The organism is Streptomyces sp. NPDC048248, from assembly GCF_043201875.1.
Classification (GTDB): domain Bacteria; phylum Actinomycetota; class Actinomycetes; order Streptomycetales; family Streptomycetaceae; genus Streptomyces.
The window spans coordinates 286,743-342,443 of sequence record NZ_JBICZL010000003.1 but is presented as its reverse complement, the minus strand read 5'-3'; the positions used below and the strand labels follow the sequence as shown (position 1 = coordinate 342,443).

Below are 55,701 nucleotides of genomic sequence, written 5' to 3'. Positions count from 1 at the left end.
GCGACGGCGTGGAAGCCCAAGGGGGAGATCGCCGGGCGGACGGCGACGGTGCGGGTACTCCAGTCGAAGGTCGTGGACGGGGTCGAGAAGCGGTCCGTGGTCAGCCACTTCAACAAGGCCACCAAGGGCCGGCTGGTGCGAGATCTGCTGACCGCGGGGCTCGATCCTGCCGGTCCGGCGGAGCTGGTGGAGGACTTGCGCGGGCTGGGCCATGCGGTGGAGGCACAGGCCCCGGCAAAGGCGGGGAAGGCGTGGTCGGTGGATGTGATCGTGACGGAGCTGTGAGCCGCCGCCGTCCCTGAGGGCGCCCGAAGCACCAACGCGTTGCAGCATGCGCAACGCTCGTTGCGTAGAGTGGATCGGTGGCGCACTATGGGCGCGTGACTAGCGCCGCCTCCTCCGTGCCCGCCGCCCCCTCCGTCCTCGGGCTCGCCCCCGTCGTCCCGGTCGTCGTCCTGCACGACGCCGCGGACGCCGTTCCGCTCGCCCGGGCGCTCGTCGCGGGCGGCCTGCCGGCGATCGAGGTGACCCTGCGCACGCCCGCCGCGCTGGACGCGATCCGGGCCGTCGCCGAGGAGGTCCCGGACGCGGTGATCGGCGCCGGCACCCTGCTCACCCCCGCGGATGTCGACGCGGCCCGCGCGGCCGGGTCCCGCTTCCTGGTCAGCCCCGGCTGGTCGCCGCGCCTGCTGGGTGCGATGCGGGACAGCGGTGTGCCGTTCCTGCCGGGCGTCTCGACCGCCTCCGAGGTGGTGACGCTGCTCGACGAGGGCATCACCGAGATGAAGTTCTTCCCGGCCGAGGCGGCGGGCGGCACCGCCTACCTCAAGTCGCTTTCCGCGCCGCTGCCGCAGGCCCGCTTCTGCCCGACCGGCGGCATCTCCCTGGCGTCGGCGCCGTCGTACCTGGCGCTGCCCAACGTGGGCTGCGTCGGCGGCACCTGGATGCTCCCCGCCGACGCGCTGGCCGCGAAGGACTGGGACCGGGTACGTGAACTCGCCCGCGAGGCCGCGGCGTTGGCCACCTGAGCCACCCGAACCGTCCAGCTTTCCCCCGGAGCTGGACATGGCAGGGCCCGGCACACCTCGGTGTGCCGGGCCCTTCCGCTGCTCGCTCGCCCGCTACCGCAGGTGCGAGGTGTCGTTCAGCAGCCGCAGCGAGGCATTGCCGTCGGCGTAGTAGGCGACCGCCGACAGGGACGCCGCGGACAGCTCCATACGGAACAGCGACTCCGGCGGCGCGCCCAGCGCGAGCCGGACCAGCGTCTTGATCGGCGTCACATGGGTCACGACCAGGACGGTCCTGCCCGCGTACCGGGCGATGAGCTTGTCGCGGGCCACCGCGACCCGGCGGGCGACCGAGGCGAAGGACTCGCCGCCGGGCGGCGCGGCCTTGGCGGAGGCCAGCCAGGCGTCGAGCTCGTCGGGGAACCGCTCGCGCACCTCGGCGAAGGTCAGCCCCTCCCAGGCACCGAAGTCGGTCTCGCGCAGCCCCTCGTCGATCCGGACCTCAAGGCCCAGCCGGGCCGCGATCGTCCCTGCCGTCTCCCGGCAGCGCCGCAGCGGTGAACTCACGATCGCCTGGACCGTGCCGCGGGCAGCCAGCGCCGAGGCGGCCGCCTCGGCCTGCCTGCGGCCGGCGGCCGACAGCTCCGGGTCGGTGCCGCCGCTGCCGGAGAACCGCTTCTCCGGCGTCAGGGCGGTCTCGCCGTGCCGCAGCAGGACGAACGTGGCGGGTGCCCCGAGGTCGGCGGGGGCCCAGCCGACCGGCGGGGCGCTCGCGGTGGCCGTCTCGGCGGCTTCATCGGCCTCGGCAGCCGCATCCGCGGCGCGCGCGGCGTCGCTGCGGGCGGGCCCGGCGTCGAGTGCCGCCCGGGAGTCGCCCGGCTGCCACTGCTTGCCGAGCTTGCCGGCGTCCATCGCCTCGTTGGCGAGCCGGTCGGCGTGCTTGTTGTTCGCCCGCGGGATCCACTCGTAGGTGACCTGCGACGGCGGGAGGATGCGCTGGGCCTCGGCGGCGAGCGGCTTCATGTCCGGGTGCTTGATCTTCCAGCGGCCCGACATCTGCTCGACGACGAGCTTGGAGTCCATCCGCACCCGCACCTGTGCCTGCGGGTCCAGGGCATGGGCCGCCCGCAGGCCGGCCACCAGGCCCTTGTACTCGGCGACGTTGTTGGTCGCGGTGCCGATGAACTCGGCGGCCTCGGCCAGCGTCTCGCCCGTCGCCGGGTCGATGACCACCGCGCCGTAGCCCGCGGGCCCCGGGTTGCCCCGGGACCCGCCGTCGGCTTCGACGATGAAGCTGCGCGGCATGGCCTACAGGCCCGAGTCCGGCGTGCGGACCAGGATGCGGTGGCAGTTCTCGCACCGCAGGACCTCGTCGGCGGGGGCCGCCCGCACGTCGTTGACCTCGGTGATGTTCAGCTCGAGGCGGCAGCCCTCGCAGCGGCGCTGGAAAAGGCGGGCCGCACCGACGCCGCCCTCCTTCGCGCGGATCTTGTCGTACAGCTTGAGCAGGTCGGCCGGGATGTCGGCGACGGTCAGCTCGCGCTCCTTGGTGACCGTGCCGCGCTCGGCGTCGATCTCGGCGTACGAGGCGTCCCGACGCGCGGCGGCGTCGTCGACCTTGGCCTGGATGGACTCGACCCGGTCGGTGAGCTCGGCGGCCCGCTCCTGAGCGGCCTCGCGGCGCTCCATGACCTCGAGGACGACGTCCTCCAGGTCGCCCTGGCGCTTGGCGAGCGAGACGAGTTCGCGCTGGAGGTTCTCCAGGTCCTTGGGGGAGGTCACGGCGCCGGAGTCCAGGCGCTTCTGGTCGCGGGCGGCGCGCTGGCGCACCTGGTCCACGTCCTGCTCCGCCTTGGTCTGCTCGCGGGCGGTGTCGCTCTCCTCGGTCTGGGATGCGACGAGCAGGTCGCGCTGCTGGACGAGGTCGGCCTCCAGGGCCTGCAGCTCGGCGAGCTCGGGCAGGTTCTTGCGCTTGTGCGCGAGCTGGGACAGACGGACGTCCAGGGCCTGTACCTCGAGGAGGCGGATCTGGTCGGCGGGCGCGGCGTTCAGCGTGGGGCTCCTGTTGTGTTCGTCGGGGCGGTGAAGGGGGCGGACGCCGCGTGGGCGGTCCAGGGGTCGGTGACCGTACGGGAGACGTGCGTGCGCAGGCCCCAGCCGTGCCGGTCGGAGACCGCGTCGAGCTGGGCCGCGGCCTGCTCGCACCACGGCCATTCGGTGGCCCAGTGGGCGGCGTCGAGCAGCGCCGGCGGGGTGCTCCCCAAGGTCTGGGTGGCCTCGGAGGCCGGGTGGTGGCGCAGGTCGGCGGTGAGGAACGCGTCCACGCCCGCCGCCCGTACGACACCGAAGAGGCTGTCGCCGGAGCCGCCGGAGACGGCGACGGTCCGGATCTCGCGGTCCGGGTCGCCGGCCGCCCGGATGCCCTGGGCGGTGGCCGGCAGCCGAGCGGCGGCATGCGCCGTGAAGTCGGCGAGGGACATCGGGTGCGTCGGCTCGCAGACCCGGCCCAGGCCGCGGTGGCCCGCCGGGTCGCTCGGGTCCGGCACCAGCGGGCCGAGGACGCGCAGGTCCAGGGCGCCGGCCAGCGCGTCGGAGACGCCCGGGTCGGCGGTGTCGGCGTTGGTGTGCGCGACGTGCAGCGCGATGTCGTGCTTGATCAGGGTGTGGACGACCTTGCCCTTGAAGGTCGACGCGGCGACCGTGGTCGTGCCGCGCAGGTAGAGCGGGTGGTGGGTGACGAGGAGATCGGCGCCGAGCTGCACGGCCTCGTCGGCGATCTCCTGGACCGGGTCGACGGCGAAGAGCACCCGGCGGACCTGGGAGTCGGGGTCTCCGCAGACCGTGCCGACGGCGTCCCACTCCTCGGCCCGCTCCGGGGGCCAGAGGGCATCGAGCGCGGTGAGGACTTCAGACAGTGCGGGCACGGGGGAAGGTTACCTCTCACCCGTACCCCGACGACGAGTCGCGGTCACCACCGGTGCCACCGCCGGCCCGGGCCCGCACCCGGGCCGTGACGGCGGTGCAGGACACGGCGTCGCGCCGCCGCGCGGCCCACTCGGTTGAAAGGCGAAGCACAACCGGCCCGCCGGGCACCGGAGAACGGGACAATCGCCACCCTTATGCGTGAAGTACGGCAACTCGCGTTGATCGGCCGGAAGTGCAAAAACTAGCTTCGGTTGCTGACTGGAGGTGACCACTCGATGACGATCTGTGCAACTGAGGGTGCGTGGACGCTCGAAAGCCCGTATCGCGCGGCGCTGACGATCGCCGCCGACGGCTCGTACGGCGCGCGGCTCGCCCGTCACGACGACGCCGCCGGCAGCTGGTTTCCGGAGCGCTGGACGATCAACGGCCCCGAGCCGTACGCCGTTCCGCTGCCGGGTCGCCAGCCGGAGGAGCCGGACAGCGAACTGCTGCCGCTCGCGGACGGCCGGGTGCTGATCCTGCGCCGGGTCGCCTCGTACTTCGCCCTCTCGCTGCTCTACCCGACGGGGCCGGGCACCGGTGAACTCCCGCTCGGCACCGTCGAGGCGCCGGAGCTGACCCTGCTGCCGCCCGCCCCGGGCGGCGTGTTCGCCTACGCCGTGGCGCCCGGCACGCACAGCACCACGCTGTGGCTGGTGCACGGCGGCGGCCGCGGTCCCGAGCCGATCACCGAACTGCCGGGCCGCTGCACGGGCGGCGTCTGGCTGGACCGGGGCGGCCGGCTGCTGGCCCTGGACCGGGAATGGGGCGGCCGGACGAAGACCGTCGTGGTCGATCCGGTGGGGGGCGGCGAGGCCGGCCTGCTGCTGCAGATCACCGAGGACAGCAACGACCGGTTGCTGCTGGCCGATCCGGACAGCGGACTGCTGATCGTGCGGTCGGACGCTCCGGGCCACGACCGGCTGGGCTGGGGCGTGCTCGGCAGCAGCCTGCCGGTGCGCTTCCCGGAGTGCCTGCGGCCCGCCGACACGGCGGTGCGGCCGTTCGCGGTCCAGCCGGGGCAGCAGCTGACGCCGGAGAGCTGCGCGGTGGCGTTCCGGCTCGACGGGGCGAGCGGCACCCGGCTGGGCGTGTGGGCGCCCGCCGGCCGGCAGTTGCGGCAGTTCCCCGCGCCGGAGGGGTGGCTGGCGGGCGCCGGACTGTGGACGGCGGGCGGCGAACTGCTGCTGCCGTACGCGACGGACGCGGTGCCCTGCGGAGTGGCGCGGATGGCCATACCGCTGGAGCACGCTCCGGAGCCGGTCCCGCGGCGGAGCGCGCGGGCGGACATCGCGCTGATCTCGTCGCCGGTCGACTCACCTGTCGTGTGCGATCCGGCGATGAGCGCGGGGATTGTCCCGGATGCTGCGGATCCTGACAAGGGCTCCACATCATCCGCACATCCCCACGCCGTGGAGCCGGAACCGTACGACGACCTCGCGCATCCCCATATGTGCAGGCCAGTGCCCTTGCAACAGGCACCACTGGCGGCCCCGGAGGCACCGTGAAGCACCGTCACCCACCCCGTTAGAATTTTGACGGGGGCTACGCAGCCGGTTGACCGGCCACCGACAGTGCTGCTCAGGAGGGGAGAGCCCGTCTTTCCTCCTGGCCCAGCAGTAGCTGGGGGAGGTCCCGACGCGTACAGCTGTAAGCGATTTGACGGAGTCTTTTCATGTCCGAAGCCCGAACCGACACGACCGAGGCGCGCCCGCAGGAGGCATCCGCCCAGGCCGCCGCGGCGGCAAGCTCCGGCAGGCACCGTGGCCCGGCCGCCACGGAAGAGGCCAGGGACGCCGCCAACGGACGGCACCGCAGGGTCAAGGAGACCCAGAACGCGTAAGGCCGGTCCGGCGGGCTTCCGCCGCCGCCCGACGCGCACGGCCGTGGCCGCCGCACCGCTCACCCGCGGCGCGGCGGCCACGGCCGTTTGCGTGGCGGCACCAGGACCGCACGCCGGGCCCTGACATCAGCCGTGCTTGAGCCCCAGCACCTCTGCCGCGGCGAAGGTCTCGCCCGGTGGGCGTTCGGCGAAGTAGGGCGTGAGCAGATCGTCGAGCTCCTGATAGCCGAAGGTGTCCTTCGCGGTGTCGAACTTCGCGGCGATCCGGGGCCGTTCGGCGACCGCGACCATCCCGCCGTGCACCACCAGAAGCTGCCCGTTGACCCCGGCCGCGGCCGGCGAGGCCAAGTAGCCGACGAGCGGGGAGACATGCTCGGGCGCGAGAGGGTCCGGCCTTCCTCGCTCGGGGTTCTCGCCGGCCTCCTGTGCGGGGATGCCGGCGAAGACGTCCTCGGTCATCCGGGTGCGGGCGCGCGGACAGATGACGTTGGCGGTGACACCGTATTTGGCCAGGGCTAGGGCCGTGGAGGTGGTGAGGCCGACGATGCCGCCCTTGGCCGCGGCGTAGTTGGGCTGGCCCGCCGAGCCCGCGAGGAACGCCTCGGAGGAGGTGTTGACGATCCGGCCGTAGACCGGGCCGCCGGTCGCCTTCGATCGCGTGCGCCAGTGGGTCGCGGCGAAGTGGGTGGTGTTGAAGTGGCCCTTGAGGTGGACGCGGATCACCGAGTCCCACTCGTCCTCACTCATGGAGAAGATCATCCGGTCCCGCAGGATGCCCGCGTTGTTCACCAGGATGTCCAGCTGCCCGTAGGTGTCGACGGCCAGCTGCACCAGGGCTCCGGCCTGCTCGAAGTCGGCGACGTCGCCGAGGTGGGCGACGGCCCGCCCGCCCGCCGCACGGATCTCCGCGGCGGTCTCCTCCGCCGGGGCCGCGGACGCCTCGCCCGAGCCGTCCCGGCCCGGCTGCCCGAAGTCGTTGACGACGACGTTGGCGCCCAGGCGGGCGAGTTCCCTCGCCTCGGCGCGGCCCAGGCCCCGCCCGGCCCCGGTGACGATCGCGGTCAGACCGTCAAGTGGCTGTGCCATTGCTGTCCCCTCGGCTCTCGATACGGCGGGTGCGCGTGCGGATGGGCTCTCGGCACGCGCACCCGCCCGTGCGGGTCGTACGGGTCGGATGTCGTACGGGTCAGATCTCGATGCAGGTGCGCAGCGAGGTACCGGTGCGCATCTGGTCGAGGGCGTCGTTGATCTCGGCGAGCCGGACGCGATGGGTGATCAGCCCTTCCAGGTCGATCCGGCCGGCCCGCCACAGGGCGATGGCGCGCTCGTAGGAGCGCAGCACGTCCCCGCCGCCGTAGAGCGACGGCAGGATCCGCTTCTCGTCGAAGAACAGCTCGAACATGTTGACCTGGAAGGTGTCGTCCATGGCTCCCGCGCCCACCACGCACAGGGTGCCGCCGCGGCGCGTCGTCTCGTAGGCGGTGCGGGCGGTGGCGGACTTGCCGACGACCTCGAAGACGTAGTCGAAGCCTTCCCCCGCGGTGATCCTGGCCTTGGCGTCGGCGAGTTCCTCCGGGGCGACGGCTTCGGTGGCGCCGAACCGCAGGGCCGCCTCGCGGCGTGCGGCCACCGGGTCGACGGCGATGATCTGGGCGGCACCGCAGGCGCGGGCGCCCTGGATGGTGGAGATGCCGACGCCGCCGCAGCCGATGACGGCGACCGAGGATCCGGCCTTCACCTCGGCGGTGTTGAGGGCCGCCCCGAGGCCGGTGGTGACGCCGCAGCCGATCAGGGCGGCGATCTCGTAGGGCAGGTCGTCGGGGATGGGGACCGCGCAGTTCGCCCCGACGACGACCTCCTCCGCGAAGGTCCCGGTGCCCGCGAAGCCGAAGACGTCGGTGGAACCACCGTCCGTGCGGCGGAAGTTGGGGGTTCCCGCGTTCATGAAGCCGGCCATGCACAGATGGGTCTGGCCCCGCTTGCAGGACGGGCAGCCGCCGCAGGCCGGCAGCCAGCACATCAGCACGCGATCACCCTGCCGAAGGCCGGTCACGCCGTCGCCGACGTCGAGGATCTCGCCGGCGCCCTCATGTCCGGGGACGAAGGGTGCGGGCTGCGGCAGTACGCCGCTCATCGCGGAGAGGTCCGAATGGCACAGGCCGGTCGCCCGTATCCGTATCTTGACCTTGCCGGGGCCGAAGCCCACCGCCTCGACGTCATCGAGGACTTCGAGTTTGTCCTGTCCTGTCTCATGCTGTACGGCTGCGCGCACGGTGTGGCTCCTCTCGTACGTACGTACGGACGGTGCGGGCGGTGCGACGGGCGGTCGGCGGACGGCCGCGGTGTCAGCTGTGGGTGATGACGGTGTCGGCGAGGACGGGGGCGTCGTCGCGGTCCACGGCGGTGACCGACACCTGGATGCGGCCGGGCCCGGGAGCGTCACGCCACATCCGGATCCGCAGGGTCTCGCCCGGGAAGACCACACCGGCGAAGCGTGTGCTGTACGAGCCGACGCGGGAGACGTCGCCGCCCAGCGCCGTGTCGACGACGGCCTTGAGCGTGACGCCGTAGGAGCACAGGCCGTGCAGGATCGGCCGGTCGAAGCCGGCGAGTTTCGCGAATTCCGGGTCGGCGTGCAGCGGGTTCCAATCCCCGGACAGGCGGTAGAGCAGCGCCTGGTCCTCGCGGATGAGCCGCTCGGTGGTGAGGTCGGGGGCGCGTTCGGGGAGTTCGAGGCGGTCGGAGGGGCCACGGTCGCCACCGAACCCGCCCTCGCCGCGCACGAAGATCTGGGTGTCGCAGGTCCACAGCGGGCCGTCCGCGTCGGCGACTTCGGAGCGCAGCACGATGACGGCGGCCTTGGTCTTGTCGTGGACGGCCGGGACGGTGGAGGTCTGGATGGCGCTGCCGCGCACCGGCAGGGCGCGGTGCACGGTGACGGTCTGGCCGCCGTGCAGCACGGCGGCGAGGTCGACGTCGATACCGGGGGCGGAGAGGCCGCCGGCGACTGCCATGCCGCCGCCCGCGACGGTCGCGAAGCTGGGCAGCACATGCAGTGCGCTCTCCAGGGTGTAGCGCAGCTCGTCGGGGTCGGTGGCCGGGTGCGGCCGCTCCGGTGTGGGCGCGCCGGCTCCGATACCGAGGTGGTAGAGCTGGACGTCCTTGTGGTCCCAGGCGAGTTCGGTGGTCCGCGGCTCGGCGGAGGTGGCCTTGGCGGCGTCGATGGGCATCGGGCTGTTGCTCCTTCACCACGGTGTGAAGACCCCGGCCCGGCCGTCCGCACCGTCGGCCGTGCCGGGGTCGTATCCGGTCGGCGGGTGGCGCCCTGTCAGTGCGGTCGGGCCGGTCGGGCGCGGCCGCGGCGGCGCGGCCGGGGCGGCGCGGCCGGGGCGGTCGACACGGTCGGCACACTTCTAGAACGCGTTCTAGCCGATGGGTCTCATGTATAGCCGATCCGCCCGGCACCCGAAAGCCCCTGACGCATTGTCAGATTTGGTATCGGGCGCACCCGGGCGGCCGACCCATGACATTTGTCAGGGGGGATCGCCCACATTCGCATCTGCCGCGAGGTGCATACGCTCCGTAGCGTCCAAGACATGACGAAGACAGGCGGGGCGAGCGGGGCGGACGGACGCGGCAGGTCCGGCGCGGCGGTGCGGTTCTCCGGAGTCACCCGGAGTTACGGCGCCGTGCGGGCCGTGGACGGACTGGATCTGGAGGTCGCGGCCGGCGAGACGGTGGCCCTGCTGGGCCGTAACGGCGCCGGCAAGTCCACCACCATCAGCATGCTGCTGGGGCTGCTGCCGCCCGACTCGGGAGCGGTGCGGCTGTTCGGCGAGGAGCCGGAGCGGACGGTGCGGGCGGGCAGGGTGGGCGCGATGCTGCAGGACGGCAAACCGATCCCCCGGGTCTCGGTCCGCGAACTGATCACCTTCGTGGCGGCCACCTACCCGCGGCCGATGGACGTCACCGAGACCCTTGAGCTGGCCGGGCTCGGTGAGTTCGGCGGGCGCCGGGTGGACAAGCTGTCCGGCGGGCAGGCCCAGCGGGTCCGCTTCGCGGTGGCGCTTGCCGGCAACCCCGAACTGCTGGTGCTTGACGAGCCGACCGCGGCGCTGGACGTCGAGGCGCGCCGGGCGTTCTGGCGCTCGATGCGGGCGTACGCGCGGCGCGGCAACACCATCCTGTTCTCCACCCACTACCTGGAGGAGGCCGACGACCACGCCGACCGGATCGTGGTGATCGACCGCGGGCGGGTCGTCGCCGACGGCAGCAGCGAGGCGATCAAGCGGCGGGCCGGCGGGTCGCTGGTCGCCTTCGACCTCGCCGGGGCCCCGACCGGGCCGCTCCCCGACCTGCCCGGGGTGACCGCACTCGAAGTGCGCGGCGACCGCGCGATGCTGCGTACCTCCGATTCGGACGCGACGGTGCTGGCGCTGGCCGGACTGGGCCTCGTCCGCGGTCTGGAGGTGGCTCCCGCGAGCCTGGAGGACGCGTTCTTGTCACTGACCTCCACCACCGGGGCTTCCGGCACGGCCGCTGCCGTCCCCGCCGCGTCCGCGCCCTCCCCGTCGTCCACCCCCGCCACCCCGTCCGCGTCGTCCGCGTCGTCCGCCAAGGAGCTTGCGTGATGCTCGACTACATCCGGCTCGAAGTCCGGCGCACGCTGCGCGACAAGGGCTTTGTGATCTTCGGCATCGGCATGCCGGTGCTCATGTATCTGCTGTTCACCAACATCGGCACGGGCCCCGGCGGTGCCTCGATGGAGTGGAAGGTCTCCGCGATGGTCGGGATGGCCGCGTACGGCGCGCTCGGCGCAGCCATCGGCACCGGCACCGGCGTCGCCGAGGACAAGAGTCTGGGCTGGCTGCGGCAGCTGCGGATCACCCCCCTCAGCCCTGCGCGGGTGGTGGTGGGCCGCGGGCTGACGGGTTCGGTGACGGTGCTGCCGGCCATCGCCGTGGTGCTGCTGGTGGGCGCGCTGGTCAACGGCGTCCGGATGCCGGTCTGGCAGTGGGCGGCGCTGGTCCTCGTCCTCTGGGCGGGCACCGCACCCTTCACCCTGCTGGGCCTCGGCAACGGCTACCGCCTCTCCTCGCAGGCCACCGGGCTGATCAACACCGGCTGCCTGCTGCTGCTCTCGATCATCGGCGGACTCTGGTTCCCGGTCGAGGCGTTCCCCGACTGGCTGCGCTCGCTCTCCGTCTGGACTCCCGCCCGGCGCTTCGCCGACCTCGGCGTGAGCATCACGCACGGCAGCGCGCCCGGTGTCACCACAGTGGCGGTGCTGGCGGCGTGGCTGGCACTCTTCGGCGGATATGCGGTGTACGCGTACCGTCGGGCCGCACGCACGGTGTGATCGGCGGTGGCCATGACGACCGAGGAAGTCACAGTGCAGCGGAGCGAGCAGCGGGACCGCGGTGCCGAACCGGGTGGCGGGAAGCGCGCATGGTCGTGCAAGCGGGAGAAATCCGGCGAGGACACGGACCAGGGGCCGGGCCGGTACGCCTTCCTGCCCTGGCTGCTGATGGGCCTGGGAGCGTTCTCCAACATCATTCAGGGCAAGACGGGCAACCCGTGGCTGGCCGGCGCCGGACTGCTCGCCTTCAACTCCCTCTACATCGGCGTGGTCTTCGCCTCCTTCGACCCGAGGCGGCGCGACTCCCGCTCCCCCCTCTACGGCCTGGCGGCGCTGACCGCGCTGACGTACGCGATCGCGCTCGGCTTCGGCGGCAACTGGTTCCTGTTCTTCCCGCTGCTGTCGCTGGCCTCCGGCACGGTGCGGGCGTTGCGCGGCAAGAAGCTCGCCTTCTGGCTGGTCACGCTCAGCGGCTCGGCCGGGTTCCTGGCGGGATGGCACGACGACGACCCCTGGGGCTCCTTCGGCATCGGGTACGGCACCTTCCTCTCCGGCATGGTGACCGCCACGGTCCTGAGCCTGTTCGACACCATCCAGGAGCTGCGGACCACACGTCAGGAGCTGGCCCGCAGCGCCGTGGAGAAGGAGCGGCTGCGGTTCTCCCGCGATCTGCACGATCTGCTGGGACACACCCTGTCCGTGGTGGTGGTCAAGGCCGAGGCGGTGCGCCGGCTGGCGCCGCGTGACCTGGACGCGGCGCTGGGCCAGGCCGCCGACATCGAGGCGGTCGGCCGGCAGGCGCTGACGGAGATCCGTGAGGCGGTCACCGGCTATCGCGAGGGGAGCCTGAGCACCGAGCTGGACAAGGCCCGTTCGGTGCTGGAGGCGGCCGGCATCGAGTCCGTCGTACGCCGCTCCGGGCCGCCGTTGCCGCCGCATACCGGGGCGCTGCTCGGCTGGGTGATCCGCGAGGGCGTCACCAACACCGTCCGGCACAGCGGTGCCACCCACTGCGAGATCGAGGTGTCCGCCGACACCGACCGCGTACGGCTGACGATCACGGACGACGGGCGCGGTCCCGTAAGCTCCGGTGCTGCCGAGCCGCCCGGTCCGGCCCGGCTTCGCGGCCACGGGACGGGCGCACGGCACGGCACACCGCACGGCTCCGGGCGGAGCGCCGAGGACGCCGCGGCCGGCGCGGGCCCGGTGGGCGGCACCGGTTCGGTGGGCGGCACCGGTCTGAAGGGGCTGGCGGAGCGGCTGGCCGTGGCGGGCGGCACGCTGCACAGCGGGGCCGACGGCCGTCGCGGCTTCCGGGTCACGGCCGAACTGCCCCTAGGGGCGGATGAGTTGGCGGATGCGGAGGAGTTGACCAGGTGATCAAGGTCCTGCTGGCCGAGGACCAGGGAATGATGCGGGGCGCGCTGGCGCTGCTGCTCGACCTGGAGGAGGACATGGAGGTCGTCGCGCAGGTCGCCGCGGGTGACGCGGTGCTTCCCGCGGCCCTCGACGCCCGTCCCGACATCGCTCTGCTGGACATCGAACTCCCCGGCCGCAGCGGCCTGGACGCCGCCGCCGAGCTGCGCGAGCAGCTGCCGTCCTGCAAGGTGCTGATCGTGACGACCTTCGGGCGGCCCGGCTATCTGCGCCGCGCGATGGAAGCAGGAGCGTCCGGCTTCCTGGTGAAGGACGGCCCGGTGGAGGAGCTGGCGGCGGCGATCCGGCGGGTGCTCGCCGGGGAGCGGGTGATCGACCCGGGGCTGGCCGCCGCAGCGTTGAGCGCCGGGCCAAACCCGCTCACCCAGCGCGAGCGCGATGTCCTGACCACGGCCGTGGACGGGGCGACCGTCGCCGATATCGCCGGCAAGCTGCACCTGTCCCAGGCCACCGTCCGCAACTACCTCTCGGCGGCCATCGGCAAGACCGGCACCCGCAACCGTATGGAGGCCGTGCGGGCGGCCCGCCGTAACGGCTGGTTGTAGGCCGGGGCACGTGTCCGCGCGGCCGCCGGGAGCCGCGCCCGAATCGTGTCCGGCCCGTGTCCGGGAAGCCGTACCGGGCCTCGTCCCGCTCCCCGCTCAGTGTGCGACGTCCGCCCGCCGCCGGGGCAGGGCGACGACCATCAGCACGATGGCGGCGACGAGCACGAGTCCCCCGACGTGGAACGCCAGGCCGTAGCCGCTGACCGGCGCGGACCGGCCGTGGCCGCCCTCCATGCGGGAGGCGGCGACCGTGGACAGAATCGAAAGGCCCAGTGCGCCGCCCATCTGGCGCGAGGTGTTGATCAGGCCGGAGACCAGTCCCTGATCGTCCGGGTCGGCGCCGGACGTGGCGATGGAGGCGACCGGCGTCGCGGTCAGGCCGGCACCGAACGCCATCAGGATGCCGGGGCCCAGGATGGTGCCGAGGTAGGTCCCGTCGGCGCCCATCGTGCCCTGCCAGAACATGCCGGAAGCGGAGACCATCGCCCCGAGGACGGCCAGCGTCTTGGCGCCCAGGCGGCTCATCAGCCGCGGGGCGATCTTCGAGCCCAGCACGATGCTCAGGGAGTGCGGGATGAACGACAGACCGGCCTGCAGCGGCGTATAGGCGAGCACGTTCTGCATGTAGAGCGACAGGAAGTACCACATCGAGAACATCGCGGCGCCGGTCAGCACCATCGCCGCGTTGGCCGAGGAGACCGAACGCAGCCGGAAGAGCCCCAGCGGCATCAGCGGCGCCTTGGCGCGTGCCTCGACGGCGATGAAGGCCGCGACGACGACCAGTCCGGCCATCAGCGGCAGCAGCGTGGGCGCCGAGGTCCAGCCGTCCGTCTCGGTGTGCACGATGCCGTACGCCACCAGCCCCAGGCCGCCGGTCACCAGCAGCGCGCCGGGGATGTCCAGCCGCCGGGCGGCGGCGCGCCGGCTCTCGGCGAGCCAGCGGACCGCGCCGGCCAGGACGAGCGCGCCGACCGGCACATTGATCAACAGCACCCACCGCCAGGACAGGAACTCGGTGAGCAGCCCGCCGACCAGGCCGCCCACCGCCCCGCCGCCCGCGCCGACCGCCGTCCAGGTCGCGATCGCCCGGGTGCGGGCCGCGCCCGCCGGGAACGACGTGGTCAGGATCGTGAGGGTCGCCGGGGAGAGCACGGCCGCGCCGACGCCCTGCACGGTGCGGGCCGCGATCAACTGCCAGGGCTCCCGGGCGAGCCCGCCGCCCAGGCTCGCGAGGGTGAAGAGGGCGAGCCCGAGGACGAAAACCCGCTTGCGTCCGAAGATGTCGGCGATCCGGCCGCCGAGCAGCATGAAGCCCGCGAAGGTGATGACGTACGCGTTGACGACCCACTGCAGGCCCAGTTCGCTCAGACCCAGACCGGACCGTACGGCGGGCATGGCGACGTTGACGACGGAGACGTCGAGTACGACGAGGAACTGCCCCGCGCAAACCAGCAGTGTCACCAGCCAGGCCGGTGCGTGCGCCCTGCGCGAGGTCTCGGACAGCGTGGTGGGGGTGGCTATCGGGGGCATGCGGGCCATGCTCGCATCCGTCACGCATCAGCCGCATCGGCATATCGGTGCACCCCGCACATGACCGAGGACCTAGGACTCGGGACCCGGAGCCCGTAGGCCCGGGGAACGGGATCAGGCGCGGGCGGCCCGGAAGCGGAGCCGGTACTCGGTCGGTGTGGTGTTGAGGGTGCGGCGGAACGCCCGGACGAGGGTGTCGGTGGTTCCGAACCCGCAGAGAGACGCCAGACGTTCGAGGGTGACGTCAGTGGTTTCCAGCTGGTGGCGCGCCCGCTCGACGCGTGCCGACTCGATGTAGACGGCGGGGGTCATACCGAGTTCCGCCTTGAAGATGCGGGCGAGCTGCCGTTCTCCGACGTGCGCGTGGGCGGCGAGGTCCGCCGTGGTGAGCCGCTCGTCGAGGTGGCGCATGATGTGGTGGCGCAGGTCCTCGATACGCCGCGTCGTGGAGACGGGCTCCAGCGGGACGCTGAACTGACTCTGCCCACCGGACCGCTTGAGGTACATCACGAGCTGGCGGGCCACGCGCAACGCGACGATCTCACCGAAGTCCTCGGCGACCAGGGCGAGGGACAGGTCCAGGCAGGAGCTGATGCCCGCGCCGGTCCACACGTTGCCGTCGCGGATGAAGATCGGTTCGGCGTCGACCTCGACCTCCGGATGGTCGGCGGCGAGCCGGGGTGCCGTCGACCAGTGCGTGGTGGCGCGCTTTCCGTCGAGGAGCCCGGCCGCGGCGAGGAGATGCGCGCCGACGCAGACGGAGGCGACGCGGCGCGAGCGGCCGGCGAGGGTCGCCACCCGGTCGACGGTGTCCGGGTCGGCGACCGGGTGGATACGGCGCTCGTCGTCGACCTCCACGGAGCCGGGGACCAGCAGCGTGTCGATGCTCATCGCCGCGGCCTCCTCGAAGGTGATGTCGGGCACTATGCGCACGCCGGCCGATGTGGTGACCGGCGCCAGGTTCTCGGCGGCCAGACGGACGCGGTAGCCGCCGCCGTCGTCGCTCTCCCGCCGCACGAGGGAGAACACCTCCGGCGGCCCGGTGACGTCGAGCAGATCCACACCGTCGAACACGACGATGACGACGGAGCGTTCCGGGCTGGTCATGCGGCCTCCTCGACAGCCATGTCCGGATCTGCATCCTAGATGACATTGCCGACACTCTGCCGGGTCCGTAGCGTTCCTGGAGGCCCACCGGACGGGTGGGCCGCTCCCCAACCACCCCTGAAGACGGGACCCTTGTGACCACGACGACCCTGCGCGCCCTCAACGGCCTGGACGAGACGCCCGCGAAGCTCTCCGACGCGACCGTGATCCTGATCGACTACCAGAACACCTACACCCAGGGCGTGATGGAGCTGGCGGGCTGGCGGAGCGCGCTCGACGCCGCCGCCCTGCTTCTCGACCGGGCCCGCGAAGCCGGTGCGACGGTCATCCACGTCATCCACGACGGCGGCGAGGGAACGCCCTACGACATCACGGCCGAGATCGGCCGGATCCACCCGCGCGTGGCCCCCGTCGACGGCGAGAACGTTGTCGTCAAGCAGGCACCCGACGCCTTCCACGGCACCGACCTCGCCGACCGCGTCGAGGCCGCCGGCAGGACGGACGTCGTCATCGCCGGGTTCATGACCCACATGTGCGTGGCCTTCACCGCCCAGGGCGCTTTCCTGCGCGGCAACCGGCCCACCGTCGTCGCGGATGCCTGCGCCACCCGCCCCCTGCGCGGCGCAGGTGTCGAGATGAGCGCCGAACAGATCCACCACAGCGCGCTTGCGACCGTGGAGGACCTCTACGGTGTCGTCGTCCCCTCCGCGGCCGACCTCGGCTGACTCGTGATCGGCGCCGATGCCGCATGCGCGGCCGTCACTTGCGCAGCAAGGTGACCACCGCCGCGCCGCCCAACCCGATGTTGTGGGCGAGGCCGATCCGGGCGCCGGGGACCTGCCGCTCCCCCGCCGTGCCGCGGAGCTGCCACACCAGCTCCGCGGCCTGTGCCAGCCCGGTCGCGCCCAGGGGGTGGCCCTTGGAGATCAGGCCGCCGGACGGGTTGACCACCCAGCGCCCTCCGTAGGTGGTGGCGCCGTCCGCGACGAGCTTGCCCGACTCGCCGTCCGCGCACATGCCCAGCGCCTCGTACGTGAGCAGTTCGTTGACGGAGAAGCAGTCGTGCAGCTCGATGACGTCCACGTCCTCGATGCCGAGGCCGCTCGCGGCGTAGACCTGACGGGCCGCGGCCCGCGACATCGGCTTGCCGACCACGTCGATGCAGGAGCCGGCGGCGAAGCTGTCCTCGGTGTCCGTCGTCATGGCCTGGGCGGCGATCTCCACCGCCCGCTCCTCCAGCCCGTGGGCGCGCACGAACCGCTCGGAGGCGACGACGGCCGCGGCCGAGCCGTCCGAGGTCGGCGAGCACTGGAGCCGGGTCAGCGGCCGGTGGATGGTCTTGGCGGCGAGGACCTCCTCGACCGTGTGGACGTCCCGGAACTGGGCGTAGGGGTTGTGCGCCGAGTGCCGGTGGTTCTTGGCGCCGACCGCGGCGAGCTGCTCCTCGGTGGTGCCGTAGCGCGCCATGTGCTCGCGGGCGGCGTTGCCGAAGATCTGCGCAGTGGGCGGGGTCATCTCGAAGCCGTGGCCGGCCGCCATCACGCCGTAGTGCCGGGCGACCGGTGAGGTGGCGAAATCGCCGCTGTCCGCGCCGCCGCCCAGCGCACCGCGCTTCATCTTCTCGAAGCCGAGTGCCAGCACACAGTCGTTGATGCCCGCCTCGACGAACTGACGCGCCATCATCAACGCGGTGGAGCCGGTCGCGCAGTTGTTGTTGACGTTGTAGACCGGTACGCCGGTCAGCCCCAGTTCGTACACAGCGCGCTGGCCGGCCGTCGAGGTCTGGTAGCAGTAGCCGACCGGCACCTGCTCGACGTCCTCGTAGCCGATCCCTGCGTCGGCGAGCGCGTTGCCGCCCGCTTCCTTCGCCATGTCCCAGTATTGCTGTTCGCGGGTCTCGGGCTTGGTGAACGGGGTCATTCCGACACCGATGATGTACGCCTTGCCGGCCATGCGTGTCCTCCTGGGAGAGTCAGACGAGGGGGCGGGGCTCGGGGTCGCGCGGCAGACCGAGCAGCCGCTCGGCGACGACGTTCAGCTGGACCTGGGTGGTACCGCCGGCGATGGTCAGGCAGCGCGACATCAAGAAGCCGTGCAGCGCCCGCTCGCCCGCGCCCTCGCGCACCGCGCCGTCCGGCCCGAGCAGCTCCAGCGCCAGCTCGGCGACCTTCTGCTGGTGCGGGGTCTGCACCAGCTTGCGGATGCTTGCGCCGGCGCCCGGCTCCAGGCCCGAGACCTGCTGGAGGGTGGTGCGCAGCCCGATGCAGCCCAGCGCGTGGGCCTCGGCGGCGAGTGCGCCGATACGCGCGCGCAGCGCACCGTCCAGGCCCGCGGAGCGATCGATGAGGGCCTGCAGACCGGTGTCGAAGGTCAGTTGGTCGGCCATGTGGACGCGTTCGTTGTCCAGGGTGGTGCGGGCGACCGCCCAGCCGTTGTCGACCTCGCCGACGACCGCGTCCGCGGGCAGCAGCACGTCGTCGAAGTAGACCTCGTTGAAGAGCGCGTCGCCGGTGATCTCCTTCAGCGGGCGGATGTCGATGCCGGGGCTTTGCATGTCGACGACGAAGAAGGTCAGTCCACGGTGCTTGGGCGCGGTGGGATCCGTGCGGGCGAGCAGGATCCCGTGCCCCGCCCACTGGGCGGCTGAGGTCCACACCTTCTGACCGTTGATCCGCCAGCCGTCGTCGGTCCGTTCCGCGCGGGTGCGCAGGGACGCCAGGTCCGAGCCGGCCTCCGGTTCGGAGAAGAGCTGGCACCACAGGAGGTCACCGCGCAGCGACGGCAGCAGGTAGCGCTGCTTTTGCTCCTCGGTGCCGTGGGCGAGGAGCGAGGGCACCACCCAGGTGGCGATGCCCAGGTCGCTGACCTTGACCCCGGCGGCTGCCAGTTCCTGCTGGACGGCGAGCTGTTGGACGGGACCCGCGCCCAGTCCGTAGGGCTCGGGGAGGTGCGGGGCGGCATACCCGCTGGGGGCCAGCGCACGGCGGACGGCCGCCGGTTCCAGGCCGCGCACTTCGCCGATGACCGCACGGGCGTCGGCGCGGTAACCGTCCGCCTCGGCCGGGAGTTCCAGCCGCAGTGCGCGGCGGGCGCCGTCGGCGGCGTGACGGGCGGCGCGGAGCCGGTGGGTGTCGCCGCCGCCGAGAAGCTGGCGGGCCACGGTCGCCCGCCTCAGGTGGAGGTGGGCGTCGTGCTCCCAGGTGAAGCCGATGCCGCCGAGGATCTGAATGCAGTCCTTGGCACAGCTGAAGGCGGCGTCCAGGGCGGTCGCGGTGGCCAGCGCGGCGACCAGGCCGCGGTTTTCGGGCGGCTCGTGGCAGGCGCGTGCGGCGTCCCAGACGAGGGCGCGGGCCTGTTCGCAGCGGACGAGCATGTCGGCGCACAGGTGCTTGACCGCTTGGAACTGGCCGATGGGGCGGCCGAACTGCTCGCGCACCGCGGCGTGTTCCGCGGCGGTGCGCAGGGACCAGGCGGCGGTGCCGCAGGATTCGGCGGCGAACAACAGCCCGGCCAGGTCGCGGACGAGAGCGGTGTCGACGCTCAGCAGCCGGTCGCCGGGTATCAGCACGCCGGCGGCGCTCACCTCGGCGGTCGGCCGGGTGGGGTCGGCGCTCTCCTGGGACCGAACGGTCAGGGCCTCGGCGTCGGCCGCGAGCCAGACGGTGCCGGCGGACGTCTCCGCCGCAAGCAGGAGCAGATCCGCCTCGCCGCCGGACAGGACGGGGGGCGCGGTGCCGTCGAGGAGGTAGCCGCCGGCCCCTTCGACGGCGGTGAGCGAGCCGGCTCCGAGTGCGACGGCGCCGATGCGCTCACCGGTGGCCAGGGCGCGTACGAGGTGCCGGGGGCCGCCGCGGTGGAGGAGTTCGGCGGCCAGGGCGGTGGGCAGGTACGGGCCGGGGAAGGCGGCGCGGCCCAGCTCCTCCAGCACGACGGCCAGGTCGAGGAGTTCGCCGCCGCCTCCGCCGTCGCCTTCGGGAAGGTGCAGTCCGACCAGGCCCTGTGCGACGAGCTGTTTCCCATGGGCAGGGCGGCCGGGACTGCCGGGCGGCCCGGTGTCGAGCAGGCTGCGCAGTTCTTCGGGTGGCACGGTGCGGGCGGCCCAGCGGCGCGTCGCCTCTGCCAGGTCACGGTGCTCCTGTGTGATTCCGATGCCCATGCGGGGCAGACTAGAACACGTTCCAATCTGACGGAAGGTCAGGAGCGGATCGAACGATGATCGACCTCTTTGTCGGAGTTGATTCCGCAATCGGCCCGACCCGCACCGCTTTCCGGGCGCGAACAGTCCGCATTCGACAGGGAACGGCTCGGCTGCGCACCGGAAACGGTCGGGTGAATTCCGGCGCACGCCCGCCATTCCGGCCGCACCGGCCGGGCCCCGCGCGAATTCACCGCTATCGGGCATCCCGGAAACGCCCCACCGGAAATACGAACCGCTGTTCTGACAGCGAAATGCGCCGGCGGCCGGTACCCGCACATCGCCCGGCGTGCGCCGTACGGCAGCATGAGCCCCCTGACCGCACCCCAGGAGGAAGTCCATGGCCGCTCCCACGGCTCCCACAGCTCCGCAGCCGGAGATTCTCGCCGCGTTCGAGGCGGCGAAGGGCTTCATGCCCGTGGACGAGGGCCTCGCCCTGTACGCGGCGGCTGCGGAGGCGGGGGCGCTCGGGCTGCCGCTGGTGGAGGTCGGCACCTACTGCGGCAGGTCCACGATCCTGCTCGCGGACGCGGCGCGCGGCGCGGGCGTGATGGCGGTCACCGTCGACCACCACCGGGGCAGCGAGGAGCAGCAGCCGGGCTGGGAGTACCACGACCCGACGGTCGTCGACCCCGAGGTCGGACAGATGGACACCTTGCCCACCTTCCGCAGGACCCTGCACGCGGCCGGGCTGGAGGAGCAGGTGATCGCCCTGGTCGGGCGGTCGCCGCAGGCCGCGGCCCTGTGGCGGGCCCCGGTCGGCCTGGTCTTCATCGACGGCGGGCACACCGACGAGCACGCCACCGCCGACTACGAGGGCTGGGCCCCGCACGTCGCCCCCGGCGGACTGCTCGTCATCCACGACGTCTTCGCTGACCCGGCGGACGGCGGCCAGGCCCCGTACCGCATCTACCGCAGGGCCCTGGACTCCGGCGCCTTCACGGAGATCTCGGAGCACGGGTCCCTGCACGTCCTGCGGCGCACCGGCCCCGGCATCTGAGCGGGCTACGATCGCGGACGTGTCCAACGGCAGCACTTTCCCCCCGCACCGCCCCCTGCGCCGCGCCCTCGCCGTGACGCTGGCCGTCCTGGTGGCCGCCTGCGCCGCCGGCTGGCTGCTCTGGCGGTCCTCGGGCGACGCCGGCGGCGCGCCACCACCGGGCGCGCAGCCGGCCCCGAGTACGTCATCGGGCGACGGCGCCGACGCCTCCGGCGGCAAGGCCGGGCACGGCGGCGCGGGCGACCCGCACGCCGAGCCCGACGAGGGCGGGGACGGCGCCGACGCCGGGAAGACCGGCGGTTCCGGGGACGGCTCCGGCACCCCGCGACCGGGCGGCAGCCTCAAGGGCAAGGTCGTGGTGGTCGACCCCGGTCACAACCCGCGCAACCGCGACCACGGCCGGGAGATCGCGCGACAGGTCGACATCGGCAACGCGCACAAGGAGTGCGACACCACCGGCACCTCCACCAACGACGGTTACGCCGAGGCGGCCTTCACCCTCGACCTCGCCCGCCGCACCCGCACCCTCCTCCAGGACCGGGGAGCCGAGGTCGTGTTCACCCAGGACGGCGACCGTCCGTACGGGCCGTGCGTCGACGAACGCGCGGCCACCGGGAACAAGGCCCACGCCGATGCCGTCGTCTCCCTGCACGCCGACGGCTCGGGGACGGGCAACCGCGGCTTCCACGTCATCCTGCCCTCCCGTGTCACCGCGGGCGCCGCGGACACCACGGCGATCGTGGCGCCCTCGCGGGAACTGGGCGAGCGGCTGGCCGGCCGGTTCGTGGCAGTAACCGGAAGTGCTCCCTCCAATTACATCGGGGGCGGCACCGGCCTGGACGTACGCTCCGATCTCGGCGGCCTCAACCTCTCGAAGGTGCCCAAGGTGTTCCTCGAGTGCGGCAATATGCGCGATGCGAAGGACGCCGCGCAATTGACCGACGCGCAGTGGCGGCAAAAGGCGGCGCGCGGGATCACCGAGGGCATTACGGACTTCTTGACGCACTGACAGCGGCCGGTGAAACGCCCGCCGATACGCCCTCCGATACCGCTGCCGAAACCATCCCGAAACCCACACGACGGCCCGGCGGATTCGACGATAGGTTCCCCTTTACGATGGGGGGCCACCGCCCGTGCCTCGCACCGCGCGCCAGCGACAGCGACGACCAGAACCACGAAACCGACAAAGGACCCTTACGTGAACATCCGCTCCCTCACTCGAGGCGACGGCGTGGTGATCGGAGCAGCGGTGTTGCTGTTCATCGCCTCGTTCCTCGAGCTCTACTCGACCGGCGACACCTGCGTCGGCAAGTTCTGCCCCGAGTCGACCTCCGGCCCGAACGCCTGGGACGCCCTGTCCCTGCTGATGAGCGTGTACCTCGCCGGTGTCATCGCCGCCGCCCTGATCGTGGTCTCCCGCGCCCTGCCGCAGCCGCGCAAGGTCGCCGGACTCGAACTCCAGCAGGTCGGCGTCTCGCTGGCCATCTTCGCGGCGTGGACCGCGTTCTGGACGATCATCGACAGTGAGGGCGCCTCCGCGGGCCTGATCCTCGGTCTGATCGGCGCGCTCGCCCTGGCCGGCGCGGCCGTCGCCACCCCGCTGGTGCCCGCCCTCAAGGCCGCCCTCGTCGGCCCCCCGAAGCCGGCGACCCCGTCCCCGTACGGCGCGGGCCCCAACCCCGGTTACGGCTACCCCGGCGCGCAGCAGCAGCCCGCGGGCCAGGGCTACGGCTACCCGGGCGGCCAGCAGCAGCCCGACCCGCAGTCCTACGGCGGCCAGCAGGCCCCGGCCGGCGCCACGGCCGGCGGCCCGCAGGGCGCCACCCCGGCGGCCGGCGGCCCGGCCGACTTCGCGCCGTTCTGGTTCGCGGTGCCCGTCGCGCGCCCGCTGTACGGCGAGGACGGCTCGCCGCAGCCGATCGCCGAACTGGCGCCCGGCACCTGGTACCTCGCGGTGGAGCAGCGCGGCCAGGCCCTGATCGCGCAGACCCAGGACGGCCGGCGTGGCGTCCTGCAGGACACCACCGGCATCCAGCGCGGCTGACGCCGGACGCACCGCGGTCCTTTCGCGGCCCCTCGCCCTCGCGGGCGGGGGGCCGTTGCGCTGTCCGCCGCCGGGTCGTACAGTCGCCGGACCGGTCGCATCTGACGAACCGTCAGCATACGGTGGTGGCGCGGCCGGACACACCGGCGGAGAGGGGCGGGCATGCGACTCGGGCTGGCGCTGGGCTACTGGGGCCGCGGCCCCGACCCCCGGCATCTCGAACTCGCCCGCGAGGCGGAGCGCCTGGGCTACGACTCGGTGTGGACCGCGGAGTCCTGGGGTTCGGACGCGTTCACCGCGCTCACCTGGATCGCCGCGCACACCTCACGCATGAAACTGGGCACCGGTATCGCGCAGATGGCCGCGCGCACCCCCACCGCCACCGCGATGCACGCCCTCACCCTCGATCACCTCTCCGGCGGCCGGGTCCTGCTGGGGCTCGGCCTTTCGGGCCCGCAGGTCGTCGAGGGGTGGTACGGGCGGCCGTTCCCCAAGAGCCCGCTGACCGCGACACGGGAGTACGTGGACGTGATCCGGCAGGTCCTGCGCCGCGAGGGCCCGGTGGAGGCGGACGGGCTCTTCCACCCGCACCCCTACCGCGGTCCGGACGGCACCGGCCTGGGCCGGGCGCTCAAGCCCATCACGCACCCCCTGCGCGCCGAACTGCCCGTCCTGCTCGGCGCGGAGGGCCCCAGGAACATCGCGCAGACCACCCGCATCGCGGACGGCTGGCTGCCGCTGTACTGGTCACCGCTGCGTACCGAGGTCTACCGGGCATCCCTGGAGGACGCCCCGGAGGGCTTCCTCATCGCCCCGATGGCGCGAGCCGTGGTCTGCGACGACGTCAGCGAGGGGCTGCTGCCGGTCAAGGCGATGCTCGGCTTCTACATCGGCGGGATGGGGCACGCGACCCGCAACTTCCATGCCGACCTGATGGCACGGATGGGCTTCGAGGAGGAGGCCCGGCAGGTGCAGGAGCTCTTCCTCCAGGGCCGCAAGGAGGAGGCGGTGCTCGCCGTTCCGGACGCGTTCGCCGACGAGATCTCGTTGGTGGGGCCGCGGGAACGTATCGCTGAGCGCCTGGAGTTGTGGCGGGCGGGACCGGTCACCGACCTGCTGGTCACCGCTCCCGACCCGCACACCCTGCGCGTGCTGGCCGAGCTCAACTCCTGAGGCGTCCCGCGGCTGCGCGGACCGCACCGGCTCATTCGAAGGAAGCGCGCTCCAGCCACAGGTCGAGCAGTGCGCGGTCGCCGAACACCTCGACGCGGTCGCTGTCGGCGGGCAGCCGGCGGTAGAGGACCATCAGGAGGTCGGTGAGCGGGCCGCGCAGCGCGACGGCGGCCTTCTCGTGGCTGCGGCGGTGGACGAGCCGGTCGCCCGTGAGGTCGAGGACCCATTCGGCGTTCAGCTCGGGCGGGGTGTCGGTGGCGTGCAGGTGGATGCTGCGGCCGGGGCCGAACAGCGGGTCGTCGCCCTCCCCCTGCTCCGCGGCCATCTCCGGAAGGGCGCACAACTGGAGCCACTCCTCCAGGCAGTCGGCGGCCACCTCGGGCGCGAGCTCGTAGCCGGCGTCGGTCGCAAGGGCCGCGTCGGCCCGGTGGATCGCCGTCTCGTGGGTCATCCTGCGGGCCCAGAACCGCGTCCGCCGCACCGGCGACCACGTCCACACCTCGGCCTCGGGACCGGCCTCGCGCAGTGCCCCCACGGTCTGCTCGACGCCCTCGGCGAGCCAGGCGTCCAGGGCGGCGGCGTCGTTCCCGTCGGGGCCGTCGCCCAACGGGACGTCGTCGTCCTCGACGTTCTCGGTGGCGCGGGTGGCGACCAGCACACCGGCCCAGCGGTGCGCGCCGCCCACATGCCGGGCGAGATCGGACAGCGTCCACGCGGGACAGGTCGGCACCTTGGCGGCGAGATCGCCCGTGCGTACGAGTTCCCTGAATCTGTCGGTCTCGGCGAGGAGTTCGGCGCAATAGCGCTCATGGGAGAGGGAGCCGCGGAGAGTCATGGCGGCACAGTAGTGCGCGGCCGGCCCGCGCGGCTTGTCAATTTGCGGGCCGCGGCATGCCCCATGGGCGGGCTGGCCCGGTGCCGCCCGTCCCCCTCCCGGGCGGCACCGGCGGCCTAGGCGCGGCAGCAGTCCGGGGCGAGGCCGGTGGGCAGCCACTCGCCGCCGAAGACCGATGTGGTGGCCTCGTCGCCTCCCAGGGCGGCTACCGCGAGCAGCAGCGACCCGGCGGTCCAGGAGGTGAGTTCACGGGGCCAGATCGCGTCGTCGTCGAAGACGTAGCCGGTCCAGTACATGCCGTCCTCGGCGCGCAGATGCTGCATCCACTTCAGGATCTGCACGGCACGCTCGGACTCCCCCATCGCCCAGAGGGCGAGGGCCAGTTCGGCGCTCTCACCGCCGGTGACCCAGGGGTTGGGCAGCACACAGCGCACGCCGAGTCCCGGCACGACGAAGCGCTCCCACTCCGCGTCGATCCGTTCCCTGGCGTCCGCGCCGCGCACCGCGCCGCCCAGGACGGGGTAGTACCAGTCCATGGAGTAGCGGGCCTTGTCCAGGAACCGCTCTGGGTGGCGGCGTATCGCGTGGCCGAGGCGCCCGACGGCCAGTTCCCAGTCGGGCTGCGGCTCCTCGCGCTGGTCGGCGAGGGCGAGGGCACAGCGCAGCGCCTGGTAGACCGAGGACGAACCGGTCAGCAGCGCGTCGGTGACGGGGGTGCCGTCGTCCTCCCGCTTCCAGCCGATCTCCCCACCCGGCTGCTGGAGTTCCAGGACGTACTCGATGGCCGCGAAGACCGCAGGCCACATGCGGTCGAGGAACGTCTCGTCGCCGGTGGACAGGAAGTGGTGCCAGACGCCGACCGCGATGTAGGCGCAGAAGTTGGTCTCCCGGCCACGGTCGGTCGGCGCCTCGGCGTCTCCGTCGGCGTAGGCCGCGTACCAGGAGCCGTCCTTGTTCTGGGTGCGCACCAGCCAGTCGTACGCGGCCTCGGCGCGCTCGTGCTCGCCGGCCGCGTCCAGGGCCATGGCGGCCTCGGTGTGGTCCCACGGATCGAGGTGGTGCCCGCGGAACCAGGGGATCGCGCCGTCCTCGCGCTGGATCGCCATGATGCCGGCGACCGTACGGGCAGCCTGTTCGGCGGTGAGCACACCCGGCAGGACCAGGCGTTCGGTACGCCCAGGACTCGTCACTTGGCGGCTCCGGTGGTGGGCTCGGCGGACGTGGCGGGCTTGGCGGGCTTGGCGGGCTTGGCGGCGCGCTTGGCGGGCCCGGCCGTGGACTTGGTGGGCTTGGCCGTGGAGTGGGCGGCCTTGGCGGCGCGCTTGGCTGCGGGCTTCGCGCTGGCCTCGGCGGCGCGCTTGGCCGGCGCCTTCTTGGCCTTGGCTGTGGCGGTGTCGGCCGGCTCGGGGGTCGTCGCGGCGGTGGTCGCGGCGTCCTGCTCGGGCAGGCGCGGCTTGGTGGCGTAGGCGACGAAGCTCTTGCCGATGACGGGGTTGAGCGCCTGCTCCGCGAGCCGGGTGGCCAGCGGCTTCTTCATGATGTCCCAGACCAGCAGCTTGTGGTACGCCTTCACCGGCAGCGGGGCGTCGTCGCCGTCCTTGTCCACGCCGAAGGCGCACTTGAGCCACCAGTAGGGGCTGTGCAGGCCGTGCGCGTGATGCGTGCCGTACGGCTCCAGACCCGCCTCGCGCATCTTGCCGAGCAGTTCGTCGCCGCGGTAGATCCGGATGTGGCCGCCCTCGACCTCGTGGTAGGCGTCGCTGAGTGCCCAGCAGATCTTCTCCGGGCCGTAGCGCGGGACGGTGACCGCGATCCGGCCACCGGGACGCAGCACCCGCACCATCTCGGCGAGCACTCCCTTGTCGTCGGGGATGTGCTCCATCACCTCGGAGATGATCACGACGTCGAAGCTGTCGTCGGGGAACGGCAGGGCGAGCGCGTCACCCTCCATCGCGGTGGCGGTGGCACCCGCCGGGACCTCGCCGGCCTCCTTCATCGCGGCGAACCACTTGGCGACCTCGCGGATCTCCTCGCCGTTCTGATCGAGGGCGACGACCTGCGCGCCGCGTCGGTAACACTCGAAGGCGTGCCGGCCCGCGCCGCAGCCCAGGTCGAGTACGCGGTCGCCCGGGGCGAGCGGGAAACGGGAAAAGTCGACGGTCAGCACGGCGTTCTGCTTTCGTCCGGCGGTTCATGGCGGTGGTGGCTGCGGAAAGCGGTGAGGTACGAGGTTCGGGGGTGGTGGCCGACGCCCCGCGCACCGGCGCGCACGCCCGGAGGCGCGGTCGGGCCCGGCACTAGGCGCGTCCGGCGGGGCTCGGAGCGGCCGCGGCGGCGCCCCCGGCCGCCCCCCGACTGCGTGTTCCGGCGGCCGTGCGGTCCGCCTGGAGGGCGATCGCCTCACGGTAGCGCTCGGCGGTGCCGAGTGCGGCCTGCCGCCAGGTGAAGCGGGCCAGCACCCGCTCACGGCCCGCCGCGCCCAGCCGGCTGCGCAACGGGGCGTCTCCCAGGAGGCGGAGGAGCCCGGCCGCCAGTGCGCCGGCGTCGCCCGGGGGCACCGCCAGACAGGTCTCGCCGTCGGCGCCGGCGACTTCGGGGATGGCACCGCCGGTGGTGGCCAGCAGCGGGGTGCCGGTGGCCATCGCCTCCGCCGCCGGGAGCGAGAAGCCCTCGTAGAGGGAGGGCACACAGGCGATCTGCGCACCGCGCACCAGGTCGACGAGTTCGCTGTCGCTGATGCCCTTGACGAACTCGATGGCGTGCGTGAGGCCGTGGCGTTCGATGGCCGCGGCGACCGGCCCGTCGTCGGCGCGCTTGCCGACGACCACCAGATGCGCGTCGGGGTTCTCGGTACGGACCTTGGCGAGCGCCTCGACGAGGTGGACCAGGCCCTTGAGCGGCACGTCGGCGCTGGAGGTCGTGACGATCCGGCCCGGCACCTCGGGGACGGACGGGTCCGGCGAGAAGAGGTCGGTGTCGGCGCCGATGTGCACGACGTGGATCCGGCCGTCGGCCACACCGAGGTCGTCGACGATCTCCTGGCGGGAGGAGCCGGAGACGGTGAGCACGGACGGCAGCCGGCGGGCGACCCGCTTCTGCATCCGGGTGAAGCCGTACCAGCGGCGCACCGAGGCGCGGCGCAGCCGGCCTTCGGCGGCTTCCAGGTCCAGCCGCCGGTCGACGGTGATGGGGTGGTGGATCGTGGTGACCAGCGGGGCGCCGATCGCGCGCGGGCCGCCGAGCAGGCCGTACCCGAGCGTCTGGTTGTCGTGCACGACGTCGAACTCGCCCCGCCGGGCGGCGAGGTGACGCCGGGCCCGCAGGGAGAAGGTGAGCGGTTCGGGGAACCCGCCGGTCCACATCGTGCCGACCTCGACGGCGTCGACCCAGTCGCGGAACTCGCCGGGCTTGGGCGTGCGGAACGGGTCGGGCTGGCGGTAGAGGTCGAGGCTGGGCAGCTCGGTCAGCGTCACCCCGTCGTCCAGGACGGGGTAGGGCTGGGCGCCGATGACCTCAACGGCGTGGCCGAGCCGCGCCAGTTCGCGCGAGAGATGGCGTACGTAGACGCCTTGACCACCGCAGAAAGGGTTCCCCTTGTAGGTGAGCATCGCGATGCGCAGGGGTCCGTCGCCGTTCTCCGGAGCGGAGGCCGAGGGGGCCTCTGCGGGGCGAGGCGCGGCTGCCTGGACGGCCTCTGCGGTCACGCTCGGCCCCCTTCTCACTGGACTTTCGCCGGAGCGTAACCGCTGGCGGTAATCTAGAACAAGTTTCAGAACTGATCGGCTACTGATCAGTTCACAGAGCTTCGAATCTACCGGCCGAGCCCCCCGCGGAAAGAGTCGCACCAGGTGATTCGCGCCACGACCCGCCCCCCTGCCATGCTGTGCCGATCACACCACCGGCACTCACCGCATCGCGGACGCAATGCCACGGAATGGGATATATGACTACGGAATCCAGGGCGGCCGACCCGGCGCCTCCCGCGAGTCCTCCCCTGACCGAACGTCAGGAGGCCCGCCGCCGCCGCATCCTGCACACCAGCGCCCGGCTGGCCGGCCGTGGCGGGTTCGACGCCGTGCAGATGCGCGAGGTCGCCGAGTCCTCCGGCGTCGCACTCGGCACCCTCTACCGCTACTTCCCCTCCAAGGTGCATCTGCTGGTCGCGACCATGCAGGACCAGCTCCAGCACATGCACGAGACGCTGCGCAAGCGCCCGCCGTCGGAGGAGGATCCGGGCAAACGGGTCGCCCAGACCCTGATGCGGGCGTTCCGTGCCCTCCAGCGCGAACCGCACCTCGCGGAGGCGATGGTGCGCGCGCTGACCTTCGCCGACCGCTCCGTCAGCGCCGAGGTGGACACCGTCTCCCGGCTGACCACCGCGATCATCCTGGACGCGATGAACCTGGACGGGCCCGCCACCCCCGACCAGTTGTCCGCGGTGCGGGTCATCGAGCACACCTGGCACTCGGCGCTGATCACCTGGCTGTCCGGGCGCGCCTCGATCGCCCAGGTGAAGATCGACATCGAGACGGTCTGCCGGCTGATCGACATCACCGCACCGGAGCCGGGACCACGACCGGGGACGCGATCGGGACCCGGCTCGGCGACGGCTCCTCACTCCTCGGGCGGGAAGACCGGCTGACCGCTGTCCGCCACGCTGATGAGGATCGCCTCGACCGGGCACCCCTCGGCCGCCGCCAGCACGCTCTCGGCGGGGTCCCCCTCCGGCGCCACCGGGTGGGACTGCCGGGCGGAGTCGAGACGGAAGCCGTCGGGTGCCGCGCCGATACACATGCCCGACCCGATGCACACGCTCCGGTCCACCTCCACCCGCCAGCGGTCCCCCATCAGGCACCCGCCGGCAGGTGGATCATCTTGTGCTCCAGATACTCGCCGAACCCTTCCGGTCCGAACTCCCGCCCGATGCCGGAGTTCTTGTAGCCGCCGAACGGGCCGAGCATGTCGATGCTGAAGGTGTTCACCGAGTACGTGCCGGTGCGCACCTGCCGCGCGATGTCGATGCCCCGCTCGACGTCGGCCGTCCACACCGAGCCGGAGAGGCCGTAGTCCGAGTCGTTGGCGATCCGCACCGCCTCGGCCTCGTCGTCGTAGGGCAGCAGGCAGATGACCGGGCCGAAGATCTCCTCGCGGGCGATCCGCATGGAGTTGGCGACCTCGCCGAAGAGCGTCGGCTCGACGTACCAGCCCGTCGGCTGCCCCTCGGGCCGTCCGCCGCCGGTCAGGACCTTGGCGCCCTCCTGCTGACCGAGCGCGATGTAGTCCAGCGAACGCTGCTGTTGGCGTCGGGCGACCAGCGGGCCGAGTTCGGTGGCCGGATCCAGCGGGTCGCCGACGGTCAGCGCGCCGGCCGCCGCGGTGAACCGCTCGGCGATCTCGTCGTAGTGACTGCGCGGCGCGAGAATCCTCGTCTGGGCCACACACGCCTGGCCGTTGATCATCCAGGCGAACGGCACGATGCCGGCCACCGCCGCCTCCAGGTCCGCGTCCGGCAGGATGACCGCGGCGGACTTGCCGCCCAGCTCCAGCGTGACGCGGCTGAGGTTGCGGGCGGCGACCTCCATGACCCGCTTGCCCGCCGCCACCGACCCGGTGAACGAGACCTTGTCCACGCCCGGGTGCCCGACCAGGTACTCGCTGACCTCCCGGTCCGCGGGCAGGATCGAAAGCACCCCCTCCGGCAGCCCCGCCTCGGTCACGATCTCGGCGAGGAGGTAGGCGTCCAGCGGGGTCTCCGGGGACACCTTCAACACCACCGAGCAGCCGGCAAGCAGGGCCGGGGCGAGCTTGGCGGCGGCGGTGAACTGCGGGACGTTCCACGGCACGACGGCCGCGACCACCCCGGCCGGCTCCCGGCGGACCAGCAGCGGGCCCAGCAGTCCGGCCCGCCGCTCCTCGAACGGGAAGTCACGGGCGACGGCCAGGGCGGCGTCCCACACCAGCATCGCCGCCAGCGACTGCACCATCACACCGGAGGTGACGGGAGTGCCGTTCTCCGAGCTGATGACCCGGGCGATCTCGTCGCTGCGCGCGGCGAAGGCGTCCTTGATGCGGGTCACCACGGCGATCCGCTCCGCCAGCGGGGCTCGCGCCCAGACCCCGGAGTCGAAGGACGTGCGGGCCGCGGCCACCGCGCGGTCGACATCGGCCCGGGAGGCATGCGGCACCCGGCCGATGACCTGCTCGGTGTGCGGTGAGACGACCTCGATCGTGTCGCGGCCGGCCGGGTCGACCAACTCACCGCCTATATAGAGCTTTCCGTGCTCGACGAGATCGCTCATCGCTGCCGCCTCCCGCGGGTTGGCCGCCCTCGGCCGGCGGGCGTTCACGCTCCACCGACACCTGACGCTGCATCAGAAACTGATACCAGTTCCCTTTGCAGGAGTCCACGGCGCACACACAATCACCGCACCGCCGCCCCCGCGCCCCTCGACCACGAACCGTCCACCACCTCAACTCCACTACGAAAGAGCCCACTTCAGGACGCACTGAAACTCGTTCTAGTTATAGTGAACGGGCATGCCCACACCGAGAGGGGACCGGGATGACACAGGTGACCGACCACAGGGGCGGGGTGTGGAGCATCGCCGTCCCCATCCCGGACAATCCGCTCGGCCACACCCTCGTCCACCTCCTGGAGACCGACCGCGGCCCGGTGCTCATCGACACCGGCTGGGACGACCCGCACTCCTGGGACACCCTCGTCGCCGGCGTCGAGCGGTGCGGCTTCGCCCTCACCGACCTGCACGGCGTCCTGATCACCCATCACCACCCCGACCATCACGGCCTCTCCGCCAAGGTCCGCGAGGCGTCCGGGGCCTGGATCGCGATGCACGCCGCCGACACGGCGATGATCCGCCGCACCCGCGACGCGCAGCCGGGCCGGTGGCTCGACTACCTGACCGCCAAACTCACGGCGGCGGGCGCGCCCGAGGATCACCTCGCGCCCCTGCGGGCGGCCCGCGCCAAGGGCGGCGCCCGGTCGCTGCCCGCCAGGCGGCCCGCGCTGCCGGACCGCGACATCGGCCCCGGCGAGCTGCTCGACCTCCCGGGGCGCAGGCTGCGCGCGATCTGGACGCCGGGGCACACCCCGGGACACGTCTGCCTGCATCTGGAGGAGGAACACCCGGGGCGGGGCGCGGGGGTCGGGGCGGGTGCCGGGGGCGCGAAGGCCACCGGCGCGGGGGGCGGGACTGCGGTGCGCGGTGGGCCGGGGGCCGGGGGGCCGGGAGCCGGGGCGGCCGCGGCCGGGCCCTCCGGCTTCGGCCGGCTCTTCTCCGGCGACCACCTCCTCCCCGGCATCACCCCGCACGTCGGGCTGTACGAGGATCCGGACGACGCCACGGTCACCGACCCGCTGGGCGACTACCTCGACTCCCTGGAGCGGATCGGCAGGCTCGCCCCGGCCGAGGTGCTGCCCGCCCATCAGCACGCCTTCGCCGACGCGGACGGGCGCGTGCGGGAACTCCTCGCCCACCACGAAGAGCGCCTGTCCGGACTGAGAGCACTGCTCCGCGAACCCCTCACGCCCTGGCAGCTCGCGGTGGCGATGGAGTGGAACCGCCCCTGGGAGCAGATCCCCTACGGCTCCCGCAACATCGCCGTCTCGGAAGCCGAGGCACACCTGCGCCGCCTGGTGAAACTCGGGCATGCCGAACCGGTCCCCGGATCCGACCCGGTGACGTACCGGGCAGCGTGAAGCCCAGGAGGCACCGGCCTGCGCCCGGCGGCCACCCGAGGCGCCCGCGGGCAAGGGCCCCGCGGCCCGCTCCCGCGCCCAGAGACCGGAGCCCCGCCCCAGGGGCGCATACCCACCCATATCCGTACGTGCGAGCGAGTCCCTTGCGGGCGCCGGTTAAGGTGTGCGAGAAAACTTCATCCGTGCCTATCGGGGGAAGCCGGTGAAAATCCGGCGCTGACCCGCAACCGTGAGGACGGCCCGCCCGCGCACCGCGACGCTCTCGCGGCACGCACGGCCGTACGAGCCGGAGCACCCGCTGGCGCACGACCAAGGCTCCCGCCCCGGCCCCGCCCACGGACGGCCGGTGCGCGGCACCGTCGAGGTATACGGAGCTGAGCCCGGTGCCACCGCGCGGACCCGACGACCGGGCGCGCGGGTGGCCGGCCGAGCGCGGCTGCGTACACCGCTGCGAACCGACCCGAGAGGCACCGACCCCATGGCTCCCCTGGCCCCCATGGCTCCTTCCTTCGCCGTCCTGGCACGCCGCGCCGCCGCGGCGCTGGCCACCGCGGCGGTGCTGGGCACGGCCGCCGCCCCGGCCGCGTTCGCCGACTCCGCCGCACCGGCCGCGGCCCCGTCGCCCTCCCCCGCGAAACTGCCCGCCGGCCTGTACGGCGCCGCCTCCCCGGAGTACGACGGAGTGTGGCGGCAGTCGCTCGCCCTGCTCGCGCAGGACACGGTGGGCCTGCGGCCCGCGGCGTCCGCCGTCGACTGGCTCACCGGGCAGCAGTGCGCCGACGGATCGTTCGCCGCCTTCCGTGCCGACCAGGCGAAGCCGTGTACCGCCAAGACGATGCGGGACACCAACCAGACGGGCGCCGCGGTGCAGGCGCTGGCCGCGCTCGGCGGGCACGGTGACGCGGTGAAGAAGGCCGTGGGCTGGCTGAAGTCCGTGCAGAACAAGGACGGCGGATGGAGTTCCATGGCCGGCTCGCCCAGCGACGCCAACTCCACCTCCGTCGTCATCGGCGCACTCGTCGCGGCCGGCGCGAACCCGGCCACCGTGACGTCGGGCAAGGGCGGCAAGTCCCCCTACGACGCCCTGCTGACCTTCCAGCTGAGCTGCGCGGCGAAGTCCAAGGAGCGCGGCGCCTTCGCCTTCCAGCCCAAGGACGGCGCCCTGGCCCCGAACGCCGACGCCACCGCGGCCGCCGCGCTGGGCACCTTGGGCAAGGGCTTCGTCGTCGCGCCGACGGGCAAGGACGCCAACACCCCCATACGGCCGCTGACCTGCAAGGACGAGGGTGAAAGCAGTCAGGGCAGCGCGGACGCCGGTGCCCGGAAGGCGGCGGCCGGGGGCGCGGACGCCTACCTCGTCGCGCAGCTCGACGCGAACGGGCAGCACCTGCTGTCCGCGATGCCGGGCGCGGAGGACCAGCCGGACGTCGGCAACACCGCCGACACCGTCCTCGCGCTGGCCGCGGGAGCGCACGGCACGGCCGCGCAGAAGCCGCTGAAGTGGCTGGAGCAGCACGCGGCGGACTGGGCGAAGCAGAACGGCCCCGCGGCGTACGCCCAGCTGGTGCTCGCCGCGCACGCCACGGGCACCGACCCGCGCTCCTTCGGCGGCACCGACCTGGTGGCCGCCCTCAACGCCACCGGCCCCGCACCGGCCGCCGGGCAGGAGCAGGGGAAGAACGCCGACGCGAAGGACTCGGAGGACGGCGGGAGCGGCATCAGCGTCTGGTGGGTCGTCGGTGTCGGGCTCGCCGTCGGCGCCGGTATCGGCTTCCTGCTGAGCGGCCGCAAGAAGAAGAACGCCCTCTGATGCGCTTCCCCCGTATCGCCGGCGCCCTCCTGCTGGCCGGCACCGCCACCGGCCTGGCCGCCGCGCCCGCCCAGGCACAGGAGTACCGCTACTGGTCCTTCTGGAACAGCAAGGCGGGCGGCTCCGGTGGCTCCTGGGCGTACGCGACCGAGGGGCCGGCCACCATGCGGCCTGCCGACGGGGCCGTCGAGGGTTTCCGGTTCACCGTGAGCGCCGACTCCGCCGCGGCCGCCGGTCCGCGCACGGCCGCCGACTTCGACGCGATCTGCGAGGGCACACCGGCCAAGGAGAACAGCAAGCGGGTCGGCGTCGTCATCGACTTCGGCAGCGCGGCGGACGCGGCCGGCGGGGAGCGCCCGCCGAAGCCGCGGACACACTGCGCCGTGGTCCCCGAGGACGCCTCGGCGGGCGAGGCGCTGGCCGCGGTCGCCCGGCCGCTGCGGTACGACTCCCACGCCCTGCTGTGCGCCGTCGCCGACTACCCGCGGTCAGGGTGCGCGGACCAGGTCGACGGATCGGGCGACAAGGGGTCGAAAGACGCGCCAGGCGCCGGCTCCGCGCCCGAGGACGCGTCCTCGGGCCGGTCGGCGGGGCAGGGTTCGGGTACGGGGAGCGACAGCGAGGACGGCGGCCCGTCCGCCGGACTGCTCGGTGGCGGCGCGGCCGTCTTCGCGCTGGGAGCGGCGGCCGTGTGGCAGGCCCGCCGCCGGCGCGGATGAGCGCCCCGCGCGCGACCCGTACCACCGCCCTGCACGCCGGAGCGTGGTGGCTGTGGGCGCTCGGCCTGGCGACCGCGGCCTCACGCACCACCAATCCGCTGCTGCTCGGGATGCTGGTCGGGGTGGCGGGCTATGTCGTCGCGGCCCGCCGTACGGACGCGCCCTGGGCCCGGTCGTACGGCGCGTTCGCCAAGCTCGGCCTGTTCGTGATCGCCGTCCGGCTGGTCTTCGCCTTCGTCCTGGGCTCGCCGATTCCCGGCACCCACCTCCTTGTCACACTGCCCGAAGTCCCGCTCCCCGACTGGGCACAGGGCGTCCGGATCGGCGGCCGGGTCACCGCCGAGGGCATGCTCTTCGCCCTCTACGACGGCCTGAAGCTGGCCGCCCTCCTCATCTGCGTCGGGGCCGCGAACGCCCTCGCCAACCCCGCCCGGATGCTGAAGTCACTGCCCGGGGCCCTCTACGAGGCGGGCGTCGCGGTCGTCGTCGCGATGACGTTCGCACCGAATCTGGTGGCCGATGTGCAGCGGCTGCGCGCCGCCCGACGACTGCGCGGCCGTCCCGACCGCGGATTCAAAGCCCTCCTCCAGGTCGGACTGCCCGTGCTGGAAGGGGCGCTGGAACGCTCGGTCGCGCTGGCCGCCGCGATGGACGCCCGCGGCTACGGCCGCACCGCCCAGGTGCCACGCGCCGTCCGGCACACCACCTCGGTCCTCACCCTCGGCGGCCTGCTCGGCGTCTGCGCCGGGACCTACGGGCTGCTGGCCGGGTCCGGCGCCGGCTACGGGCTGCCCCTGCTGCTCGCCGGACTCGCCGCCGCGCTCGGCGGGTTGTGGCTCGGCGGCCGCCGCTCGGTGCGCACCCGCTACCGGCCGGAGCGCTGGGGCATCCGCGCCTGGCTGGTGGCCGGCTCCGGCATCGCCGTGGCGGCCCTGATGATCTGGGCGGACACCGTCGCGCCCGGCGCCCTCCAGCCACCCGTCGTCCCTCTCACCGCGCCCGTCCTCCCGCTCCGGCCGGCGCTCGGCGTACTGCTGGGCCTGCTGCCCGCGTTCGTCGCCCCCCTGCCGCCCCGCACCTCGCCCGAACGTGCCGGGCCGGGCGACGGGCCCGGCGACGCTCGCACCCCCGGTACGTCCAAGAAGTCGTTGCGATCCCCGACGTCGTTGCGGCCCTCCCCGGAATCGTTCCGGTCCCCGACATCGCCGCAGTCGCCGCAGTCATCGCAGTCGCCCACGTCACAGAGGGAGTCCACCCAGTGATCCGGTTCGAGCAGGTGTCGGTCACCTACGGGGACGCCACCGAGCCCGCCGTGCGGGACGTCGACCTGACCGTTCCCGAAGGGGAGCTGTGTCTTCTCGTCGGACCCTCCGGCGTCGGCAAGTCGACGGTGCTCAATGCCGTCTGCGGACTCGTACCGCACTTCACCGGGGGCACCCTGCACGGCCGGGTCACCGTCGACGGCCGCGACACCCGCACCCACCGGCCGCGTGAACTGGCCGATGTGGTCGGCACCGTGGGCCAGGACCCGCGGGCGCACTTCGTCACCGACACCGTCGAGGACGAACTCGCCTACGGCATGGAATCCCTCGGCCTCGCCCCGGACGTGATGCGCCGCCGCGTCGAGGAGACCCTCGACCTGCTGGGCCTGGCCGACCTGCGCGACCGCGCCCTCACCACACTCTCCGGTGGCCAGATGCAGCGGGTGGCGATCGGCTCCGTGCTGACCACCCATCCCAAGGTCCTCGTCCTGGACGAACCGACCTCCGCCCTGGACCCGGCCGCCGCCGAGGAGGTGCTCGCGGTGCTCCAGCGTCTCGTGCACGACCTCGGGACGACGGTGCTGCTGGCCGAACACCGCCTGGAGCGGGTGGTGCAGTACGCGGACCAGGTGATCCTGCTGCCCGCACCCGGCGCGGCCCCGCTCCTCGGCGACCCCGCGCAGATCATGGCCGTCTCCCCGGTGCACCCCCCGGTCGTCGCCCTGGGCCGCCTCGCCCAGTGGTCGCCTCTCCCCCTCTCCGTACGCGACGCACGCCGCAGGGCTGCCCCTCTCCGCGACCGCCTCCAGGCGCTGGAGCCGGGACGCGGCACGGCAGCCACCGCGAGCGGACCGGGTACGGACGGGCCACGTGCGGGCGGACGAGACACGGAGGCAGGGGGCACGGACGGGCCCCGTACCGGCGGATCCGGTGCAGGCGCTGCCACCTCCGCCGCCCCAGCCGCCCCGGCCGCCGTCGTCTCCGAACTCACCGTCCACCGGGGCCGTGGCGATGTCCTGTACGGCGTGGACCTGACCGTCCACCCCGGCGAGACCGTGGCGTTGATGGGCCGTAACGGCGCGGGCAAGTCCACCCTGCTCGCCACCCTCGTCGGCATGCACGAACCGTCCTCCGGCACGGTCCGGGTCGGCGACGCCACCCCGCACCGCACCCGGCCCCGCACCCTCCTGCGCCACGTCGGCCTGGTCCCCCAGGAACCGCGCGACCTGCTGTACGCCGATACCGTCGCCGCCGAATGCGCCGCGGCCGACGACGACGCGGGCGCGCCCGCGGGCACTTGCCGGGAACTCGTCACCCGCCTCCTGCCGGACGTACCGGACTCCGTCCACCCCCGCGATCTGTCCGAGGGGCAACGCCTCGCGCTGGCCCTTGCGGTCGTCCTGACCGCCCGACCGCCGCTGCTCCTTCTCGACGAGCCCACCCGCGGCCTCGACTACGCCGCCAAGGCCCGCCTGATCGAATTGCTGCGCGCGCTGGCCGCCGAGGGGCACGCCGTCGTCCTGGCCACGCACGATGTGGAACTGGCCGCCGAACTCGCCCACCGCGTCGTCATCCTGGCCGACGGCGAGATCGTGGCCGACGGCCCCACCGACGAGGTCGTGCTCGCGTCGCCCTCCTTCGCCCCCCAGGTCGCGAAGGTCCTCGCGCCGCTGCCATGGCTGACGGTCCCCCAGGTGGCCCACGCCCTGGAGGCCACGGCATGAACGCCGCGCACCCGACCCCAGGCCAACCCGACGGGCTCCCCGGGGGCCCCCTCCCCCCTCCCCCACCCTCACCCCCGCCGCATGGGTCGGACCGTCTACGTCGCCTCGGCCTACGCCACATCGGCCTGCACCGCATTGGCCAACGCCGCTTCGACCTGCGCCGCACCGGTGGGCTTCGCCGCCCGCTCGGCCCGTTCCGCCCGCACGACCCGCACGACCCGCACCGATCGGATCGCCCGAGCGCTGGGCGGCCGACCGGGTCCGGGCAGCGGGCCCGTGCCGTGCGCCTGGGGCCGCGATCCGTGGCGGCCCTGGTTCTCGTCTCGGCCTGCGGTGTGATGGCGTTCGGGTGGCCCCTGCTCGCCGACTCGGCTTCCGGACTCGCTCATTCCAAGGACGCGCCGTGGCTCTTCGCCGCGCTCCTGCCGATGCTGCTGGCCGTCGTCGTGGCCACCATCGCCGACACCGGCCTGGACGCGAAGGCCATCGCGATGCTCGGCGTCCTCGCCGCGGCGGGCGCCGCCCTGCGGCCCCTCGGAGCGGGTACCGCGGGCATCGAGCCGATGTTCTTCCTGATGGTCCTCGCGGGACGGGTGCTGGGGCCCGGATTCGGCTTCGTCCTGGGGTCCGTGGCGATGTTCGCCTCCGCGCTGCTGACCGGCGGCGTCGGTCCCTGGATGCCATTCCAGATGCTGACCATGGGATGGGTTTCCATGGGCGCGGGCCTGCTGCCGGGGCCCGACCGCTTGCGCGGCCGCCGCGAACTGGCCCTCCTCTCCGTCTACGGGGGCGTCGCCGCCGTCCTCTACGGCCTGGTCATGAACCTCCAGGGCTGGCCCTACCTCGCCGGTATGGCCTCCGGGGTGTCCTTCGTCCCCGGCGACCCGCTGCATGACAACCTCGTCCGGTACCTCACCTACTGCCTGGCCACCTCTCTCGGCTGGGACGTCCCGCGCGCCCTGGTGACCATGGTCCTCACCGTCACTCTGGGCGGCACCGTGCTCAGAGCCCTCCGCCGCGCCACCCGCCGCGCCGCCTTCGACATTCCCGTCTCCTTCGCCTCCCCGGCGCCTCCCCCCTGACCGCCCGGCCGTCTTCCTTCGGCCGCTTCCCCTTTCCTTCCCTGCCAATGACCGTACGGGCGTCTCGCACGGCGCGGTATCCGGGTTTCCCCCCAACGCCCCCTGCCCTACCCGTAGATCACGTCAGGGTGCCCGCCCCGGCCGATCCGACCACCCCTGCACGGGCCACCACGCTGGGGACGCGGCAGCACACCGAGCCGCGCCCCCGGCCCTGCTCACGCTCCCGCCGCGTACCTCCAGAAGTCCCGCATCACGGTGGGCGGGCTCGGGTTGGTCATCTCGCATTGGGTGAGCAGGATCGTGACCGCGCCTGTGGACGGGACGAGGTGCGCCGCCGTTCCTGTGCCGCCGACCCAGCCGTAGCGGCCCGGCGCGTTCCACGGGTCGACGGGTACGACGTCGACCGAGCCGCCGTATCCCCAGCCCTGACCCTCCAGGAACAGCGCGCTCGCGTCACGCTGGGACGGGGTGAGGTGGTCGGTGGTCATCTGCCGCACCGAGGCCGGCGACAAAAGCCGGCAGCCGTCGGCGGCTCCATCGGCGAGCAGCATCCGGGCGAAGGAGTGCAGGTCGTCGACGGTCGAGACCAGCCCGCCCGCGCCGGAAGGGAAGGCCGGGATGCTGCTCCACTGGCCGTCCGGGGCGTCGACCGGCTCAAGGCCGCCCGTCGCGTCGGGTCGGTAGAAGCTGGTGAACCGGTCGCGGTCGGCGGGGGGCACCGCGAAGCCGGTGTCGGTCATGCCGAGCGGCTCGAACAGTCGCTCGGCGAAGAACTCGGGGAGGGAGCGGCCCGAGACCCTGGCGATCAGTACGCCCAGAATGTCGGAGCAGGCGTTGTAGAGCCAGGCGTGGCCCGGCTGGTGCAGCAGGGGGATGCGGGACAGCGCCGCCATCCAGTCGTCCGGCGCCGCGATCCGCTGCGGTTGCGGCGGCCCCTGTTTCAGCTCGTTGATCAGCAGTTCGACCGCGGGCAGCGAGAAGTCCGACGGGAAGCCGTAGCCGGCGCGGAAGGTGAGGAGGTCGGCGACGGTGATCGCCCGCTCGGCGGGTACGACGTCGTCGACGGGGCCGGCCGGATCGCAGACGACGGTGGGGGACGCCAGCTCCGGCAGCCACGGCCCGACGGGGTCGTCCAGGGCGATCCGGCCGTCGTCGACCAGCATCATGGCCGCTGCGGCGGTGACCGGCTTGGTGATCGAGGCGACGCGGAAGTTCGAGTCCCTGGCCATCGGGGCGCTGCCCTCGACGTCAGCCGATCCGACGGCCTGCACCTCGACGTCGTCGCCGCGGGCGGCCAGAGCCACCGCGCCGGGCACCGATCCGTCGCGGACGTGTCTTCCCAGGGTCTCGCGCAGGTTCGTCATCGGGCCCGCCTTCCTGAAGGTACGTTCAGAGGGCAGACTGCCGGAGCGGCGCGGACTCATCGGCCCTGTACGGCCCCCGGCGCGTCGGCACCGGACCGGCCCCTGAGCAGTGGCGCACCGGCCCGGAAACCGCGCGACGTGCCTCGGGGCTCCGGCCCCTCACAGCCGCTGAATGATCGTCCCCGTGGCGAGCGCGCCGCCCGCGCACATGGTGATCAGGGCGAACTCCTTGTCCCTGCGTTCCAGTTCGTGGAGCGCGGTGGTGATGAGGCGGGCGCCGGTGGCTCCGACGGGGTGGCCGAGCGCGATGGCGCCGCCGTTGACGTTCACCTTCTCCAGGTCCTGTGAGAAGACCTGCGCCCAGGAGAGCACCACGGACGCGAACGCTTCGTTGATCTCGACCAGGTCGATGTCGTTGAGGGACATCCCGGCCTTGCCCAGCACGGCGCGGGTGGCGTCGATCGGCCCGTCCAGATGGAAGTGGGGGTCGGAGCCGACCAGTGCCTGGGCGACGATGCGGGCCCGCGGCTTGAGTTTGAGGGCGCGTGCCATGCGCTTGGAGGCCCACATCACCGCGGCGGCCCCGTCGGAGATCTGTGAGGAGTTGCCCGCGGTGTGGACGGCCGTCGGCATGACGGGCTTGAGGCCGCCGAGCGCCTCCATGGTGGTGTCCCGCAGGCCCTCGTCCCGGTCGACCAGTCGCCACATGCCCTGGCCCGCGGCCTGCTCCGCCTCCGTGGTGGGGACCTGGACCGCGAACGTCTCGCGTTTGAAGCGCTCCTCGGCCCAGGCCGTGGCCGCTCGTTCCTGGGAGATCAGTCCGAGGGAGTCGACGTTCTCGCGGGTCAGTCCCCGGTTGCGGGCGATGCGTTCGGCCGCCTCGAACTGGTTGGGCAGATCGACGCTCCACTCGTCGGGCCAGGGCTTGCCCGGCCCGTGCTTGGAGCCGCTGCCCAGCGGCACCCGGGACATCGCCTCGACGCCGCAGCCGATGCCGACGTCGATGACGCCGCCCGCGATCATGTTGGCCACCATGTGGTTGGCCTGCTGGGAGGAGCCGCACTGGCAGTCCACGGTGGTCGCCGCGGTCTCGTAGGGCAGGCCCATGGCGAGCCAGGCGTTGCGCGCCGGGTTCATGGACTGCTCCCCGGCGTGGGTGACGGTGCCGCCGACGACCTGTTCGACGCAGTCCGGCTGGATGCCCGTGCGGGCGAGGAGTTCGCGGTACGTCTCGCCCAGGAGGTAGGCGGGGTGGAGGTTGGCGAGCGCACCTCCGCGCTTGCCGATGGGGGTGCGTACGGCTTCGACGATGACGGGTTCCGCGGCCATGACTGACTCGTCCTCTCCTCGCGTCCGCGGGCGCCCCGGCCCCACGGAACAAGAACTAGTACGCGTTCTAGTTCTGCGAACAGTCTTATGAGACGCCCTCGCGGGCGCAAGGGGTCTGCAACACCCTTGTCCGGCGCCCGACCCCGTATGGCCGACTCCGACGCGTACTTGTCGATCCGTCAGCCTTACCCCCCGCGCAGACGTCGATGCCCCCTTGCCCCGCAAGAGGTGCCGCCGCGACCCTTGCGACTTGTAGAACTCGTTACTACCTTCAGCGCCACTCATAACTGATGGTTCGTCAGCTCAACTGCCCCGGGAGCCGGCGGACGGGCCGGATCCGCCCCGGCTGCCAGAACCGTCAGACCCGGATCGGACCCGGATCGGGGCCCGGTCCCGGCCCGGACCGGACCAGGAGTCGCCGATGCCATGCCCCGCCCTGCCCGAAGGGTTCGACTTCACCGACCCCGACGTCTACCAAAACCGCGTACCGCTGCCGGAGTTCGCCCAACTACGGCAGACGGCGCCCGTGTGGTGGAACGACCAGCCGCACGGCATCGCCGGCTTCGACGACGACGGCTACTGGGTCGTCACCCGCCACGAGGACGTGAAGGAGGTCTCCACCAAGCCGGAGATCTTCTCCGCGCACCTCAACACCTCCATCATCCGGTTCAACGCGTCCATGACCCGCGACCAGATCGACGTGCAGAAACTGATCATGCTGAACATGGACCCGCCCGAGCACACCCGGGTCCGCCAGATCGTCCAGCGCGGCTTCACCCCGCGCTCCATCCGTGCCCTGGAGGACGCCCTGCGTCTGCGCGCCGCGCGCATCGTCGCCGAGGCGCGACAGAAGGCAGTCGGGGACTTCGTCACGGACATCGCCTGTGAACTGCCCCTTCAGGCCATCGCCGAACTCATCGGCATTCCGCAGGAGGACCGGTCCCGGATCTTCGACTGGTCGAACAAGATGATCGCCTATGACGACCCCGAACTGGCCATCACCGAAGAGGTCGGCACCAACGCGGCCATGGAGCTGATCTCGTACGCGATGAACCTCGCCGCGGCGCGCAAGGAGTGCCCCGCCGAGGACATCGTCAGCCGGCTGGTGTCGGCGGAGGACGAGGGGAACCTCGGCTCCGACGAATTCGGTTTCTTCGTCCTGCTGCTGGCGGTCGCCGGCAACGAGACGACCCGCAACGCGATCACGCACGGCATGCACGCCTTCCTCACCCACCCCGACCAATGGGAGCTCTACAAGCGCGAGCGCCCCGCGACCGCCGCGGAGGAGATCGTGCGCTGGGCGACGCCGGTGGTCTCCTTCCAGCGCACCGCCACCCAGGACACCGAACTGGGCGGCGCGCAGATCAAGAAGGGGCAGCGCGTCGGGATCTTCTACTCCTCCGCCAACCACGACCCCGAGGTCTTCGATCACCCCGAGCGCTTCGACATCACCCGCGATCCCAACCCGCACCTCGGTTTCGGCGGCGGCGGGCCGCACTTCTGCCTCGGCAAGTCCCTGGCGGTGCTGGAGATCAACCTGATCTTCGGCGCCATCGCGGACACGCTGCCGGACATCTCCCTGGCGGGCGAGCCGCGCCGGCTCCGCTCCGCCTGGCTCAACGGCGTCAAGGAGTTGCAGGTGCACTACAGCTGACCGGTGGACGGGTGCCGGTTCCGCCAGGGAGCGCGCCGCCCGCCCCGCAACGGGCGGGCGCCCCACGGTCGGCGTCGGGCGCCCGCTCCGCGTCCGGAAGTCACCCGGATGAGGCCCGGAAGCACCTAGACTTTCCTGGGTGAACGACGTACCGGAGCGCCAACAGGAATACCGTGTCACGGAGTTGGCGCAGGCCGCCGGCGTCAACGTGCGCAATCTGCGGTACTACCAGGAGCGCGGCCTGCTGCCGCCGCCCCGCCGCGAGGGCCGGGTCACCTGGTACACCCAGGAGCACCTGGCCCGGCTCCGGGTCATCTCCGACCTCCTCGACCGCGGCTATGCGGTGAGCGGTATCGCGGAGCTGATCGCGGCCTGGGAGCAGGGCAGCGGCGTCGCCGAACTCCTGGGCCTGGAAGAGGCCATGACCCGCGAATGGTCCCGTGAGGAGCCCGTGGAGATCGCTCTGGAGGACCTTGCGGCGATGTTCGGCCACGAGGCGACCGACGCCGCCATCCGGCGGGCCGTCGAGCTGGGGTACCTCACGGTCGAAGGTGACACCGTCACCCATGTCAGTCGCCGCCTGCTCGACGGGACACTCGCCCTGGTCAAGGAGGGTGTCCCGCTCTCGGTGGTGCTGGAGGCCGGCGCGTTCGCACAGTCCAGGGTGGCGGAGTTGGCGGACCGCTTCGTCGAGGTGATCCGTACGCATGTGATCGGGGCCGCGGGCCTCGATCACCGTTCGCCGGCCGAACTCCAGCGCATCGCCCAGGCGGTGGACTCACTGCGGCCGGTGGCAGGTGACGTGGTCAGCGCCGAATTCGCCCGCGCCATGGAACGCCGGGTGCGGGCCGAGCTGGGGGAGATCCTCCGCCGCGACGAGGACCCCGGGCCGCAGTAGTCCGAAAACGGCCGCTCTCGCAACCTTGCCAGCGGTCATTGGCAGACTTACATTCAACTCGCCAGTAACACTCGGCAGTTCAGCACAATCACGCACAGCTCTTCACCGCGTACGACAGAGCCGCACGATCTCCCCCATGCATTGCCGGTTGCGGCTCAGCCGTGCCGCGCCCGGCCGCTCAGCAGCCGGGCGTCCGACGGCCTGCCCGCCCGGCCCCACGCCTCCGTCGCTCGCCCGCGCACCGCCTCTGCTCGCACGGCCCGTACGCCGCACCACGCACCGCACTCCCCCCACACGTTTCGACAGCGCGATCCACCGCTCTTCGAAGGGGACACACCTCATGAAGGACGCACACGGCAGACATGTCACGGGACGCATCAGCTGGCGGAAGTTCGCCGTGCTCTCCGTCCCGGCCCTCGCCGGCACCGCCGCCCTGGGCATCGCCCTGGCCAACGGGGCCCTCGCCGCCTCGTTCGCCGTCTCGGGGCAGCAGTTCAAGGTCTCGGCCGACAGCCTCAAGGGCGACGGCTTCGCCCAGTACGGCAGCGTGGACGCGAACGCCAGGGGCGAGCTCCTGCCGGTCGCCGTCACCGCGATCAAGTCGGCGGAGCTGAACAACCTGTGCCAGTCGGTCGTCACCCACCTGCCGGTCATCGGCGACATCTCGCTCAACCTCAGCGCCGGCACCAAGGGCAAGCCCGTCGAGGCGGCCGATCTCTTCGTCGACGCCACCCAGCTGTCCGGCAACGCCTCCTTCCACCGGATCGAGATCGGCCGGGACGCCTCCACCCTGGACAAGGGCCCCGACAGCGCGCAGGGCATGCAGGACCTCTTCGCCCAGCAGGCCGACGACGTCACCATCAGCAACCTCCGGCAGACCGCCTGGGCAACCAACGCGGGCACCTTCAAGCTCTCCGGCCTGAGCATGAAGGTCTCCAAGGGCAAGAAGGAATGCTTCTGAGATGGCGGCCGCCGCCGACCGGGCAACCGGACCGCCGACGGAGCCCGCACCGGGCACCCGTCCCGCACCACCCGCCCGCGACGAGGAGCGCACCCGTCCCGGCGGGTGGGCGCGGTGGCGACGCTGGCGCAAGGGCCGTCCCTTCTGGGGCGGACTGGCCGCCGTCCTCGCCGGGGCGGAGATCTGCGCGCTCCCGCTGGCACCGCTGAAGATCATGCTCCAGCAGGGCATCGCCGGCATCCCGTCGGTACTGATGGGGCTGGTGATGATCGTGATGGGCCTGTCGGCGTGGTTCGCGCCGCACTACCGCGGGCTCGCGGGCGTTCTCACCGTCCTGTGCGCGGCGGCCGCACTGGTGATGTCCAACCTCGGCGGGTTTCTGATCGGCACCGTCCTGGGGATTCTCGGCGGGGCGATGATCTTCGCCTGGCAGCCGATCCCGGCAGCGGACCCCACAGGCGCCGTCGGCCCTGCTCCTGAGGAGCCCGCGGCCCCGTCCGCACCGGCTCCCGCCGAGTCGTAAGCCCCCGCACACAGCAACTGCCCCGCCGTACGCGCGCCATCCGGCTGCCGTACGGCTCGATGAGCGCCGGCATGCGCACCGCCCGGCGCTCCCCCCTGTGTCCCGGCGCCCGGTCACCTGCCGCAGAGCGGATGGCCCGGCGCGCACGGGTCCGCACACGCACACCCGCACACCCGCACCATCGGCATCCCCCTCAGAAGGAGACCCGCATGACGCACCCCACGCACCGTCCGCGCGCTCTGTTCGCCGCCGGAACGGGCATCGTCGCGGCCGTCGCACTGTCACTGGCCGCTACCGGTTCCGCCACGGCGCAGCCCGCCGACGCCCCGTCCGCGGCCGCCGCGTCCACGACCGTGAGCCCCGCAGGTCACGGCTTCACCGCCACTCTCAGCGGCAAGGCGACCTTCACGGCCGGGTCGGTGACCGTCACCTGCACCACCTCGACCTCCAGCGGTCAGGTCCCGGCGGCGCCCGGAAACCAGAACGCGTCCGGACCGGTGAGCAGTTCCATCTCGCCGGCGACCTACGGATCCTGCACCACGAGCATGCCCGGCGTCAGTGCGACCGTCACCACGACCGGGAGCTGGGGCGTCGCCATGCAGAACGGCGCCCCGGTGACCGCGGGACTGACCATCCCAGCCGCCGGCTTCGTCCTCAAGACCAGCGGTCTTGCGTCCTGCACGGTGACCGCAGCGCCCACCGGGGCGGCGACGGTGAACGGCACCTGGGCCAATGGCGCGCCGTCCACGCTGACCTTCACCAACGCCTCGGTGCCGGTGAAGGTGGTGGGCGGTTTCGGCTGCCCCACCAGCGCGACCAGCTCGACGTTCAACGCCACCTACAACGTCACCGACACCACCGACCCCGCCTCCCAGATCACCGTCACCGGCTGAGCGACGGGGGACGGCCGCGGGCGCACCACCCGCCCGCGGCCGTCGCACCGGCGCCGCACCGTACGACAGCCCCGGCCTCGCCGCGCCTCATCGCGCGGCGAGGCCGGCGGCCGCAAGCGCCACCAGCACCGCCACGGCCACCATCCCGCTCACCCAGGCGGTCAGCAGCCTTCGCCGCAGGTCGCGGTACACCTCTTCGTATTCGGCGCGCAGGGCGGAACTTCGTACCGCGATGCGCTCCAGGTAGGCACGCGACGTCTCGCGCTGGTCCTGGCAGTACCGCCGTTCGACTTCTTCGCGCTGGGTGTCGGTGAGCCACGGCATACCGGCGCAGAAGGACTCCGCCCGGGTGCGGGCCCGGTCCTTCTCCGCCTCCCAGAGCAGATATCCCTCGATCTCGTTGATGGCTTCGTCCATCCGCATTCCCTCACTCACACGCGCGCCCCGCTCATGACCTCACGCACGGTCTCCGGGTGGTGCAGGTCGAATGCCGGGGATTCGGAACGAATACGTGGCAGCGTACGGAAGTTGTGCCGCGGCGGGGGGCAGGACGTTGCCCATTCCAGCGAACGGCCGTATCCCCAGGGGTCGTCGGTCTCGACCTTCCGACCGTATTTCGCGGTCTTCCAGACGTTGAAGAAGAACGGCAGCAGGGAACTGCCGAGGAGGAAGGAGAAGACCGTTGAGACGGTGTTCAGGGCGGTGAAGCCGTCGGCGGCGAGATAATCGGGGATACGGCGCAGCATGCCTTCCGCGCCGAGCCAGTGCTGGACGAGGAACGTGCCGTGGAAGCCGATGAACAGCGTCCAGAACGTGATCTTGCCCAGCCGCTCGTCCAGCATCTTGCCGGTGAACTTCGGCCACCAGAAGTGGAAGCCGGCGAACATCGCGAAGACGACCGTGCCGAAGACGACGTAGTGGAAGTGCGCCACCACGAAGTACGAGTCGGAGACGTGGAAGTCCATCGGGGGCGACGCGAGGATGACGCCCGTCAGACCACCGAAGGTGAACGTGATCAGGAACCCGATCACCCACAGCATCGGCGTCTCGAAGGACAACGAGCCCTTCCACATCGTGCCGATCCAGTTGAAGAACTTCACACCCGTCGGCACCGCGATCAGGAACGTCATGAAGGAGAAGAACGGCAACAACACGCCGCCCGTCACATACATGTGGTGCGCCCAGACCGTCACCGAAAGACCGGCAATCGAAATCGTCGCCGCGATCAGACCGATGTAACCGAACATCGGCTTCCGCGAGAACACCGGAATGACCTCGGAAACGATGCCGAAGAACGGCAACGCGATGATGTACACCTCCGGATGCCCGAAGAACCAGAACAGGTGCTGCCACAACAGAGCGCCACCATTGGCCGCGTCGAAGACATGCGCACCGAATTTACGGTCCGCCTCCAGCGCGAACAGCGCCGCCGCCAGCACCGGGAACGCCAGCAGAACCAGCACACCGGTCAGCAGCACGTTCCACGTGAAGATCGGCATCCGGAACATCGTCATGCCAGGCGCACGCATGCAGATGATCGTCGTGATGAAGTTGACCGAACCGAGGATCGTGCCGAAGCCCGAGAAGGCCAGACCCATGATCCACATGTCCGCACCGACACCCGGCGAACGCACCGCGTCCGAGAGCGGCGAGTACGCGAACCAGCCGAAGTCCGCCGCACCCTGCGGGGTGAGGAAGCCGGCCACAGCGATCAGCGAGCCGAAGAGATAGAGCCAGTAGGCGAACATGTTCAGCCGCGGGAACGCCACGTCGGGCGCGCCGATCTGCAGCGGCATGATCCAGTTCGCGAAACCGGCGAACAGCGGCGTCGCGAACATCAGCAGCATGATCGTGCCGTGCATCGTGAACGCCTGGTTGAACTGCTCGTTCGAGACGATCTGATGGCCCGGGCGGGCCAGTTCGGCGCGCATCAGCAATGCCAGCAGGCCGCCGACGCAGAAGAACGCGAACGACGTGACCAGGTAGAGCGTGCCGATGGTCTTGTGGTCGGTGGTCGTGAGCCACTGCACGGGAAGCCTCATGCCCGGTAGGTGTCCGCACACGTCCCGCACTTCACGGCACGGCGCGGCGAGCGGCCCCGGGAGGGCGTGGCAAGTCTCACCACGCGGGGTGTGAAGATCGGAGCCATGGCGGACATCAACGGTTCATGAGCACGGACGAAGCCTTCGCCGATGCCTACCGCGCGCACTACTGGGCGGTCAGCCGCTTCGTGGCGCGGCGGCTGGACGGGCAGGCACACGAGGTCGAGGAAGTGGTGGCGGAGGTCTTCTCCATAGCCTGGAGACGCCGCACCGAACTCCCCGACGCGCCGCTGCCCTGGCTGTACGGCGTGGCCCGCAACTGCCTCGCCAACACGGTGCGGGGCATGGGCCGCTACCGGCGGCTGCTGCACCGGCTCGGCAACCATGAGGCGGCGCACCGCCGGCAGACCGTCGACAGTCCGGACGCGGAACGGGCCGGCTCCTGGGTGCACGAGGCCCTCGCCCGTCTCTCCGTCGCCGACCAGGAGGCCCTGCGGCTGACGGCCTGGGAGGAACTCACCCTGGAGGAACTGGCCGTGGCGCTGGACTGCAGCAGCGGCGCGGCGGCCATGCGCCTGCACCGCGCCAGGCGCCGCCTTCGCACGGAGATCGACCGCATGCAGATGACCGTGAGCGTACGCACAGGGGGCGACCGCGATGACTGACGAACTCGATGTGCTGCGTGCGGCCGATCCGGTGCGGGCCGACGAGGGCCCCTGGCGGGACCGCCCGCTGGATGCCCGCGCCGAGTTCGCGCTGCACCGCCTGCTGACCAGCAAGCGTGCGCGGCAGGCCCGGCGGCGCCTGGTCCTGCGCGCGGAGGCCGCGGTGCTCGTCCTCGTCGCGGTGCTCGCCTACACCTTCTCCGGCGCCGGGGCCGCTCCCGCCGCCGCCGCTCCGCCGCCGATCGTCCCGCGCGGCGCCACCGGATCCGTGCCCCTGGAGACGCTCGCGCATCGGGCGGAGGAGGTGGCGCGCTCAGCGGGCAAGGACGCCGGGCCGCGCCGGGGCAGCCATCTGCAGACCTGGTATCTGAGCATGGAGACGGGGCCGGACGCCGCGCCGCCGGACACCGTGCCGCACGAACGCATCTCCCGCTGGCGGCCCGACGGCAGCGGCTCGGAACTCGTGGTGGCCACCGACCCGCGACACCCCGGCAAGGCGGTCATCGACGACTCGGGTGGCAGCTGGCGCACCGTCAACAACGGCGAGGTGCTGCGGCGCACGACCTATCCGGCCGGTTCCCGCGCCGGGGGCAACGCGGCCGGCCGGCCCCCGACCGGGCCCGCGGCGCTCCGCGAGCACCTGGCAGCGCACTACGGAGGCACCGGCCCGCGGACGCCGCAGCTCCTCTCGGCGCTCTCCTCGTTCCTGCAGGAGTGGACCCCGGGGCCGCGCGAGACCGCTGCGGTCGTCCGCCTGCTGGCCGGCACCGACGGGCTTCGCCCGGCCGGCCCGGTCACCGACCGTCTCGGCCGCCACGGTCAGGCGTACGTCTACGACGGGCCCGACGGCGCCCTGGACGCCACCCGGCAGATGGTGATCCTCGACCCCCGATCCGGGCGGCTGCTGGGCAGCGAGATCACTTTCACCAAGGACCTCCCCGATTTCAAGATCACGTCTGGGGAGGTGCTGTCGTACGAGGCGTGGATGCCGTGAGGCACCGGCCCGCCCCGGCGCCGTACGCCCACGCCCGCCTCGACCCCGGCCCGCCCCGGCTACCGCTCCGAGTGGCGGAGTGGCCCCGTATGCCGGATCCTTGAGGGACGCGACGATCCATCGGCGCGGCGGTGAACTGCACCGCCGCGCCGTTCGCGCGCGTGGGCCCCTTGGAAGACCGCCCGCCGGGAGGGTTCGCGAGGGGCCCTGCGGCCCGCCCGCAAGCGCGTGCCGCAGGTCACAGGGCGGTCCGGTTGCGGCCGGTCATCGCGAGAAGGATCACAATCACTGCCCCGCCCGACAGCGCTCGGAATCGGCATTTCCCTTGCGGGGAGCGGTTTGCGGCCGACTGCGGGGTCATCCGTGCACTGTCCGTGATGGTCCGGTCTGCACCTATGGTCGACCTTTGCCCCGCCACTGTGTGGCGGGCGCTGTCATGACGTCTTCCAAGAGAGCGCAGGCGAGCGAGCACGTGCCGACGCAGTCCCCCGTCGCACCCGGTTCCGGTACCCACGGTGACGGCCGAGACAAGGCCGCACCCGACCTGGAGAAGCGGACGGCGGGCGGGCCCACCGTCGTCGATCCCGTGATGGTCAAGCGCGCGGTGTCGGCCGCCGCGCTCGGCAATGCGATGGAGTGGTTCGACTTCGGCGTCTACAGCTACATCGCGGTCACCCTCGGACACGTCTTCTTCCCGTCCGGGAACCCGACCGCGCAGTTGCTGTCGACGTTCGGAGCGTTCGCGGCGGCCTTCTTGGTGCGTCCGCTCGGCGGCATGGTCTTCGGTCCGCTCGGCGACCGGATCGGGCGGCAGAAGGTCCTCGCCATCACCATGATCATGATGGCGGCCGGCACCTTCGCCATCGGCCTGATCCCCTCATACGCCTCCATCGGCGTGGGGGCGCCCGTCCTGCTGCTCGTGGCCCGCCTGGTGCAGGGTTTCTCCACCGGCGGTGAGTACGGCGGCGCCGCCACCTTCATCGCCGAGTACGCGCCCGACAAGAAGCGCGGATTCCTCGGCAGCTGGCTGGAGTTCGGCACCCTGGCCGGCTACGTCGGCGGCGCCGGCCTGGTCACCCTGATGACGGCGCTGCTGTCCACCGACGACCTCCACTCCTGGGGCTGGCGCATCCCGTTCCTGATCGCGGGCCCGATGGGCATCATCGGGCTCTATCTGCGGATGCGGCTGGAGGAGACCCCGGCCTTCGCCCGGCTGGAGAAGGAGGCGCGGACGAAGGAGAAGAAGCGCCGGGAGGCGGAGAAGCGCGCCGGCATCCGCGAGATGGTCTTCGGCCAGTGGCGGGCGATGCTGCTGTGCGTCGGCCTGGTCCTGGTCTTCAACGTCACCGACTACATGCTGCTGTCGTACATGCCGAGCTATCTCACCTCGGAGCTGAAGTACGACGAGACGCACGGGCTGCTGGTCGTCCTCGCCGTGATGGTGGTGATGATGTGCGTCCAGCCGTTCGCCGGACGGCTCACCGACCGCTTCGGCCGCCGCCCGGTCATCGCGGCGGGCTGCGCCGGATTCCTGGTGCTTTCGGTGCCCGCACTGCTGCTGATCCGTCAGGGATCGCTGGTCGCGATCGCGCTGGGCATGGCCGCGCTGGGCCTGCTGCTGGTCTGCTTCACCTCGACGATGCCGTCCACGCTGCCCGCGCTGTTCCCGACCAAGATGCGCTACGGCTCGCTGTCGATCGGCTTCAACATCTCCGTCTCGCTCTTCGGCGGCACCACGCCGCTGGTGGTCACCGCCCTCATCGGCGCGACCGGCAACCGGATGATGCCCGCCTACTACATGATGGCGGCGGCCGTCATCGGCGGCATCGCCGTACTGCTGATGTCCGAGAGCGCCCGCAAGCCGCTGCCCGGCTCGCCGCCCGCCGTGGAGAGCGAGGCGGAGGCCCGCGAACTCGCCGGCGCCTCCGGCCGCGCCGCGGCCTGACGGCTCCCCCGGCACCGCCCGCCGGGAAGCACCCGCCTTCACCCGCGGCCCGACGGCGGCGGCCGGAACCGGCGAGACCGCCCCGCCCGTCTGTGACCGTGCCGATCACCTCGATCGGCAGGTCACCGACGGGGGACGGACATGAGCGTGGCGACGGCGCGCACGAGAGGGCGGCAACGGGCCCTGTGGGTGGTGCTGTTCCTGCTGGCGGCACAACTGGTGGCCCTGGCCAGGCCGGCGTACGCCTGTGGGTGCGGGGCGATGGTGCACGACCCGAAGACCGCGCTTGCGGTGGACCGCGAAACCTCCGTCGTGCACTGGGACGGCAGAACCGAGCAGATCGTCATGAGCCTGACGGTCAACGGCACCGCGCCGGACGCCGCCTGGATCATGCCGGTGCCGCACCGGGCCGAGGTGGAACTCGGCGACCCCGTCCTCTTCCAGCAACTCGCCGCAAGGACCTCTCCCGCCGTCGAGCAGCGCCACTACTTCTGGCCCCGTGCCCGGGACTGGCCGTTCGGCGGGGACATGGACGGCGCGGCCGCCCCGGCACCCGGTGCGAAGGGCCCGGGAGTCGGTGTGGTCGGCCGGGAACGCCTCGGCCCCTTCGACGTCGCACGGCTGACCGCCTCCGACCCCGACGCGCTGGGCGACTGGCTGACCTCCCAGGGGTTCCGCCTCCCCGCGTCCCTGGCCACCGAACTGCGCCCGTACGTGCGACAGGGCTGGGAGTACGTCGCGGTGCGGCTGGCCCCCGCCGAGCGGAGCCGCACCTTGTCGGGCACCCTCGAACCGCTCCGGCTGTCCTTCGCCAGCGAGCGCCTCGTCTACCCCATGCGGCTCTCCCGGCTCGCCACCACACCTCAGTCACTGGGCCTGTATGTGCTGGCGTCACACCGGATGGAGCCGCGCAGCGCCATCGGAGGATCGCCCCCGGAGGTTTTCTTCGCCGGCCGGATCCGGCCCACGAAGGCGATACGCGGCCTCACCGGCCGTGGCGACGCCTACCTCACCGCCCTCGACCAGCACTTCCCGCGACCGCAACGGATCAGCGGCGACCACGAACTGCGGCGCGCGGCCGCGGACACCCCGTTCCAGCGGGTGCAGTACGAAGACGTCCTGCTGAAGGTGGGGTCCCTTCCCGCGTGGGTCCTCGCGGTCGGAGCCGTGTCCTCGCTGCCGCCGACGGTCGTCCTGATCGTGCTGCTGTGCCGTCGCCGGTCCGCGCCCCCGCCACCGGGACCGCTCCCCCATCCGCCCGTGTGACCCGCCGACTCCCGCCGCCGTGCCGGTCGAAGGACCTGGGCGACATCCGTTATGCACCATGCGGCACGATGGTTCCCATGAGCATCGTGAAGATCAACGCACTGACCGTGCCGGCCGAGCAGCGTGAGGTTCTGGAGAAGCGCTTCGCCTCCCGGGCCGGAACGGTCGACAGCTCGGACGGCTTCGAGTGGTTCGAGCTGCTGCGCCCCGTCGAGGGCACCGACCAGTACCTCGTCTACACCCGCTGGCGCGACGAGGAGTCCTTCCAGGCATGGATGGAGGGCCCGATGAAGGCCGCGCACCAGGGCGGTGGCGCCGAGGGCGGCGAGCGGCCCAAGCCCGCCGCTTCCGGCTCCACGCTGTGGTCCTTCGAGGTCGTGCAGCAGACGGGCCCCAAGCAGGGCTGACCCCGTCGGGGCGGGTGCGGTGACCCGCCCGCCCCACCGGCCGTGGGGAGCTGCCGGCACCGTGGCCGCGTACGAACCGCCGCGCACCCGCCGCCACAATGGCGTCATGAGTGACGCTGTTGCGCTGCCCCCTCCTTGGGCCCTGTCCGTCGAGCCGTTCCACTCGCCCGACGCCAGGGCCCTGTTGCGGGAGTACTACACCGAGGTCGCCGACCGGTACTTCACGCTGCACCAGGGGCGCCGCTCGACGCCGCAGGAGATCGAGCAGGGACTGGCGGCGTATCCGGAGGACCACCTGGCGCCGCCGAACGGTCTGCTGCTGGTCGCACGGTACGGCGGCGCCCCTGCCGGGTGCGCCGGGGTGCGGCTGCTGGACCCGCGCACCGCGGAACTCAAGCAGATGTTCCTGCGGGCCGACCGGCGGGGCACGGGCGCCGCCGGCGGACTGCTCACGGCCGCCGAGCGGGCCGCGGCCGGCCTGGGGGCCGACCGGATCCGGCTGGACACCCGCCGCGACCTGGTGGAGGCCATCGCGCTCTACCGGCGGCACGGCTTCGTCGAGATCGCGCCCTACCACCACGACGACTACGCCGAGATCTACTTCGAGAAGCGGCTGCCGGCTCTCTAGGAGCCCGCGTACTCCCGTCCGCCCGGCCGCTCACTTCGCGAGGTCCGGCGGGCGCGGCGACGGGGGCGTGCGCGGCACCGCTCGGCGGGCGTCTTCGTGGTGCGGCTCCTCCCCGTCCGAACCGCACAGCTCCTTCGCCAACTCCGCGACGAGTTCGGTGAGATCGGTCGGCCGGTCCCGGGTCCACCAGTCCCCCAGCAGCTCAGCGAGCGACTCCTGCCGCGCGGCCGACAGCCGGCTCGCCGTCTCCCGGCCGCGGTCGGTGAGCAGCAGCAACAGCCCTTCGCGCGCGGCCAGCCCGCGCACCTCCACCTGGCGGACGGCCTCGGAGATCACCCCGTGCGGCACGGTGCTGCGCTCGGCGAGCAGGCCCGGCTCCACCGAGCCGTAGCGGTACATCCGCAGCACCAGCCAGCTCGCCGCCGGTCTGAGGTCCAGGCCGGCCCGGGCCGTGATCTTCTCGTAGATGTGCTTGCGGCCCTCCAGGCTGCCGAGTTTGGACAGCGCGCGAGCGCATTCGTCGCGTGAGGAGCGCTCGACGGGGTTGGAGGAGACCACCTCGCTGGTGTCCGGCGCGGTGACGCTGCCGCGCAACGGCTCCTCCTTGAGGAACCAGGCCAGTACGAACGCGACGAGGACGACCGGCACGGCGTAGAGGAAGACATCCGTGATCGAGACGGAATAGGCGTTGAGCACCCCGGTCGCCTGATCGGCCGGCAGCCGCGCCACGGTCCTCGGGTCCTCCGCGAGACTCGACGGGTCGATGCCGGGCGGCAGTT

At 72.4% G+C, this 55,701-nt stretch carries 50 protein-coding genes, 2 pseudogenes and 1 riboswitch (2 of these 53 running past the window's edge); of the genes and pseudogenes, 31 read left to right on the top strand and 21 right to left on the bottom strand.

Features of this window, described 5'->3' with window-relative positions:
* Both yaaA and eda read left to right on the top strand, forming a co-directional pair.
* Positions 1 to 285, top strand: partial view of a peroxide stress protein YaaA gene (gene yaaA, locus ACGFZW_RS07605; RefSeq protein ID WP_393892368.1) — the final stretch only. 513 nt of this gene lie to the left of the window's left edge; 285 of the gene's 798 nt are visible here — the last part of the coding sequence; its start codon lies off the left edge, out of view; its stop codon occupies positions 283 to 285.
* Positions 286 to 380: 95 nt separating this feature from the next.
* On the top strand, positions 381 to 1,028 hold the full coding sequence (gene eda / locus ACGFZW_RS07600; RefSeq protein ID WP_393892108.1) for a bifunctional 4-hydroxy-2-oxoglutarate aldolase/2-dehydro-3-deoxy-phosphogluconate aldolase: 648 nt from the start codon (positions 381 to 383) through the stop codon (positions 1,026 to 1,028).
* A gap of 93 nt (positions 1,029 to 1,121) precedes the next feature.
* Here eda and ACGFZW_RS07595 read toward each other — a convergent pair whose 3' ends face one another.
* Genes ACGFZW_RS07595 through ACGFZW_RS07585 form a run of 3 tightly spaced genes read right to left on the bottom strand, consistent with a single transcriptional unit; the run spans position 1,122 to position 3,931 of the window.
* The gene (locus ACGFZW_RS07595; protein ID WP_393892107.1) at positions 1,122 to 2,312 is read right to left on the bottom strand and encodes a bifunctional RNase H/acid phosphatase; all 1,191 of its coding nucleotides are present in this window, start codon (positions 2,310 to 2,312) and stop codon (positions 1,122 to 1,124) included.
* A 3-nt stretch (positions 2,313 to 2,315) separates the two neighbouring features.
* Entirely contained in the window at positions 2,316 to 3,059 is a 744-nt protein-coding gene (locus ACGFZW_RS07590) for a zinc ribbon domain-containing protein (protein ID WP_393892367.1), read from the bottom strand.
* On the bottom strand, positions 3,056 to 3,931 hold the full coding sequence (locus tag ACGFZW_RS07585) for a Nif3-like dinuclear metal center hexameric protein (RefSeq protein ID WP_393892106.1): 876 nt from the start codon (positions 3,929 to 3,931) through the stop codon (positions 3,056 to 3,058). The genes ACGFZW_RS07590 and ACGFZW_RS07585 overlap by 4 nt, the downstream gene beginning before the upstream one ends.
* A 276-nt stretch (positions 3,932 to 4,207) precedes the next feature.
* On the opposite strand from ACGFZW_RS07585, the gene ACGFZW_RS07580 reads away from it, so the two are divergent.
* Together ACGFZW_RS07580 and ACGFZW_RS07575 are read left to right on the top strand one after the other, a co-directional pair.
* Entirely contained in the window at positions 4,208 to 5,479 is a 1,272-nt protein-coding gene (locus ACGFZW_RS07580; RefSeq protein ID WP_393892105.1) for a hypothetical protein, read from the top strand.
* A 167-nt stretch (positions 5,480 to 5,646) separates the two neighbouring features.
* Complete coding sequence (locus ACGFZW_RS07575; protein ID WP_393892104.1) at positions 5,647 to 5,814, top strand: hypothetical protein; 168 nt, start codon at positions 5,647 to 5,649, stop codon at positions 5,812 to 5,814.
* Between the two features lie 126 nt (positions 5,815 to 5,940).
* Here ACGFZW_RS07575 and ACGFZW_RS07570 read toward each other — a convergent pair whose 3' ends face one another.
* The 3 genes from ACGFZW_RS07570 to ACGFZW_RS07560 form a co-directional block, all read right to left on the bottom strand.
* Positions 5,941 to 6,900 carry a 3-oxoacyl-ACP reductase gene (locus ACGFZW_RS07570; protein ID WP_393892103.1) on the bottom strand — a complete coding sequence of 320 codons (960 nt, stop codon included), beginning with the start codon at positions 6,898 to 6,900 and terminating at the stop codon, positions 5,941 to 5,943.
* 100 nt (positions 6,901 to 7,000) lie between these two features.
* Entirely contained in the window at positions 7,001 to 8,086 is a 1,086-nt protein-coding gene (locus ACGFZW_RS07565) for a Zn-dependent alcohol dehydrogenase (protein WP_393892102.1), read from the bottom strand.
* 73 nt (positions 8,087 to 8,159) lie between these two features.
* Positions 8,160 to 9,044 carry a MaoC/PaaZ C-terminal domain-containing protein gene (locus tag ACGFZW_RS07560; RefSeq protein WP_393892101.1) on the bottom strand — a complete coding sequence of 295 codons (885 nt, stop codon included), beginning with the start codon at positions 9,042 to 9,044 and terminating at the stop codon, positions 8,160 to 8,162.
* Between the two features lie 366 nt (positions 9,045 to 9,410).
* Here ACGFZW_RS07560 and ACGFZW_RS07555 point away from each other — a divergent pair, with 366 nt between their 5' ends.
* Genes ACGFZW_RS07555 through ACGFZW_RS07540 form a run of 4 tightly spaced genes read left to right on the top strand, consistent with a single transcriptional unit; the run spans position 9,411 to position 13,155 of the window.
* The gene (locus tag ACGFZW_RS07555; RefSeq protein WP_393892100.1) at positions 9,411 to 10,445 is read left to right on the top strand and encodes an ABC transporter ATP-binding protein; all 1,035 of its coding nucleotides are present in this window, start codon (positions 9,411 to 9,413) and stop codon (positions 10,443 to 10,445) included.
* On the top strand, positions 10,445 to 11,173 hold the full coding sequence (locus ACGFZW_RS07550; protein ID WP_393892099.1) for an ABC transporter permease: 729 nt from the start codon (positions 10,445 to 10,447) through the stop codon (positions 11,171 to 11,173). Before ACGFZW_RS07555 ends, ACGFZW_RS07550 begins: the two co-directional genes overlap by 1 nt.
* A 12-nt stretch (positions 11,174 to 11,185) precedes the next feature.
* Complete coding sequence (locus ACGFZW_RS07545; protein WP_393892098.1) at positions 11,186 to 12,553, top strand: histidine kinase; 1,368 nt, start codon at positions 11,186 to 11,188, stop codon at positions 12,551 to 12,553.
* A complete protein-coding gene (locus ACGFZW_RS07540; protein WP_393892097.1) occupies positions 12,550 to 13,155 on the top strand; it encodes a response regulator in 606 nt (201 codons plus the stop codon). The genes ACGFZW_RS07545 and ACGFZW_RS07540 overlap by 4 nt, the downstream gene beginning before the upstream one ends.
* 96 nt (positions 13,156 to 13,251) lie before the next feature.
* Here the strand turns inward: ACGFZW_RS07540 and ACGFZW_RS07535 are convergent, their stop codons facing one another.
* A complete protein-coding gene (locus ACGFZW_RS07535) occupies positions 13,252 to 14,694 on the bottom strand; it encodes an MFS transporter (protein WP_393892096.1) in 1,443 nt (480 codons plus the stop codon).
* Between the two features lie 105 nt (positions 14,695 to 14,799).
* Complete coding sequence (locus tag ACGFZW_RS07530) at positions 14,800 to 15,792, bottom strand: GlxA family transcriptional regulator (RefSeq protein WP_393892095.1); 993 nt, start codon at positions 15,790 to 15,792, stop codon at positions 14,800 to 14,802.
* Between the two features lie 134 nt (positions 15,793 to 15,926).
* On the opposite strand from ACGFZW_RS07530, the gene ACGFZW_RS07525 reads away from it, so the two are divergent.
* Positions 15,927 to 16,517, top strand: coding sequence for a cysteine hydrolase family protein (locus ACGFZW_RS07525; protein ID WP_393892094.1), 591 nt, complete (start codon positions 15,927 to 15,929; stop codon positions 16,515 to 16,517).
* Positions 16,518 to 16,551: 34 nt separating this feature from the next.
* On the opposite strand, the gene ACGFZW_RS07520 is transcribed toward ACGFZW_RS07525, so the two are convergent.
* Positions 16,552 to 17,745, bottom strand: coding sequence for a lipid-transfer protein (locus ACGFZW_RS07520; protein WP_393892093.1), 1,194 nt, complete (start codon positions 17,743 to 17,745; stop codon positions 16,552 to 16,554).
* 19 nt (positions 17,746 to 17,764) lie between these two features.
* The gene (locus ACGFZW_RS07515) at positions 17,765 to 19,948 is read right to left on the bottom strand and encodes an acyl-CoA dehydrogenase (protein WP_393892092.1); all 2,184 of its coding nucleotides are present in this window, start codon (positions 19,946 to 19,948) and stop codon (positions 17,765 to 17,767) included.
* Positions 19,949 to 20,327: 379 nt separating this feature from the next.
* Between ACGFZW_RS07515 and ACGFZW_RS07510 the strand changes: the two genes are divergently transcribed.
* From ACGFZW_RS07510 to ACGFZW_RS07495, 4 genes are all read left to right on the top strand, one after another.
* Positions 20,328 to 20,987 carry a class I SAM-dependent methyltransferase gene (locus tag ACGFZW_RS07510; RefSeq protein ID WP_393892091.1) on the top strand — a complete coding sequence of 220 codons (660 nt, stop codon included), beginning with the start codon at positions 20,328 to 20,330 and terminating at the stop codon, positions 20,985 to 20,987.
* A gap of 19 nt (positions 20,988 to 21,006) precedes the next feature.
* Complete coding sequence (locus ACGFZW_RS07505; RefSeq protein ID WP_393892090.1) at positions 21,007 to 21,996, top strand: N-acetylmuramoyl-L-alanine amidase; 990 nt, start codon at positions 21,007 to 21,009, stop codon at positions 21,994 to 21,996.
* A 189-nt stretch (positions 21,997 to 22,185) separates the two neighbouring features.
* The gene (locus tag ACGFZW_RS07500) at positions 22,186 to 23,031 is read left to right on the top strand and encodes a hypothetical protein (RefSeq protein ID WP_393892089.1); all 846 of its coding nucleotides are present in this window, start codon (positions 22,186 to 22,188) and stop codon (positions 23,029 to 23,031) included.
* 162 nt (positions 23,032 to 23,193) lie between these two features.
* Complete coding sequence (locus tag ACGFZW_RS07495; RefSeq protein ID WP_393892088.1) at positions 23,194 to 24,204, top strand: LLM class F420-dependent oxidoreductase; 1,011 nt, start codon at positions 23,194 to 23,196, stop codon at positions 24,202 to 24,204.
* A gap of 31 nt (positions 24,205 to 24,235) precedes the next feature.
* Here the strand turns inward: ACGFZW_RS07495 and ACGFZW_RS07490 are convergent, their stop codons facing one another.
* The 4 genes and pseudogenes from ACGFZW_RS07490 to ACGFZW_RS07475 form a co-directional block, all read right to left on the bottom strand.
* Positions 24,236 to 25,039: a maleylpyruvate isomerase family mycothiol-dependent enzyme gene (locus ACGFZW_RS07490; protein ID WP_393892087.1), complete on the bottom strand. Its 804-nt coding sequence runs from the start codon at positions 25,037 to 25,039 to the stop codon at positions 24,236 to 24,238.
* Between the two features lie 116 nt (positions 25,040 to 25,155).
* Positions 25,156 to 26,229 carry a prenyltransferase gene (locus ACGFZW_RS07485; protein ID WP_393892086.1) on the bottom strand — a complete coding sequence of 358 codons (1,074 nt, stop codon included), beginning with the start codon at positions 26,227 to 26,229 and terminating at the stop codon, positions 25,156 to 25,158.
* A gap of 242 nt (positions 26,230 to 26,471) precedes the next feature.
* A pseudogene (locus ACGFZW_RS07480) lies at positions 26,472 to 27,206 on the bottom strand (methyltransferase domain-containing protein); the annotation flags it as partial.
* Between the two features lie 130 nt (positions 27,207 to 27,336).
* Positions 27,337 to 28,743, bottom strand: coding sequence for a glycosyltransferase family 4 protein (locus tag ACGFZW_RS07475; RefSeq protein ID WP_393892085.1), 1,407 nt, complete (start codon positions 28,741 to 28,743; stop codon positions 27,337 to 27,339).
* A gap of 239 nt (positions 28,744 to 28,982) precedes the next feature.
* Here ACGFZW_RS07475 and ACGFZW_RS07470 point away from each other — a divergent pair, with 239 nt between their 5' ends.
* Positions 28,983 to 29,681 carry a TetR family transcriptional regulator gene (locus ACGFZW_RS07470; RefSeq protein ID WP_393892084.1) on the top strand — a complete coding sequence of 233 codons (699 nt, stop codon included), beginning with the start codon at positions 28,983 to 28,985 and terminating at the stop codon, positions 29,679 to 29,681.
* Here the strand turns inward: ACGFZW_RS07470 and ACGFZW_RS07465 are convergent.
* The gene (locus ACGFZW_RS07465) at positions 29,654 to 29,887 is read right to left on the bottom strand and encodes a ferredoxin (protein WP_393892083.1); all 234 of its coding nucleotides are present in this window, start codon (positions 29,885 to 29,887) and stop codon (positions 29,654 to 29,656) included. The two genes, ACGFZW_RS07470 and ACGFZW_RS07465, sit on opposite strands and share 28 nt — an antisense overlap.
* A complete protein-coding gene (locus ACGFZW_RS07460) occupies positions 29,887 to 31,338 on the bottom strand; it encodes an aldehyde dehydrogenase (RefSeq protein WP_393892082.1) in 1,452 nt (483 codons plus the stop codon). Before ACGFZW_RS07460 ends, ACGFZW_RS07465 begins: the two co-directional genes overlap by 1 nt.
* A 263-nt stretch (positions 31,339 to 31,601) precedes the next feature.
* Between ACGFZW_RS07460 and ACGFZW_RS07455 the strand changes: the two genes are divergently transcribed.
* The 6 genes from ACGFZW_RS07455 to ACGFZW_RS07430 all read left to right on the top strand — a co-directional run bounded on the left by ACGFZW_RS07455 (position 31,602) and on the right by ACGFZW_RS07430 (position 39,353).
* On the top strand, positions 31,602 to 32,756 hold the full coding sequence (locus tag ACGFZW_RS07455; protein WP_393892081.1) for an MBL fold metallo-hydrolase: 1,155 nt from the start codon (positions 31,602 to 31,604) through the stop codon (positions 32,754 to 32,756).
* Between the two features lie 136 nt (positions 32,757 to 32,892).
* A riboswitch (cobalamin riboswitch) is annotated at positions 32,893 to 33,074 on the top strand.
* A 178-nt stretch (positions 33,075 to 33,252) separates the two neighbouring features.
* Positions 33,253 to 34,566 (top strand): prenyltransferase/squalene oxidase repeat-containing protein, encoded by a 1,314-nt coding sequence (locus ACGFZW_RS07450; protein WP_393892080.1) that lies wholly within the window; start codon positions 33,253 to 33,255, stop codon positions 34,564 to 34,566.
* Positions 34,566 to 35,285: an SCO2322 family protein gene (locus tag ACGFZW_RS07445; RefSeq protein ID WP_393892079.1), complete on the top strand. Its 720-nt coding sequence runs from the start codon at positions 34,566 to 34,568 to the stop codon at positions 35,283 to 35,285. The genes ACGFZW_RS07450 and ACGFZW_RS07445 overlap by 1 nt, the downstream gene beginning before the upstream one ends.
* Positions 35,282 to 36,547 (top strand): energy-coupling factor transporter transmembrane component T, encoded by a 1,266-nt coding sequence (locus ACGFZW_RS07440; protein WP_393892366.1) that lies wholly within the window; start codon positions 35,282 to 35,284, stop codon positions 36,545 to 36,547. Before ACGFZW_RS07445 ends, ACGFZW_RS07440 begins: the two co-directional genes overlap by 4 nt.
* The gene (locus ACGFZW_RS07435) at positions 36,544 to 38,271 is read left to right on the top strand and encodes an ABC transporter ATP-binding protein (RefSeq protein ID WP_393892078.1); all 1,728 of its coding nucleotides are present in this window, start codon (positions 36,544 to 36,546) and stop codon (positions 38,269 to 38,271) included. Before ACGFZW_RS07440 ends, ACGFZW_RS07435 begins: the two co-directional genes overlap by 4 nt.
* A gap of 338 nt (positions 38,272 to 38,609) precedes the next feature.
* Entirely contained in the window at positions 38,610 to 39,353 is a 744-nt protein-coding gene (locus ACGFZW_RS07430) for an ECF transporter S component (RefSeq protein WP_393892365.1), read from the top strand.
* A 215-nt stretch (positions 39,354 to 39,568) separates the two neighbouring features.
* On the opposite strand, the gene ACGFZW_RS07425 is transcribed toward ACGFZW_RS07430, so the two are convergent.
* Together ACGFZW_RS07425 and ACGFZW_RS07420 are read right to left on the bottom strand one after the other, a co-directional pair.
* On the bottom strand, positions 39,569 to 40,717 hold the full coding sequence (locus ACGFZW_RS07425) for a serine hydrolase domain-containing protein (RefSeq protein ID WP_393892077.1): 1,149 nt from the start codon (positions 40,715 to 40,717) through the stop codon (positions 39,569 to 39,571).
* Between the two features lie 159 nt (positions 40,718 to 40,876).
* Complete coding sequence (locus tag ACGFZW_RS07420; protein ID WP_393892076.1) at positions 40,877 to 42,046, bottom strand: steroid 3-ketoacyl-CoA thiolase; 1,170 nt, start codon at positions 42,044 to 42,046, stop codon at positions 40,877 to 40,879.
* A 421-nt stretch (positions 42,047 to 42,467) separates the two neighbouring features.
* Between ACGFZW_RS07420 and ACGFZW_RS07415 the strand changes: the two genes are divergently transcribed.
* From ACGFZW_RS07415 to ACGFZW_RS07395, 5 genes are all read left to right on the top strand, one after another.
* Positions 42,468 to 43,700, top strand: coding sequence for a cytochrome P450 (locus ACGFZW_RS07415; protein ID WP_393892075.1), 1,233 nt, complete (start codon positions 42,468 to 42,470; stop codon positions 43,698 to 43,700).
* Positions 43,701 to 43,839: 139 nt separating this feature from the next.
* Positions 43,840 to 44,598 (top strand): MerR family transcriptional regulator, encoded by a 759-nt coding sequence (locus ACGFZW_RS07410; protein ID WP_393892074.1) that lies wholly within the window; start codon positions 43,840 to 43,842, stop codon positions 44,596 to 44,598.
* 340 nt (positions 44,599 to 44,938) lie between these two features.
* Positions 44,939 to 45,559 carry a DUF6230 family protein gene (locus ACGFZW_RS07405; RefSeq protein ID WP_393892073.1) on the top strand — a complete coding sequence of 207 codons (621 nt, stop codon included), beginning with the start codon at positions 44,939 to 44,941 and terminating at the stop codon, positions 45,557 to 45,559.
* Position 45,560: 1 nt separating this feature from the next.
* Entirely contained in the window at positions 45,561 to 46,082 is a 522-nt protein-coding gene (locus tag ACGFZW_RS07400; protein ID WP_393892072.1) for a DUF6114 domain-containing protein, read from the top strand.
* A 209-nt stretch (positions 46,083 to 46,291) separates the two neighbouring features.
* Positions 46,292 to 46,975 carry a hypothetical protein gene (locus ACGFZW_RS07395; RefSeq protein ID WP_393892071.1) on the top strand — a complete coding sequence of 228 codons (684 nt, stop codon included), beginning with the start codon at positions 46,292 to 46,294 and terminating at the stop codon, positions 46,973 to 46,975.
* Positions 46,976 to 47,062: 87 nt separating this feature from the next.
* On the opposite strand, the gene ACGFZW_RS07390 is transcribed toward ACGFZW_RS07395, so the two are convergent.
* Both ACGFZW_RS07390 and ctaD read right to left on the bottom strand, forming a co-directional pair.
* Positions 47,063 to 47,392, bottom strand: a complete 330-nt coding sequence (locus ACGFZW_RS07390) for a hypothetical protein (protein ID WP_393892070.1) — start codon at positions 47,390 to 47,392, stop codon at positions 47,063 to 47,065.
* A 14-nt stretch (positions 47,393 to 47,406) separates the two neighbouring features.
* Positions 47,407 to 49,005, bottom strand: a pseudogene (gene ctaD, locus ACGFZW_RS07385) (cytochrome c oxidase subunit I); the annotation flags it as partial.
* A 137-nt stretch (positions 49,006 to 49,142) separates the two neighbouring features.
* Between ctaD and ACGFZW_RS07380 the strand changes: the two are divergent.
* The 6 genes from ACGFZW_RS07380 to ACGFZW_RS07355 all read left to right on the top strand — a co-directional run bounded on the left by ACGFZW_RS07380 (position 49,143) and on the right by ACGFZW_RS07355 (position 54,922).
* Positions 49,143 to 49,682: an RNA polymerase sigma factor gene (locus ACGFZW_RS07380; RefSeq protein WP_393892069.1), complete on the top strand. Its 540-nt coding sequence runs from the start codon at positions 49,143 to 49,145 to the stop codon at positions 49,680 to 49,682.
* Positions 49,675 to 50,676: a CU044_5270 family protein gene (locus tag ACGFZW_RS07375; protein WP_393892068.1), complete on the top strand. Its 1,002-nt coding sequence runs from the start codon at positions 49,675 to 49,677 to the stop codon at positions 50,674 to 50,676. Before ACGFZW_RS07380 ends, ACGFZW_RS07375 begins: the two co-directional genes overlap by 8 nt.
* 589 nt (positions 50,677 to 51,265) lie before the next feature.
* On the top strand, positions 51,266 to 52,621 hold the full coding sequence (proP, locus tag ACGFZW_RS07370) for a glycine betaine/L-proline transporter ProP (protein ID WP_393892364.1): 1,356 nt from the start codon (positions 51,266 to 51,268) through the stop codon (positions 52,619 to 52,621).
* 141 nt (positions 52,622 to 52,762) lie between these two features.
* The gene (locus ACGFZW_RS07365; RefSeq protein ID WP_393892067.1) at positions 52,763 to 53,887 is read left to right on the top strand and encodes a DUF2330 domain-containing protein; all 1,125 of its coding nucleotides are present in this window, start codon (positions 52,763 to 52,765) and stop codon (positions 53,885 to 53,887) included.
* Between the two features lie 77 nt (positions 53,888 to 53,964).
* Positions 53,965 to 54,294 (top strand): antibiotic biosynthesis monooxygenase family protein, encoded by a 330-nt coding sequence (locus tag ACGFZW_RS07360; protein ID WP_393892066.1) that lies wholly within the window; start codon positions 53,965 to 53,967, stop codon positions 54,292 to 54,294.
* Between the two features lie 106 nt (positions 54,295 to 54,400).
* A complete protein-coding gene (locus ACGFZW_RS07355; RefSeq protein ID WP_393892065.1) occupies positions 54,401 to 54,922 on the top strand; it encodes a GNAT family N-acetyltransferase in 522 nt (173 codons plus the stop codon).
* Positions 54,923 to 54,952: 30 nt separating this feature from the next.
* Here the strand turns inward: ACGFZW_RS07355 and ACGFZW_RS07350 are convergent, their stop codons facing one another.
* Positions 54,953 to 55,701 carry the final stretch of a DHA2 family efflux MFS transporter permease subunit gene (locus tag ACGFZW_RS07350; protein WP_393892064.1) on the bottom strand. It continues 1,327 nt past the right edge of the window, so the window shows 749 of its 2,076 coding nt (coding positions 1,328-2,076); its start codon lies beyond the right edge, outside the window; the stop codon is at positions 54,953 to 54,955.

Excerpts from the sequence above, each read along its gene's own strand:
- ACGFZW_RS07425 (WP_393892077.1), bottom strand. The coding sequence starts at position 40,717 with ATGACGAACCTGCGCGAGACCCTGGGAAGACACGTCCGCGACGGATCG.
- ACGFZW_RS07570 (WP_393892103.1), bottom strand. The coding sequence starts at position 6,900 with ATGGCACAGCCACTTGACGGTCTGACCGCGATCGTCACCGGGGCCGGG.
- ACGFZW_RS07460 (WP_393892082.1), bottom strand. The coding sequence starts at position 31,338 with ATGAGCGATCTCGTCGAGCACGGAAAGCTCTATATAGGCGGTGAGTTG.
- ACGFZW_RS07450 (WP_393892080.1), top strand. The coding sequence starts at position 33,253 with ATGGCTCCTTCCTTCGCCGTCCTGGCACGCCGCGCCGCCGCGGCGCTG.
- ACGFZW_RS07380 (WP_393892069.1), top strand. The coding sequence starts at position 49,143 with ATGAGCACGGACGAAGCCTTCGCCGATGCCTACCGCGCGCACTACTGG.
- ACGFZW_RS07395 (WP_393892071.1), top strand. The coding sequence starts at position 46,292 with ATGACGCACCCCACGCACCGTCCGCGCGCTCTGTTCGCCGCCGGAACG.
- proP (WP_393892364.1), top strand. The coding sequence starts at position 51,266 with ATGGTCAAGCGCGCGGTGTCGGCCGCCGCGCTCGGCAATGCGATGGAG.
- ACGFZW_RS07555 (WP_393892100.1), top strand. The coding sequence starts at position 9,411 with ATGACGAAGACAGGCGGGGCGAGCGGGGCGGACGGACGCGGCAGGTCC.
- ACGFZW_RS07545 (WP_393892098.1), top strand. The coding sequence starts at position 11,186 with ATGACGACCGAGGAAGTCACAGTGCAGCGGAGCGAGCAGCGGGACCGC.
- ACGFZW_RS07420 (WP_393892076.1), bottom strand. The coding sequence starts at position 42,046 with ATGGCCGCGGAACCCGTCATCGTCGAAGCCGTACGCACCCCCATCGGC.
- ACGFZW_RS07535 (WP_393892096.1), bottom strand. The coding sequence starts at position 14,694 with ATGGCCCGCATGCCCCCGATAGCCACCCCCACCACGCTGTCCGAGACC.
- ACGFZW_RS07520 (WP_393892093.1), bottom strand. The coding sequence starts at position 17,745 with ATGGCCGGCAAGGCGTACATCATCGGTGTCGGAATGACCCCGTTCACC.
- ACGFZW_RS07490 (WP_393892087.1), bottom strand. The coding sequence starts at position 25,039 with ATGACTCTCCGCGGCTCCCTCTCCCATGAGCGCTATTGCGCCGAACTC.
- ACGFZW_RS07595 (WP_393892107.1), bottom strand. The coding sequence starts at position 2,312 with ATGCCGCGCAGCTTCATCGTCGAAGCCGACGGCGGGTCCCGGGGCAAC.
- ACGFZW_RS07355 (WP_393892065.1), top strand. The coding sequence starts at position 54,401 with ATGAGTGACGCTGTTGCGCTGCCCCCTCCTTGGGCCCTGTCCGTCGAG.
- ACGFZW_RS07430 (WP_393892365.1), top strand. The coding sequence starts at position 38,610 with ATGGCGTTCGGGTGGCCCCTGCTCGCCGACTCGGCTTCCGGACTCGCT.
- ACGFZW_RS07455 (WP_393892081.1), top strand. The coding sequence starts at position 31,602 with ATGACACAGGTGACCGACCACAGGGGCGGGGTGTGGAGCATCGCCGTC.
- ACGFZW_RS07405 (WP_393892073.1), top strand. The coding sequence starts at position 44,939 with ATGAAGGACGCACACGGCAGACATGTCACGGGACGCATCAGCTGGCGG.
- ACGFZW_RS07445 (WP_393892079.1), top strand. The coding sequence starts at position 34,566 with ATGCGCTTCCCCCGTATCGCCGGCGCCCTCCTGCTGGCCGGCACCGCC.
- ACGFZW_RS07575 (WP_393892104.1), top strand. The coding sequence starts at position 5,647 with ATGTCCGAAGCCCGAACCGACACGACCGAGGCGCGCCCGCAGGAGGCA.
- ACGFZW_RS07390 (WP_393892070.1), bottom strand. The coding sequence starts at position 47,392 with ATGGACGAAGCCATCAACGAGATCGAGGGATATCTGCTCTGGGAGGCG.
- ACGFZW_RS07360 (WP_393892066.1), top strand. The coding sequence starts at position 53,965 with ATGAGCATCGTGAAGATCAACGCACTGACCGTGCCGGCCGAGCAGCGT.
- ACGFZW_RS07465 (WP_393892083.1), bottom strand. The coding sequence starts at position 29,887 with ATGGGGGACCGCTGGCGGGTGGAGGTGGACCGGAGCGTGTGCATCGGG.
- ACGFZW_RS07470 (WP_393892084.1), top strand. The coding sequence starts at position 28,983 with ATGACTACGGAATCCAGGGCGGCCGACCCGGCGCCTCCCGCGAGTCCT.
- ACGFZW_RS07530 (WP_393892095.1), bottom strand. The coding sequence starts at position 15,792 with ATGACCAGCCCGGAACGCTCCGTCGTCATCGTCGTGTTCGACGGTGTG.
- ACGFZW_RS07495 (WP_393892088.1), top strand. The coding sequence starts at position 23,194 with ATGCGACTCGGGCTGGCGCTGGGCTACTGGGGCCGCGGCCCCGACCCC.
- ACGFZW_RS07550 (WP_393892099.1), top strand. The coding sequence starts at position 10,445 with ATGCTCGACTACATCCGGCTCGAAGTCCGGCGCACGCTGCGCGACAAG.
- ACGFZW_RS07400 (WP_393892072.1), top strand. The coding sequence starts at position 45,561 with ATGGCGGCCGCCGCCGACCGGGCAACCGGACCGCCGACGGAGCCCGCA.
- ACGFZW_RS07440 (WP_393892366.1), top strand. The coding sequence starts at position 35,282 with ATGAGCGCCCCGCGCGCGACCCGTACCACCGCCCTGCACGCCGGAGCG.
- ACGFZW_RS07375 (WP_393892068.1), top strand. The coding sequence starts at position 49,675 with ATGACTGACGAACTCGATGTGCTGCGTGCGGCCGATCCGGTGCGGGCC.
- ACGFZW_RS07560 (WP_393892101.1), bottom strand. The coding sequence starts at position 9,044 with ATGCCCATCGACGCCGCCAAGGCCACCTCCGCCGAGCCGCGGACCACC.
- ACGFZW_RS07510 (WP_393892091.1), top strand. The coding sequence starts at position 20,328 with ATGGCCGCTCCCACGGCTCCCACAGCTCCGCAGCCGGAGATTCTCGCC.
- ACGFZW_RS07580 (WP_393892105.1), top strand. The coding sequence starts at position 4,208 with ATGACGATCTGTGCAACTGAGGGTGCGTGGACGCTCGAAAGCCCGTAT.
- ACGFZW_RS07515 (WP_393892092.1), bottom strand. The coding sequence starts at position 19,948 with ATGGGCATCGGAATCACACAGGAGCACCGTGACCTGGCAGAGGCGACG.
- ACGFZW_RS07415 (WP_393892075.1), top strand. The coding sequence starts at position 42,468 with ATGCCATGCCCCGCCCTGCCCGAAGGGTTCGACTTCACCGACCCCGAC.
- ACGFZW_RS07365 (WP_393892067.1), top strand. The coding sequence starts at position 52,763 with ATGAGCGTGGCGACGGCGCGCACGAGAGGGCGGCAACGGGCCCTGTGG.